Here is a 57,671-nt window from a genome sequence, read left to right as displayed (position 1 = left end):
TTCAGCGAGCGCGAGGTCTCGCACTTCGGCCCCGGCTCGCTCATCACCCGCAACACCAACGACGTGCAGCAGGTGCAGATGCTCGCCATGACCGGCGCGACCATGCTCGTGAGCGCGCCGCTCATGGCGGTCGGCGGCGTCATCATGGCGCTGCGACAGGACGCCACGCTGAGCTGGCTGATCTGGGTGTCGGTGCTCACCATCCTCGTGGTCGCGGGCCTCGTCATCAGCCGCATGGTGCCGCTCTTCCGCAACTACCAGAAGCGGCTCGACGCCGTGAACCGCGTGCTGCGCGAGCAGCTGACCGGCATCCGCGTGGTCCGCGCCTTCGTGCGCGAGCCGATCGAGCAGGAGCGCTTCGAGGGCGCCAACCACGGCATCATGGACGTCGGCCGCCGGGTCGGCACGCTGTTCATCACGCTGTTCCCGCTCTTCATGCTCGTGCTCAACGTCACCGTCGTCGGCGTCATCTGGTTCGGCGCGATCGAGGTCGACGGCGGCACCGTGCAGGTCGGCACGCTGTTCGCGTTCATGCAGTACGTCGGCGTCATCCTCGGCGGCGTGCTCATGGCCGCCTTCACGACCATCATGATCCCGCGTGCGGCGGTCTCCGCCGAGCGCATCGGCGAGGTCCTGGCGGCCGAGACCACGCTCCCGCGGCCCGCGTCGCCGGTCTCCGAGTTCCCGACCCCGGGCACCGTCGAGTTCCGCGACGTCGCCTTCGCCTACCCCGGCGCGGAGCACGCCGTCGTCGCCGGCGTGAGCTTCCGCGCCGAGCCCGGTGAGACCGTCGCGATCGTCGGGTCCACGGGCGCGGGCAAGACCACGCTCGTCTCGCTCGTGCCGCGGCTCTTCGACGTGACCGGGGGCGCGGTCCTCGTGAACGGCACCGACGTCCGCGAGGCCGACCTCGACGCGCTCTGGCAGACCATCGGCCTCGTGCCGCAGCGACCGTTCCTGTTCGCCGGCACCGTCGCCTCGAACCTGCGCTTCGGGCGCGAGGAGGCCACCGACGAGGAACTCTGGCACGCGCTCGAGATCGCCCAGGGGCGCGACTTCGTCGCCGCCATGGAGGGCGGGCTCGACGCGCGCATCGCGCAGGGCGGCACCAACGTGTCCGGCGGGCAGCGCCAGCGGCTCGCGATCGCGCGCGCCATCGTGCACCGGCCGGAGGTCCTCGTGTTCGACGACTCGTTCTCGGCGCTCGACCTCACGACCGATGCGAGGTTGCGGCAGGCGCTCTGGCGCGAGCTGCCGGAGGTGACCAAGGTCGTCGTCGCGCAGCGCGTCTCGACCATCACCGACGCCGACCGCATCGTCGTGCTCGAGGACGGCCGCGTGGTCGGCCTCGGCCGGCACGACGAACTCGTCGAGACCTGCCAGACGTACCGCGAGATCGTCGAATCCCAGCTCGGAGTGGAGGCCCAGGCATGAGCCGCGAGAACGGCACCCCGAACGGCCGCCGCGCCGCCCGCGGTCGTGGGCGCGCCGCCACGGCGGTCGCGAACGCCGCCGAGCCCACCCTCGAGGAGCTGGAGGAGCAGCAGCTCGCCGAGGAGGCGCGCATCAACTCCGGCACGTGGAACTCGGTCGCGCCCGGCAAGGCGTCCGACTTCGGCCGCAGCTTCCGGCGCATGCTCGGACTGCTCGCGCCGTGGAAGTGGTCGTTCGCGTTCGTGTCGCTGCTCGGCGCCCTCGGCGTGGTGCTGACCGTCATCGCGCCCAAGGTCCTCGGCGAGGCGACCAACGTCATCTTCGAGGGGTGGATCTCGCTGCAGCTGCCCGCGGGCGTGACGCAGGAACAGGTCGTCGAGCAGCTGCGGGCGTCCGGCCAGGACGACCTGGCCAACATCGTCGGCGCCGCGACGCTGACGCCCGGCGAGGGCATCGACTTCGTGCGCCTCAGCCAGCTCATCGTGATCGTGCTGATGCTCTACGTGGTCGCGTCGATCCTGTCGTGGATCCAGGGCTACGTGATCAACGTGATCATGGTCCGCGCCATGTACGGCCTGCGCGAGCAGGTCGAGGCGAAGGTCCACCGGCTGCCGCTCAGCTACTTCGACCGCACGCAGCGCGGCGAGCTCATCTCGCGCGTGACGAACGACATCGACAACATCACGCAGACGATGCAGCAGTCGCTCTCGAGCGCACTCACGAGCATCCTCACCGTGATCGGCGTGCTGGTCATGATGTTCTCGATCTCGTGGCAGCTCTCGCTGGTGGCGCTCGTCGCCCTGCCGCTCATGGCCGTGATCTTCGGCGTCATCGGTCCGAAGTCCCAGGCCGCGTTCGGCATCCAGTGGAAGAAGGTCGGCCGCCTGAACGCCCGCGTCGAGGAGTCGTTCTCGGGCCACGCGCTCGTCAAGGTCTTCGGCCGCGAGCGCGACGCGAGCGAGAAGTTCCGCGACGAGAACGAGGAGCTCTACGACGCCGCGTTCAAGGCGCAGTTCCTGGCGGGCGTGATCATGCCCGGCATGCAGTTCGTCGGCAACCTCACGTACGTCGGCATCGCCGTCCTCGGCGGGCTCATGGTCGCCGGCGGGCAGCTCCGGCTCGGCGACGTGCAGGCGTTCATCCAGTACTCGCAGCAGTTCACCCAGCCGCTCTCGCAGCTCGGCGGCATGGCCGCGGTCGTCCAGTCCGGCACGGCGTCGGCCGAGCGCGTGTTCGAGCTGCTCGACGCCGAGGAGGAGGAGGCCGACGCCGCCGATGCGCCCGCACCGGTCGACGGCCGCGGGGTCATCGAGTTCGAGCACGTGTCGTTCTCGTACACGCCCGACCGTCCGCTCATCCGCGACCTGTCGTTCCGCGTCGAGCCCGGCCAGACGGTCGCGATCGTCGGCCCGACCGGCGCCGGCAAGACGACCCTCGTGAACCTCGTCATGCGGTTCTACGAGCTCGACGGGGGCCGCATCCTCATCGACGGCCAGGACATCGCCGAGCTCACGCGCCACGACGTCCGCGCCCGCACCGGCATGGTCCTGCAGGACCCGTGGCTGTTCGGCGGCAGCATCCGCGAGAACATCCGGTACGGCCGACAGGACGCGACCGACGACGAGCTCGTGGCCGCGGCGAAGGCGACCTACGTCGATCGGTTCGTGCACTCGCTCCCCGAGGGCTACGACACCGTGCTCGACGAGGACGCCTCGAACGTCTCCGCCGGTGAGAAGCAGCTCATCACGATCGCGCGCGCATTCGTGGCGCAGCCGAGCGTGCTGATCCTCGACGAGGCGACGAGCTCGGTCGACACCCGCACCGAGCTGCTGCTGCAGCACGCGATGGCGGCACTGCGACAGGGCCGGACCTCGTTCGTCATCGCGCACCGCCTCTCCACGATCCGCGACGCCGACCTCATCCTCGTGATGGAGCACGGCGACATCGTGGAGCAGGGCACGCACGACGAGCTCATCGACGCGAAGGGCGCCTACTACCGGCTCTACAACTCGCAGTTCGAGCAGGCGGCCTACGACGTCGACGCCGAACTCGCGATGGAGGCCGAGGCGGCCGTCGGCACGCCGACCGGTTCGATCGAGGCGATCGACGACGGCGCCGCCTTCGGCGGCGGCGCGACCGAGGGCGCCCCGCTGGGCTGAGGTCGCGGTTCGGGCGAGGGGCGGGTGCCGTGCGGCATCCGCCCCTCGTCGTCGGCGGGACGTGGAGGGGTACCCTCGAAGGGCTGTGACGACCCCGACCCCGCTCCCCCTCGCCCCGACCTGGCGGCTCTGGCTGGTGTGGGGCGTCGGCGTCGCGGCCTACATCGTCTCCGTGACGAACCGGTCGTCGCTGTCGGCGGTCGGCGTCGACGCGGCGGTGCGATTCGACGCCGACGCGTCGACCCTGTCGATGTTCGCCGTGATCCAGCTCGCCGTGTACGGCGGCATGCAGATCCCCGTCGGCCTGCTGCTCGACCGGTTCGGCGCACGCCCGATCATCACCGCAGGAATGGCGGTCATGGCGGTTGGCCAGCTCGTGCTCGCCTTCGCGCCCGATGTCGGCTGGGCGATCTTCGCTCGCATGCTCCTCGGCGCCGGCGACGCGGCCGTCTTCCCGAGCGTGCTGCGCGTCATCGCCGTGTGGTTCCCCGAACGGCGGGCACCGCTCATGGTGCAGCTCACGGGGCTGATCGGCCAGTCGGGGCAGATCCTCGCCGTGCTGCCGCTCGCGGCGCTGCTGCACGCGACGACGTGGTCGATCGCGTTCGGCTCCCTCGCCGGGCTCGGGGTGCTGTTCACGGTGCTCACCTTCGCGGTCATCCGGAACCGCCCGCCGGGCCGCATCGAGGACGTCTCGGTCGACACCGTCACCGGCGCCATCCACGTCGTGCGGTCCTCCGCGGACCTGCGCCAGGGCTTCCGGGAGTCGTGGGCGCACCCCGGCACGCGGCTGGCGTTCTGGTCGCACTTCACGACCCCGTTCTCGGGCACCGCCTTCGTGCTGCTCTGGGGCTTCCCGTTCCTCACCGTCGGCGAGGGCCTGACGCCCGCGATGGCCTCGCTGCTGTTCACCGTCTACGTGGTGTTCGGCATCCTCGTCGGCCCGGTCATCGGGGCGCTCTCGACGCGCCACCCGACCCGGCGGTCGCGCCTGCTCGTGCTGCCCGTGATCGCGATCCAGGCGCTCGCGTGGCTCGCCGTCATCCTCTGGCCGGGCCCGTCGCCGCTCTGGCTGCTGTTCGTGCTCGCCTTCGCGATGAGCACCGGCGGCCCCGGCTCGATGATCGGCTTCGACCACGCGCGCACCTTCAATCCGAGCCACCGGCTCAGCACGGCGACGGGAATCACGAACGTCGGCGGCTTCCTCGCCGCGCTGCTCGCGATCCTGCTCATCGGCATCGCGATGGACGCGCAGGGCGCGGGCACGCCCGACACCTACTCGCTGGAGGCGTTCCGCATCGCGTTCCTCACCCAGGTGCCGCTGTGGCTGCTCGGCGCGCTGTTCATCGTGATCGAGCGGCGCCGGACGCGGATCCACATCGGCCTCGACGAGCCGCGCTCGCGCCGCCGCGACCGCGGCACCGACCGCCTGCTCTAGCGTCGTGCGGCGGTGCGCCGGCGCCCCCGCACCGCGCCGTTCGGACGGAATCGGGCGGGACTGCGCGCGCGGCGGCGCCGCATTCCGTCCGAACGGCGGTCCTGGGGGGCGGAGCAGGGCGGCGGATGTCGCGCCCCGTCCGGGGGCCACGCGGCGCGTGCTGCCTCGACGACACCCACCGGCGGCAATATCGTTCAGGCATGGACAGCGCGATGGCCGCGATCGCGGCGTGGATGCCCGCGCAGCGCTGGTTCGCCGGGAAGGGGCACGCGCCAGTGCTGCGCCGGATCGGGGCATGGGAGCTGCCGGTCGCCGAGCCGGGGGTCCGCGCGCTCTCGCTGCTCGTGATGGACGATGGCGCCGAGCCGCCTGTGCTGTACCAGGTGCCGGTGGTCGAACGCGCCGACGGCGGCAGCGCCGACGAGCACCTGATCGGCGTCCTGGACGACGGCACGCACCTGATCGACGGTCCGCACGACCCCGCGTTCACCGGCGCCCTGCTCGACCTGATCCGCGCTGGCGGACGGGCGGTCGCGCACGGCGCGACCGCGATGGGCCATCCGTCCGCCCTCCGCGCGGGTGACTCCGACGCCCCGGCCGGTGCGACCGCGCGCGTGCCGGCGAGCGTGCTCGGCGGCGAGCAGTCCAACACGTCGATCGTGTACCGCCCCGTCGGCGAGGCGCCCGTGATCTGCAAGGTGTTCCGACAGCTTCACCACGGCGACAACCCGGATGTCACGCTGCAGACCGCGCTCGGCGTCGCCGGGTCTCCGCACATCCCGCCGGTCGTGGGCGATGTGCTCGGCGAATGGGACGACGTGGGCCGCGCCGAGGGCCGCGCACGCGGCCACCTCGCGTTCGCACAGGAGTTCCTGCCGGGCGTCGAGGACGCGTGGCGGGTGGCGCTGCTCGCGGCGGCGAACGGGCAGGACTTCGCCGACGAGGCCCGGGCTCTCGGGGCGGCCGTCGCCGAGGTCCATCTCGGCCTGCGCGGGGCGTTCGAGCATGCCCCGGCCTCCGACGAGCTCATCGCCGCGGTGACGGGCGCCTGGCGGCGTCGCCTGGCGATCGCCGTGGCCGAGGTGCCGGAGCTCGAGCCGCAGCGCGCGGCGATCGAAGCCTTCTACGAGCGCGCCGAGGCGGGCGCCTGGCCGGACCTGCAGCGCGTGCACGGCGACCTGCACCTCGGCCAGGTCATCCTCGCTCCCGACCGCGGCTGGTTCCTGCTCGACTTCGAGGGCGAGCCCATGCGCCCGATGGCCGAGCGCCGCAGTCCCGACCTGCCGGTGCGCGACGTCGCCGGCATGCTCCGGTCGTTCGACTACGTCGCCGGCGCGACCGAGCTGCTGCACCCCGAGCAGGCGGCGGAGGCCCGGGCCTGGACGGCCTCCGCACGGCAGGCGTTCGTCGACGGCTACGTCGCGGCATCCGGCATGGACCTCACCGTGTACCGCGACCTGCTCGCCGCCTTCGAGCTCGACAAGGCCGTGTACGAGGCGATCTACGAGACGCGCAACCGTCCCCACTGGGCGCCGATCCCGCTGCGCGCGATCGCGCACCTCATCGAGGCGGGCCCGCTGGAGGCGTCGACGGATGCCGCGGGCGCGCCGCAAGCGGGCGGGACGGCACCGGACGCGACGGCCGCCGACGCACCCGCGTAGCCGCGCTCAGCGGATGCCGCGCGCCCAGAGCAGCAGCGGCGTGCGGTCGGCGTACTCCCGGTAGGCCTCGCCGAACCGGTCGAGCAGCCGGTGCTGCTCGAGGTGCGCCTTCACGATGAGCACGACCGCGAGGAGCACCCAGGCCACGACGAGGTCGATGCGCGCCTGCCAGATCACCCAGCCGGCGGCGGCGACGAGCAGGCCGACGTAGATCGGGTTGCGCGTGAGCCGGTAGACGCCGTCGGTCCTCAGGGTCGCGCCCTCGCGGGGGGCCACCCAGGGCACGAGGTCGCGGCCGAGCGCAGCCATGCCGGCGCCGGCGAGCACGAGCCCCGTGATGACGAGCAGGACGGACAACACGGTCGCCTGTCGGCCGACCCAGAGCGGCGGCACGGGCAGCAGCACCGGCAGGAGCACCAGCAGCGCGAGCAGCACGAACTGCGCGACGACGAGCCAGTTCGCGCGATCCCTCATGCCGACATCCTGCCCGTCCCGTCGGCCCGCGCCAAGACGGCCGCGACGTCGACCCCCGGCGGCAGCGCGCCGTACATCGCGCCGCCGTCGCCCTCGAGCCGCGAGCGCACGAACGCGTCGGCGACCGGCGCCGGCGAGTGCCGGAGCAGCAGCGACGCCTCGAGCACGAGCGCGAGCCGCTCGGCGAGCTCGCGGGCGCGGAACGCCGCGGTCGCGGCATCCGCCTCGCTCACCTCGCCGACGATCGAGCGCGCCTCGGCGAGCGCGAGATCGAATCCGGGATGCTCGCCCGCGGCCTCGCCGACGACGTCGAAGAACGCCATGAACGCCTCGGGCTCGCGGGCGAGCACGCGCAGCACGTCGAGCGCGATGACGTTGCCGGAGCCCTCCCAGATCGCCAGCAGCGGCTGCTCGCGGTAGCGCCGCGCGAGCGGGAACGCCTCGGTGTAGCCGTTGCCGCCGAGGCACTCCAGGGCTTCGTAGGCGTGCTCGGGGCCGCGCTTGCAGACCTGGAACTTCGCGACCGCGGTCGCGAGCCGTCGGAACGCCTGCTCGCCCTCGGAGGCGTCGGCGTCGTACGCGCGCGCCAGGCGCATGGCGGTCAGCGTCGCGGCCTCGGACTCGAGGGCGAGGTCGGCGACGACCGCCGCCATGGCGGGCTGGTCGACGAGCCGCGATCCGAACGCGCGCCGGTGCCGCACGTGCCACGCGGCCTCGGCGACCGACTGGCGCATGCCGGCGGCCGTGCCGATCACGCAGTCGAGCCGCGTGCGGGTGACCATCTGCACGATGGTCGCGACGCCGCGGCCCTCCTCGCCGACGAGCCAGCCGGTCGTGTCGTCGAACTCGACCTCGCTCGACGCGTTCGAGCGGTTGCCGAGCTTGTCCTTCAGCCGCTGGATGCGGAACACGTTGCGTGAGCCGTCGGGCAGCACCCGCGGCACGAACACGCACGACAGTCCGCCGGGCGCCTGCGCGAGCACCAGGAACGCGTCGCTCATCGGCGCGCTGCAGAACCACTTGTGGCCGGTGAGGCCCACCTCGGTGCCCCAGTCGGGGCGGATGCCGCCGCCGGACCTTGGCACGGCCCGCGTCGTGTTCGCCCGCACGTCGGAGCCGCCCTGCTTCTCGGTCATGGCCATGCCGATGAGCGCCGAGTGCTTCGGCTCCGCGGCGCCGTCCGCCCCGAGCCCGGGCTCGTAGTCGCGGCTGAGCAGCCGCGGCATCCAGTCGGCGCGCAGCCCCTCGGCCGCGTGTTCGAGCGTCGCGACCGCGGCGTGCGTCATCGAGATCGGGCACGCATGGCCCGGCTCGACCTGCGCGAGCAGGAGGAACGCGGCGGCTCGGTCGACGCTCGCGCCCGGCTGCGGGTCGGCCCACGCCGACGTGTGCGCCCCGGCGCCGACCGCCGTCGCCATGATCCGGTGGTACGACTCGTCGGAGTCGACCTCGTCGATGCGTCGGCCCCAGCGGTCGTGCGTGCGCAACTCCGGGGTCCGGGTGTTCGCGAGCTCGGCGTCGCGCTGGAATGCCGCCGTGCCGACCCGTCGACCCAGGTCGTGCAGCGCGGCCGACGCGGCATCCGTCCCGGTCCCCCACCGCGCGACCGCCTCGACGAGCGGCGCGTTCGCCGCGAACTCGTCCACGCCCTCGCGCGGCGGGACCTGGTTCTGCACCTCGTGCGTGATCATCGTCGACCTCCGTCGTCCATTCTGCTGTGCCGGGGCGTGCGCGCCGCTAGGGTGTGCGGCAGACGAGTTCCCGAGGGGGTCCGGTGAGCATCGACACGCAGCCAGAGGCATCGCAGGCGCAGCCGGCCGGCGAGGAGGGCACGGCCTGGTGGTCGCTGCCGCCCGACGAGGCGGTCGCCGAGGCCGGCGGCGATACGGCACGCGGCCTCACGCAGGCCGACGCCGACGCGCGCCTCGCCGAGCACGGACCGAACGCGCTCCGCAGCGCCCCGCCGCCGAACGCGTGGCGCATCGCGTTCGGCCAGGCGACGCAGCTGATGACGCTCATGCTCATCGCGGTCGCGGTCGTGTCGCTCCTCATCGGCCAGGTGTCGACGGCGATCATCGTGGCGATCCTCGTGCTCTACAACGTGATCAGCGGCACGCGGCAGGAGCTCAAGGCCCGTCGCAGCGTCGACGCGCTCGCGAAGCTGCAGACGCCGCAGGCGCGCGTGCTCCGAGACGGCACGATCCGGCAGGTCGACGCGACCGACCTGGTGCCCGGCGACCTCGTCGACCTCGAGGCCGGCGACCTGGTGCCGGCCGACGGCCGGATCCTGCGCGCGGCGAACCTCGAGACCCAGGAGTCCGCGCTCACGGGCGAGTCGCTGCCGATCCCGAAGGGGCCGACCCCGAACGAGGCGGGAACCGCGCTCGCGGATCGCACGTCGATGGTCTTCCAGAACACGTCGGTCACGCGCGGCACGGCGCGCATGGTCGTCGTCGAGACCGGCATGCGCACGCAGATGGGACGCATCGCGTCGATGCTGACCGAGGTCGGCTCAGGGAAGTCGCCGCTGCAGCGCGAGCTCGACTCGCTCACGAAGGTGCTCGGCATCATCGCGTGGGGCGCGGTGCTCGTCATCATCGTGATCGGCGCCGTTCGCGGGCAGAGCATCCAGGAGCTGCTGTTCCTCGGCACCGCGGTCGCGATCTCCGCGATTCCGACGGGTCTGCCCGTGTTCGTGCAGAGCCTGCTCTCGTGGGGGGCGTCGAAGCTCGCCGACCAGCGCGCCATCGTGGCGTCACTGAACGACGTCGAGACCCTCGGCGCGACGAGCGCGATCTGCTCGGACAAGACCGGCACGCTCACCATGAACGAGATGACGGTGCGCACCGCCTGGATGGGCGGCGACCACTTCCGCGTGACGGGCGAGGGCTACTCGTTCGACGGCCGCATGCTCGGCGCGACCGACGAGCCCGTCGAGGCGGCGACGCTGGGCCTCGCGATCAGCCTGCCGAACGACGCGACCGTCTCGACCGAGGGCGTCGTCGTCGGCGATCCGACCGAGGCCGCGCTCATCGTGCTCGGCGCGAAGCTCGGCATCGACGCCGACGCCGCCCGGCGCGACTTCCCGCGGCTCGCGGAGGTGCCCTTCGACTCCGACTACAAGTTCATGGCGACGCTGCAGCGGATGCCGGTGCGCGGCGAGGTGCGGCTCGTGCTCCTGGTGAAGGGTGCGCCGGACGTCATCCTCGGCCGGTGCACGACCATGCTCACGACCGAGCGCGAACTCGTGCCCGTCGACGCCGACGCGGCGACCGCGGAGCTCGAGGACATGTCGGCGACGGGACTGCGCACGCTGGCCTTCGCGGCGCGATTCGTCGACGACGCCGACGAGGGGCGCGTCGCCGCCGACCCGATGTCGTGGGTCGAGGAGCTCGCCCTCATCGGCCTGGTCGGCATCGTCGACCCGTTGCGCCCCGAGGCCAAGACGGCCGTCGAGGTCGCCGCGAGCGCCGGCATCGAGGTGCGCATGATCACCGGCGACCACGCCGTCACGGCCGGCGCGATCGGCCGCGAGCTGGGGCTCGGACCGGGTGCCGTGAGCGGTGCCGAACTGCAGGCCATGAGCGACGAGGAGCTGACCCGTCGCCTGCCGGGCCTGCACGTGTTCGGCCGGGTCACGCCCGACGACAAGCTGCGGCTGGTGCGGCTGCTGCAGGCGCAGGGCGAGATCGTCGCGATGACCGGCGACGCGGTGAACGACGCGGCGGCGATCAAGCAGGCCGACGTCGGCGTCGCCATGGGCTCGGGCTCGGAGGTCACGAAGCAGGCGGCGAAGCTCGTGCTCACCGACGACGACTTCTCGACGCTCGTGCACGCGGTCGAGCTCGGCCGCATCGTGTACGCCAAGATCACCGCGTACCTGCGGTTCCAGATGACGCAGCTGATCAGCCTGATCCTGCTGTTCCTCGCCGCGAGCGCGTTCCAGATCGCCGACGGCGTCGCGCTGTTCCCGTCGCAGGTGCTGTTCCTGAACTTCTTCGTGACGCTGTTCGCGGTGCTCGGCATCGCCGCCGACGCGGCTCCGCCCGCGACGATGCAGGAGCCGCCGCGCGACCCGAAGCTCGGCATCGTGAACCCGCACTCGGTCGGCGAGTGGATCGGCTACGGCGCCGTCATCTTCCTGATCTCGCTGGTGCCACTGGTCTGGGGTCCCGACGAGCCGAGCCCCGACGGGCCGACCGCGTCGATGACCATGGCGTACGTCGTCGTCGGCCTCGCGACCGTGCTCAGCGCACTGCTCATGCGCCGCTCGCCCGAGTCCGGCCTCGTGCCGCCGATCGCCGCGGTGGCGAAGTTCCTCGTCTGGCCGGTGGTCATCATCGTGCTCTCGACCGAGCTCGGGTTCCTGCAGCGGCTGCTCGGCACCGTGTCGCTCACCGGATGGCAGTGGCTCGAGTGCATCGTGCTGCTGCTGTTCCTCGTCGTCGCGGTCGAGGGCGACAAGTGGATCCGGCGGCTGCGCGCCGCCGACCGCGCCCAGGCCGCCGCGGCGGGCGCGACCACCGCCAGCCGGACCGTGGGCTAGCCCTCGAGGAGCCCGCGGAGTTCGGCGGCGTCGAGCCGGGTTCCGGCGAGGCCGTCGTCGTCGAGCACGGATGCCGCGAGCTCGCCCTTCCGCGCCTTCAACTCCATGACCTTCTGCTCGATCGTGCCCGCGGCGACGAGCCGGTAGACCATGACCTGCCGGTCCTGCCCGATCCGGTGCGCACGATCGACCGCCTGCTCCTCGCTCGCGGGGTTCCACCAGGGGTCCATCAGGAAGACGTAGTCGGCCTCGGTGAGGTTCAGCCCGAAGCCGCCGGCCTTGAGGCTGATGCAGAAGACGGATGCCTCGCCGGCGCGGAAGCGCGCCACCTCCTCGTCGCGGCGGCGGGCCGGGGTCGATCCGTCGAGGTGCGCGAAGGGCACCCCGTCGGCCTCGAGGCGGGCGGTGAAGCGGTCGAGGAACGAGGTGAACTGGCTGAAGACGAGCGCGCGGTGCCCCTCGGCGAGCACGTCCTCGAGCTGTTCGAACAGCGCGTCGAGCTTGGCCGACGGCACGCCGGCATGTCGCTCCGCGTCGACGAGTGCGGCGTCGAGCGCGAGGAGCCGGAGCAGCGTCAGCGAGCGGTAGACGATGAACCGCTGCCGGTCGAGGTCGTCGAGGAGTCCGAGCAGCTTCTGGCGCTCGCGCTGGAGCACCAGGTCGTACAGCCGCCGGTGCTCCGGGGCGAGGTCGACCTCGAGCACCTGCTCCTGCTTCGGGGGCAGCTCGGGTGCGACGGCCTCCTTGGTGCGGCGCAGCACGAGCGGGCGGATGCGGCGGCGCAGCCGGTCGAGCCGCTCGCGGTTGCCGTCCTCCTCGATCGGGCGACGGTAGCGCTCGTCGAACGCGCGCCGCGACGGGAACAGCCCCGGCGCGACGATGCGCAGGATCGCCCACAGCTCGCCGAGGTGGTTCTCGAGCGGCGTGCCAGTCACCGCGACCCGGAAGGGGGCGCGGATGCCGCGGGCGGCCTCGTGCACCCGGGTCGCCGGGTTCTTCACGAACTGGGCCTCGTCGAGCACGAGGCCGGCCCACTCGAGCTCGCCGAAGGCGTCGGCGTCGAGGCGGAGCACCGCGTAGGTGGTCACGACGAGGTCGGCGCCCGCCGCGACCTCGGCGAGCGGACGCCGTCGCTTCGCCTCCGTCGCGGTCACCGACGCGACCCGAAGGCCTGGCGTGAACCGGGCGGCCTCGCGCACCCAGTTCGAGGCGACCGACGTGGGCGCGACGACGAGGAACGGCCGCGGCGACGCGGCATCCGTCGCCGCGGCATCCGTCGCGCCGCGCGCCCGCTCCGTCGCGTGCTGCACGAGCGCGAGGCACTGCACGGTCTTGCCGAGCCCCATGTCGTCGGCGAGCACCCCGCCGAGGCGGTTCGCGTGCAGGAACGCGAGCCATCGGAACCCGTCGAGCTGGTACGGCCGGAGCGGGAGCGCGAGCCCCGCGGGCGGCGCGAGCTCGGGCACCTCGCCCTGCTCGAGTCCGGCGACCGTGGCGCGCCAGGCGACCGCGGGCTCGGCGACGTCGGCCAGGTCCTCGAAGTCGGACCAGAGGCTCGACCGGCTGCGGTGGATGCGGACGCCCGTCTCCCACTCGTCGTGGGAGCCGGCCTCCTCGATGAGCTCCCGCAGCTCGTCGAACACGGGCTGCGTCAGCGACAGCGTGGACTTGTCGACGAGCAGCATCCGCTTGCGCCCGGTCGCGAGCGCGCGGAACAGCGGCATGAACGGCACCGGGCGGCCGTCGACCGTCACGACGACGCCGAGGTCGAACCAGTCGCGCTTGCGGCTCTCGACGAGCGAGACCGCGAGCTGCGGCCGCGCCGTCGCCTCCCGGTAGTCCGGTCGTTCGCCGCGCACGTCGATGCGCAGGGGGCGGCGCTCGGCGAGCTCCTCGAGCCGCGGCATCCGCTCCATCGCGAACTCGGCGGCGTCGATGCCGCGCAGCACGACCGCCTCGAACGGCACCCAGCCGAGCTCGTCGGCGACCCGGGCGACGAGGTCGTCGTCGAGCTCCGGGTCGGGGTCGGCCGCGGGGTCGACCTCGCTCCAGCGGCCGTCGGCGTGCGCCCATCGCCACGACAGCCGGAGCACGTCGTCGGGTTCGTAGCGCGCGTCGAGCACGAGGGTCGCGGGCGGAAGCGGCGGCGGCTCGAACGTGCCGTCGCGGCTCGTGATCGCGAGCGTGCGGGCGAGGGCGTGCACGTGGGTCGCGAGGAACTCGGACACCTCCCCTGCCGGGACGCGTACCTCGTGCGCCTCGCCGAGCAGGGCGAGCTCGGGGGCGCCGAGCCCGCCGGTCACTGGAGCGAGGTCGAGGCGACCCACGTCGAGGTCGAACCGGGCGAGGCCGTGCCGGGCGATCGGGCGGACCCGGGTGGCATCGCCGTCCGGGTCGCCGCGCCGGGCGGCGAGCGGGTGGGCGACGCCGCCGAGGTCGAGGACCGGGGTGAGCGTCAGGCCGCCGTCGGCGCGCGACGCGTCGAACCCGAGGGACGCCGCCCCGTGCAGCGCCACGTCCGGGGTCGGCCCGGAGCCGACGAGGGCGATGCCGAGCCGCCGCGCCTCATCGAGGAGCGCCCAGAGCAGCGGGCTCTCGAACTCGTCGAGCGTGATCCACTCCGAGCCGTAGACGTGCACCGACGGCGTGGTGCCCTTGAGCAGCGCGAACTGCGCGAACCACCGCGACTGCGCCGGGTCGACGCCCGCCGACGACGCCTGGTAGGCGATGTTCTGCCAGGTGAGGCCGTGCTTGCCCCACGCCCCGCGCGCGCCCTGCGTGACGGGCCGCACGCCGATGCGGTCGACCCCGGACGCCCGCCGTGCGGGCTCGTCGCGGGGCCCGCGCCACTCGCCGTCGCGACGCGGCACCCGGCGGCGCAGCTGGAACTGCAGCCCGAGCGGGCGGAGTCGGGCGGTGCCCGGCGCGGCCGCGGCATCCGTCGACCCGGCGTCCCGACCGCCGTCGGTCGCGGCCGCGTCGAGGCTCGCGAGTGCCGCGCGCCAGTCGGGCGGTCGTTCGGCGGGCATGCCGTCCATGCTCGCACGGGGGCACGACACGTCGACCGCTCGCCCCGACTTCGGTCGGCGCCGCGTCGGCTAGCGTGGCGGGATGCAGGTGACCCGGCTCCGCGTGTACCCCGTGAAGTCGTTCGCCGGGCGCGACGTGGGCTCGGCGATCGTGCGGCCGTGGGGGCTCGAGGGCGACCGCCGCTGGGGGGTCGTCGACGCCGACGGCAGCCCCGTGACGGCGCGCGAGCGCAACGCCCTGCTCTCGCTGACCGCCGAGCCGCTCGCCGACGGCGGTCTGCTGCTCGCCGCGCCCGGCGACGCCGAGTCGCTCCGCGTCGACCCGCCCGTCGGGGCCCCGCCGGTCCCCGTCGGGCACTCGCGACAGCGCGAGGCGCTCCCCGCGGGCGACGAGGCCGACGACTGGCTGAGCGCGCGGATGCGCGCCCCGCTGCGGCTCGTCTGGCAGCCCGATCCGCTCGCGCGCCCGGTCAACCCCGAGCACGGCGGGCGTCCCGGGGAGGGACTCACGCTCGCCGACGCCGGCCCGCTGCTGCTCGCGAGCGAGGCGTCGCTCGCGCAACTCGACGCCTGGACGCCCGACGACGTCCCGCCGCTCGACATCCTGCGGTTCCGTCCCAACGTGGTCGTCGACGGCGACGAGCCGTTCGGCGAGGACCGCTGGACGCACGTGCGCCTCGGCGGCGTGCGCTTCCGCATGACCGAGGTCTGCGACCGCTGCGTGATGACGCAGGTCGACCCGACGACCCTGGCGCGCGGCAAGGAGCCGATCCGGACCCTCGCCCGGCACCGCAAGTGGGATGGCGCGACCTGGTTCGGCGTCCGCCTCGTGCCCGAGCTCGACGGCGCGGGGCCGCACCGCATCGCCGTCGGCGACGCCGTCGAAGCCGAGGTCGGCTGACCGTCGAGGCCGGCCGACCCCGCGGTCGGCGGACTGAGGCGGGCGGACCGCCGCGGTCAGGCGTGCGACTCGCCCGTGAGCGCCGCCCGGTTCGCCGCGTAGTCGCGCCGGCCGATGAGCCGCCACGCGAGCCGCCCCGGCAGGGGCATGTGCTCGTGCAGCCACTCGTCGCCCCCGTCGGGCTGCGCGGCGAGGATCGCCCCGAGCGCCTGCCAGGTCTTGCCCTTCGGCGTCGTCTTCCGGCCGTGCTCGCCGGCCGCGTCGACCTCCGCCTGCGTCAGGGTCGTCTCCATGACCGGGACGATGTTGGCCTCCTCGTCGGGGAGGTGGACGGCGAGGGCGTCGTTCACACCCGCCAGCGCGGCGAGCACCGGCGCGGCATCCGTCGACCGTCCCCCCGCCCGGAAGGCGGGCAGCGCCGCGTCGAGCTCCCGCAGGTGCACGAGCATCGCCGCGTGCTGCGCCTTCATCCGCTCGACATGGCCCGCGCACGCGGGCGCGCGCTCGTCGAGCGTGTCCCAGAGGTGCTCGTCCTCCCACTCGTGGTGGTGGTGCAGGCTCTCCGAGATCAGCGCGAGGTGGTCGCCGACGACGTCCGCGTGCGCGGCATCCCCCTCGGCCACCCGCCCGACGAGGTCGGGCCCCTCGGCGAACTCGGCGCGGTACATCCGGTGGATCTCGATCATCCCGCGGGCGTCGCAGGTCGTCGCGGCCGCGCCGGGGCGATCGTCGGGAAGCTCGCCGCTCGGCGGCAGTGCGGACGCGGCCATGTGATCCCCCGATCGTCGGCGACGGATGCTGCTGGGCGCGACGCTACGACCGCGCGGCGTCCGCGGGCAAGCCCCCCGATGCCCCGCGTCCGGGTGGCACCGGGCGTCCAGCCGGTCCGGTGCGGAATGGAGAATCCTCCCCATGCTCCGGGGCAGCCCACGTGACAGCGTGGAGGGAACGGACGACCCGACGGGAGGAGCAGATCATGGACACCGAGAGCACGGACGTCGTTCGACGGTTCTTCGAGGCGTGGAGCCGGCACGACGTCGAGGCCGCCGCGAGCCTCATGACGGAGGACTTCGTCAACAACTCGTCGCAGGGCCGCGGTCGCGACAGCGTCCGCGAGGAGGGGGCGTACTGGTTCACGGCGTTCCCCGACGCCGAGGTCGCCGTCGAGGACCTCATCACCCAGGGCGACAAGGTCGTCGCGCGCATCCACGCCACGGCGACGCACCGGGGCGAGTTCCTCGGCACGGCGCCGACCGGGCGCGCCATCCAGCTGGACGAGATCGACATCTTCCGGGTCGAGGGCGGCTCGATCGCCGAGTCCTGGTCGATCCCCGACGTGTTCGGGCTGCTGAACCAGCTCGGCGCGTTCGAGCACGCCGGGGCGGCCTGACCTCCGGTCAGCCGGACCGGAGCCCGTGGACCTGCACGGCGGCTTCGGTCCGGCTCCGCACGCCGAGCTTGGCGAGCAGGTTGCTCACGTGGTGCCCGGCCGTCGCCGGGCTGATGAACAGCCGGTCGGCGATCTCGGCGTTGCTGAGGCCCTCGGCGACCAGGCGCAGGACCTCCTGCTCGCGCTTCGTGAGCGTGCCGACCCGCTTCGGCCCGACGCGCCCCCGCCCGCCGAGCGATCGGGCGACCGCGTCCGCGGCATCCGCTTCGGCGACGAGCCCCGCACGGTCGAGCACCGCGGCGGCCGCCCGGGCCTCGGGCACCGCGGCGTCCGGATCGCCGGCCTGCGCGAGCGCCTCGGCGAGGAGCACGCGCGCGCGTGCCGCGTCCAGCGGCATGCCCACCCGGTCGTAGCGCTCGGCGGCCGACCGGAGCTCCCGTCCGGCGTCGGCTGCCGCGTCCTGCGCGAGCCGCAGACGGCCGGTCGCCAGCTCGGCGAGGGCACGCTGCGCCTCGTCGCCGGACGCCGCCGTGAGCCGGGCGAGGCGCTCGACCGACGTCTCCGCACCCGCGAGGTCGCCGCGGCCGAGCTGCACGGGCACGAGCAGCTCGAGGAGCGGGACGGCCGCGAGCGAGTCCGCGCCGATCCTCGCGAGCCGGCGGTGCAGGACCGACGACGCCGCACCCGAGTCGCCGCGGGCGAGGTGGATGCCGACGACGGCGCGCACGGACTCGGGACGCGCCTCGATGCCGGTGACGAGCCGCTCGGCCTCCTCGAGCCGTCCCTGCGCGAGCCGGAGCTCGGCGAGCCGAGCCCGCGGATCCACGCACCGCGCGGCGTGCCCGGCCGAGTCGAGCCGTTCGATGGTCCAGGTCAGCCAGCGCTCGGCGCCGACCGTGTCGCCGCGTGCGGCGAGGATGCCGGCGCAGCACGACCCGCAGAAGCCGAGCAGCGTCGGGTGCGGGCGCAGGTCGAGGAACCGCTCGGCCACCCGCCCCCACTGCTCGAGCCGGCGTCCGTCGAGGGTCTCCTCGCACGCGGCCACCATGTCGCAGCAGGTCTCGGCGAACACCTCGGGCCGCTCCGCCTCCTCCGCCGACGCCGCCGCCATGGCCTCGTCGAGCCGCTCGATCCCGGCGTGCGACCGGCCGGACCGGACGAGGCCGAGCCCCGAGCGCGCCAGCGCGCGGATCTCGAGCGCCGCGTCACGACCCTCGCGGGCCGCGGCGAGCGCCGCGTCGGCGTCGTCCGCGATCCGCACGGGGTCGGTCTCCAGCGCGCTGCGCGCGAGGGCGGACCACCCGCCCGCCGTCGGATCGCCGTCGGCCGCGAGGCGCTCGGCCCGGCCGAGCCAGCCCCGGGCGACGGCCTCCCGGCCCGGTGTCGCGGCATGCTCGATCGCGAGCCACGTCGCCACGCGAGCGGCGTCGGCGTCCCGCCCAGCGCGCCGGTAGGCGGCGTACGCGCGCGTGCGCGTCGCGACCGCTTCGGCGGTCTCGCCGAGCCACCACTGCGCGCGGCCGAGCCCGTCGAGCGCTTCGGCGCTCGGCCGCGCGGCGACCGCCTCGGCGAATGCGTCGCGCGCGTCCGCCCAGCGCGCCTCGCGGATGGCGGCCTCGGCCTCGGCCATCCGCCGGTCGACCTCGTCGCCGTCCACGGCTCCCGGCCTCCTCGACTCGGACCGGCGGCACCCGCGGCGGCCCTGGCCGGTCCGCGCGGTCCGGTTCGTCGGCCGAGGGCGCCCCGTTCGCGACGCTACGACGTCACGGGGCGGGCGGCAAGCGTCCGACGGACGCCGCGGGCGCCGCGAGACCCCCTGCCGGGCCGGCGGATGCCGACGCGGGCGGCGTCGCGGACGAGCTCGTTCAGCGTTCGACGATCGCGTCCGCGTGCCCGGCGACCCACTCGACGAGCGGCAGCATCCGGTCCATGAGCTCGCGACCGAGGTCGGTGAGGGCGTACTCGACGCGCGGCGGCACCTCGGGGTAGCTGGTGCGGGCGACGAGCCCGTCGGCCTCGAGCGTGCGGAGCGTCGAGGCGAGCATCTTCTCGCTGATGCCCTGGACCTCGCGGCGCAGCTCGCCCCAGCGGAGCGTGCCGTCGGTGAGCGCGAGGAGCACCAGCACGCCCCACTTGCTCATGATGTGGTCGAGCACGACGCGGGTCGGGCAGCCCTCCATGAAGACCTCGCCGGAGGTCTCCCGGATCTGCGCAAGACTTACCACCATGTGCGTACCTTACTTCAAAGTGGGTACCGCCGACAGGGAAGGCAAAGGCCGTCGGGCGGGTTGGCCTCGGTGAACCGAAACGGAAGGGACTCCCGTCATGACCATCCTCGTCACCGCCGCCTCCGGGCACCTCGGCCGCCTCGTCGTCGAGGCGCTGCTCGACCGCGGCGCCGCCCCCGCCGACGTGGTCGCCGCCGCGCGCGACACGTCGAAGCTCGCCGACCTCGCCGCCCGCGGCATCCGCACCGTCGAGCTCGACTACACCCGCCCCGAGACCATCGCGCCCGCGCTCGCGGGCGTCGACGCGATGCTGCTCGTCTCGGGCACCGAGTTCGGCGAGCGCGTCGCACAGCACCGCAACGTGATCGAGGCGGCGAAGGCCGCCGGCGTCGGCAAGCTCGCCTACACGAGCGGCCCGAAGGCCGACACCAGCGAGCTCGTGCTGATCCCCGAGCACCGGGGCACGGAGGAGGTCATCGCCGAGGTGGGCGTGCCCGCCGTGATCCTCCGCAACAACTGGTACACCGAGAACTACGCGCAGGACGTCGCGCTCGCCGCCGAGACCGGCGTCGTCGCGGCTGCGACTGGGGAGGGCCGGGTCGCCTCCGCCCCGCGCCGCGACTACGCCGAGGCCGCCGCGGTGGTGCTCCTCGAGGACGGGCACGTGGGCGAGGTGTACGAGCTCGGCGGCGACGAACCGTGGACGTTCGCGGAGCTCGCCGCCGCGGCATCCGAGGTGCTCGACCGCGACGTCGCGTTCGTCGACCAGACGCCCGCCGAGCGGGTGGCGTCCCTCGTCGGCGCGGGCCTCGACGAGGGCACGGCCGGGTTCGTGGCCGCGCTCGACGCCGGCATCGCGCGCGGCGACCTGGCCGACTCGGACGGCACGCTCGCGCGCCTCATCGGCCGACCGACGACCCCGCTCGCGGACGCCCTCCGCGAGCTCGCTCCGGGCGCCCGCGCGGCCGCCTGACGCGCCGCTCGCGGTGTCGCACGAATCGACGTCCGAGGCGGCTCGGACGCTCGATTCGTGCGACATCGGCGCGTGTGCGCGGGGATCGTGCGCGAAATGGGATGTCGGAGGTGAGGGAATCTCGACAGGGAGCGGAGGCCTTCCCCCTGTCCGGGGGACGTGTTAGCGTCCCTCTCACTTGCCCGTGAATTCCGGGCGAATCCCCTGTAAGGAGAGCACGTGAAGCAACGCACGCGCGGATGGCTCGCTGTGACCGCAGCGAGCGCGACGATGGTCGCCGGAGCCGCCTTCGGACCGGCCGCGATCGCCGCCCCCGCGAATGATTCCCCCACCGGCTCGACCACCGCCGCCGAGGCGCGACCCGACAACCGGCCCGGCCCGCTCACGCAGCGCCAGGACGAGCGCCGCAAGGCCGCGCAGGAGCTCATCCTGTCGGGCCAGGCGACGCCCGGTGAGGACGGCACCGTCCAGCTCGCGGAGGACAAGTACTACCAGGCCGCCGTGCAGGGCACCGGCCGGATCTTCACGATCCTGTCCGAGTTCGGCGACTCCGGCAGCGGCAAGCTCGGCACCGAGCCCGGCCCGCTGCACAACGAGATCCCCGAGCCCGACCGGACGGTCAACAACAGCACGCACTGGCGCGAGGACTTCAACCAGGGGTACTACGAGGACCTCTTCTTCGGTCCGGGCGACTCGTTCGCCGACTTCTACACGAAGCAGTCCTCCGGCAACTACACCGTCGACGGCGAGGTGAGCGACTGGGTGCAGGTGCCCGGCAACGCCTCGACCTACGGCGACAACAGCGTCGAGGACTACGGCGGGGCCTGGCAGTTCATCGAGGACTCCGGCAACGCCTGGTACGACGCGCAGAAGGCGGCGGGCAAGTCCGACGCCGACATCGAGGCGGAGCTCGCCGCGTTCGACGTCTGGGACCGGTACGACTACGACAACGACGGCGACTTCAACGAGCCCGACGGCTACCTCGACCACTTCCAGGCCGTGCACGCCGGCGAGGGCGAGGACGCCGGCGGCGGAGCCCAGGGCGAGGACGCCATCTGGTCGCACCGCTGGTACGTCAACTCGACCGACTTCGGCCAGACCGGCCCGACGGTCGACGGCACCCAGGTGAAGTTCGGCGGTGCGCAGATCGGCGACACCGGCTACTGGATCGGCGACTACACCGTCGAGGCCGAGAACGGCGGCCTGGGCGTCTTCGCGCACGAGTTCGCCCACGACCTCGGCCTGCCCGACTTCTACGACACGGCCGGCGGCGAGAACTCGACCGCGTTCTGGACGCTCATGTCCAGCGGCTCGTGGCTCGGCGACGGCACGGTCGACATCGGCACCAAGCCGGACTACATGGGCCCGTGGGAGAAGCTCCAGCTCGGCTGGCTCGACTACGCGGTCGTGAACGAGGGCGCCGGCGACGCCGGCGAGTTCACCCTGAGCCCCGCCGCGCTGCAGGCCGACGGCCAGGAGCAGGCGCTCGTCATCGACGTGCCCGACGCGGGCATCACCAGCCAGTACACGACCCCGAACTCGGGCGACTACGCCTGGTGGACCGGCAGCGCCGACGACCTCAACACCACGCTGACCCGCTCGCTCGACCTCACCGGGGTGCGCTCGGCGACCGTCACGGCGAAGGCCTGGTACGACATCGAGGCCGGCTACGACTACCTGTACGCCGAGTACTCGACCGACGGCGGCGCGAACTGGACGCAGGTCGGCAAGCCGCTCGACGGCTCGTCGAACGGCCGCTGGTCGACGCTGCGCTACTCGATCCCGGGTGGCAGCGACGTGCAGTTCCGCTTCCGGTACCAGACCGACGGCGGCGTGCACTACGCCGGCGCGTTCCTCGACGACATCGTCATCAAGAGCGGCGGCACCACCCTGCTCACCGACGACGTCGAGTCGGGCGACAACGGCTGGACGGCCGCGGGCGGCTTCAAGCGCAGCACGGGCACCGAGACGAGCGAGGGCGACCGCTACTACCTCGTCGAGAACCGCACCTACGTCGACTACGACGCCACGCTCGAGCACGGCCCGTACCAGTTCGACACGGGCTACACGGCTCCCGACCACGTCGAGCACTTCCCGTTCCAGGACGGCATGCTCGTGTGGGCGATCGACGAGGCCTACGGCGACAACAACACCATCGAGCACCAGGGCCACGGCCTCGCGCTCCCGGTCGACTCGCACCCGGCCAAGTTCACCTACCCCGACGGCTCGGCGCCGAGCAACCGCCGCCAGCCGTTCGACGCCACCTTCGGCCTGCAGACGATCGACGCGGTCACCCTGCACAAGGAGGTCCTCGTCGGCAAGGGCAAGAACCAGACGGTGGACTACGTCGGCGCCGTGGGCTCCGACGGCACGACGACGCAGACGGCGACGTTCACGGACGCCGACCCGAACGCGTTCTTCCACTCGTCGAACCCGCTGGGCGGCGTGATCCTCGCCGGCCACGGCGTCGAGGTCACGGTGACGTCGCAGACCACGGGCGGCACGATGACGGTCCACGTCGTCAACCCGTGAGCTGAGGCCGACCGCATCCGACACGGATGACACGACGGGCCCGTCCCCTCTTGGGGGGCGGGCCCGTCTTCGTCGTCTCGGCCTCGTGGTCTCGGCCGGGGCTGCCGGGGCGGCCGCTCGGCCGGTGCGGCCGCGGCGGCCGGTGCAGGCTCAGTGCGCCTCGCGCGCCTGCCCGGGGTGCAGTCGGGCGAGGAGCCCGGCGACGAACGAGTCGCGGCGTGCCGCGGCGGTCGCGCGTGCGGCGCGCCGGCGCTCGGCGACCGCGAGGCGGCGCTCGGCGGCGAACTCGGCGGTGCGCTGGTCGTGCGCGGTCATCTGCTGTGCGAGGAAGCCGTGTGCGAGGTCCATGATCCCGATCCCTTCGTGCGTCCGGCGGTGGCTGACCACCTGCACTCAGGTTCCTCGCTGAGGTGGGTCCGCCGGATCGGGAGGGTGCCCTATCTTGGCGATCCGGCATGCCCGGATCGGGCCTGAGGTACCTAGGGAGCACGGGGTCCAGGGACGCGCGGACGGCAGGTCGGACGCCGTGCACCCGTACCGCCGTCCGCGCATGGAACCGGGGCCGGCGTCGCCCCCGCGGCGACGCCGGCCGGCCGGTCAGCTGCCGCTCGCGACTTCCTTCGGCTCCTCGGTGCTCGATCGCACCTCCACCTTGCGCGGCTTGGCGCGCTCGGAGACGGGGATGATCACGCTGAGCACGCCGTTGTCGTAGTGCGCGCTGATGCCGGCGGTGTCGATGCCGTCCCCGACGGTGAGCTGGCGCAGGAACGAGCCGCTCGGCCGCTCGTGCGCGAGCCACTGCACGTCGTCGTTGCGCAGCGTGCGCTCGGCGCGGATGGTGAGCAGTTGGCCGTCGACGTCGATGTCGATCGAGCCGGGGTCGACCCCGGGCAGGTCGGCGGACAGGACGTAGTGGTCGCCGTCGCGGTGCAGGTCGATCGGCATCATCCGCGGGCCCTGTCGCGTGTCGACGAGGCTGGCCGCGAGGCGGTCGAGGTCGCGGAACGGATCCCAGGTCATGGCCATGAGCGTCTCCTCTCGATGGAGTTCTAGAGTTGAGTCACCTTGACTCAAGTTGAGTTCAGATTAGCACTCTCGATATCAGAGTGCCAGCGTCGTCCGGCGTTGGATCACCACGTTCGCGGGCTGTTCGCCGAGGGCGAAGCGGCGCAGGATGCGATCCCTGACTAAGGTCAGAGATATGGACGCGATCGCGCGCGTGCGCAGCTTCAACCGCACCGTCACCGAGCGGATCGGGGCGCTCGACGACGGCTACCTCGCCCGCGGGCGGCCGCTCGGCCAGTCGCGGCTGCTCTGGGAGATCGGCTCGTCCGGCGACGGCGGCGCGGAACTGCGCGAGCTGCGCGACCGGCTCGACCTCGACTCGGGCTACCTCAGCCGGCAGCTGCGCGCGCTCGAGGGCGACGGGCTCGTGCGCGTCGAGCCCTCGCCCGACGACTCGCGCGTGCGCGTCGTCAGCCTGACCGAGCGCGGCACGGCCGAGTGCGGCGAGCTCGACCGGCTCTCCGACGACCTGGTCGGCGGCATCCTCGACCCCCTCACCGAACGGCAGCGCACGCGCCTGCTCGACGCCATGGACGAGGTGCGGCGGCTCATGACCGCGTCGGCCGTCGAGGTCCGCATCGTCGACCCCGCCGAGCCCGCCGCGCGGACGAGCATCGCGGCGTACTTCGCCGAGCTCGCCGAGCGGTTCGACGTCGGCTTCGACCCTGGCCGCACGCGCCAGGCGACCGACCCCGAGTTCACCGCGCCGAACGGCGCCTTCCTCGTGGCCTTCCTGCACGGCACCGCCGTCGGCTGCGTCGGCCTCAAGCTGCACGGCGACGATCCCGCCGAGATCAAGCGGCTCTGGGTGTCGCGCGACGTGCGCGGACTCGGGCTCGGCGGACGGCTGCTCCGCGAGGTCGAAGCCGTCGCGTCTCGGCTCGGCGTCGGCGTCGTCCGGCTCGACACGAACCGCTCGCTCACCGAGGCGATCGCGATGTACCGCTCGCACGGCTACGACGAGATCCCCGACTTCAACGGCGAGCCGTACGCCGACTTCTGGTTCGAGAAGCGGCTCGCCTGAGGCGTCGGGCTGCTCCCGTCGGAAAGCATGAGATTCCGCGCGATGGGTCCGGCTGGGCGGCCATCGGCCGGAATCTCATGCACCGGGCCCGGAGGCGGGCCGGACCGCGCTGGCGGACCCGGTCCGATCGCGAGAGGATCGCGGCATGGGCGCGGAGACCGTCGAGCCGCTCGGGGCGGCGATCGACCGGATGCCGCTCGTCGACCACCACGTGCACGGGCTGCTGCCCGATCCCTCTGACGACGAGGTGCTCGCCGCCCTGACGCAGTCGGACCGCCCGACGGCCGCCGACGTGTTCGACAGCCAGCAGGGATTCGCCCTGCGCCGGCACTGCGCGCCGCTCCTCGGCCTCGACCCGTTCGCCGACCCCGACGACTACCTCGCCGCGCGCCGCGCCCTCGGCGCCGATGAGGTCGCACGCCGGCTGCTCGGCGCCGCCGGCATCCGCGCGTACCTCGTCGACGACGGCTTCCGGCCCGACCTGCTCATGCCCGACGAGCGGATGTCGCGGCTCGCCGACGCCCCGACGTTCCGCATCGCGCGGCTCGAGACGATCGCCGAGCGCGCGATGAGCGAGGCCGACTCGGGGGTCGACTTCGTCGAGCGCCTCGGCACGGCGCTCGAGTCCGCAGCCGTCGATGCGGTCGGGTACAAGACCGTCGCGGCGCACCGGTGCGGGCTCGGGCTCGACCCGGCGCGGCCGACCGCACGCGACGTGCTCGCGGCATCCGTCGCCTGGCACGCCGAAGTGCGGGCAGGTCGGCGTCTCAGCCCGAGGGATCACGGCGACGGCGCCGCCGCGGCATCCGCTCACCCCCGCCTCGTCGACCCGACGATCATCCGGCACCTCATCTGGTGGGCGCTCGAGCGCGGCGCGGTGCTGCAGGTGCACGCCGGCTTCGGCGACGCCGACCTCGTGCTCGAGCAGGCGAACCCCGCCCGCATGCAGCCGCTCGTCGCGGCCACCGCCGGCACGGGCGGGCGCATCGCGTTCCTGCACTCGTACCCGTACGTGCGAGAGGCGGGCTGGCTGGCCCACGTCTTCCCGCACGTGTTCCTCGACGTCGGGCTCGCGGTCGGGTTCCTCGGCGCCAACGCCGAGACGGTGGTCCGGCAGTCGCTCGACCTCGCGCCGTTCGGGCGCGTGCTGTTCTCGACCGACGCGTGGGGCGTTCCCGAGCGGGTGCTGCTCGGCGCGAGGCTCTGGCGGGATGCCGCGGCGCGCGTGCTCGGCGGCGACGTCGACGACCACGGCTGGCCGGAGGCCGAGGCGCTCCGCGTGGCCGAGGGCATCGCGTGGCGGAACGCCGAGGAACTCTACGGGCGGGCGTTCGTCACCGCGTGATCGGCCCGGCCGGAGTCGGACCGGCCCGAGGCGGCACCGGCCGCCCGATGCCGCACGCGTCGGACTACTGCCCACCGCCCCCGTCGCCGCCACCGCCGCCGTCGAAGCCGCCTCCGCCGTCGAACCCGCCGTAGCCGCCGTCGAACCCGCCGCCGTACCCGTCGAAGCCGCCCCCGGCACCGCCGCCGCCGTCGGAGAAGGCACCGCCGAAGCGGGAGTTGTCCCAGAAGTAGCCGGTCCGCAGGTTCGCCTGCCAGTACTGCTCGGTGAGCGGCACGCCGAACCGGCCGTCGTCCGAGCCGCCGCCGACCGTGATGGGCTGCACGAGCGCGGTGGCCGCGACGGCCAGGCACGACGCCACCCGGTCGGCGCGGTAGCCGTCGGCGCTCGAGTACCACGCCGGCGCTGCGTCGCCGACGCCGAGCACCTCGGCGATGCGGGCGACGAGCTCGGCCTGGTCGAACAGCACGGCCCACGGCAGCAGCGCCTCCGCGGTCGTCGGGTCGCGCACGTCGGTCGCCGCCAGCTGCTCGCGGCGCTGCGCCGCGTGCTCGCGCAGCTCGAGCCCGGCGGCGTTGAGCGGGATCCATCGCGGCATCAGCGCCCGCGCGACGAGCGCTACGATCCCGATCCCGATCGGGATCCAGCCGAGCGCCTCGACCTCGCCCTCGCCGAGGAACACGGCGAGCCAGCCCGCCCCGATGGCGAGCACCCCGCCGATGAGCGCGGCGCGGAAGCGTCCGGTCGGACGGCGCTCCCGGTACACGGCGGCCGCCTCGCCGAAGCGCCGACGCGTGATCCACACGAGGTTGCCGTTGCGCCGGACGACCCGGTCGGCCGCGACGCTCGCGCCGTGCGCCACCACGTCGGACCCGCCGCTGAGGCCGGGCGAGAACACGGCGATCAGCAGGTCCGCCGCGTCGTCGACGGCCCCGCGCGAATGCGCCGTCGGCAGGTCGGACCGGTAGACGAGCCGGATGTCGCCAGGCGACCCGTCACCGTCGATCCGGCGACGATCCTCGAAGGTGATGGCGCCGGTCGTGGCCAGCTGCACCACGGCCGCGGGAAACCATCGGTTCGACGCCGCACCGGAGACGTACCCGACCGCGAGCAGGCCCACCGCCTCCGGGTCGGTGGTCGACGGGTCCACGTCGTCGCGCGGACGGGTCAGCCACGACACGATGAGCGACCCGACGGCGCCGGCGGCGACGAGTGCCGCCGCGATGGCGATGATCGGCAGGAGGGCGATCCCGAGATCGCCCCCGGACGACGCAGCGAGTTCCATGAGCACGTTCCCGCCTCGGCGCGACGATGCGTGCCGCTGAGCCGCAAGCTACTCCCCCGGCGGATCGTTCCGGCATCCCCCCGATGGGGGCACGCTCCGAGCGGATGCCGCGGCGGTCGGCAGCGCGTCGATCACCCCGCCGTCGAGGCGGAGCGGAGGCGCTCACCGAGAGCCGGGATGCCGGCGTCGACGGGCGTCCACGCCCCGCCGCGGGCGACCTCGTACCCCCGGAACGCGAGCGGGATGCCGCGCGCCGACATGAGGTCGGTCGAGTCCATGAGCTGGATGTGCAGGTGCGGCGACGTCGAGTTGCCGGTGTGCCCGACGCGGCCGAGCACGTCGCCCGCGCGGACGCGGTCGCCGGGCCGGACGGCGACGCTGCCGGGCGCGAGGTGCGCCATGCCGCCGAACACGTCACCGCCGGCCGGCGTGCGCAGGTGCTCGGCGCGGAGCAGCACGTGGTTGCCCATGATCCCGGGAATCCGCGCGGGCGTGAAGGCAGCGGCGTTGCGCGCCGCGCGCGCCGCCTCGCGCAGCGCGGAGCCGACGCGCTCACGCTCGGTCATGCCGTCGGACGCCGAGACCACCACGCCGTCGAACGGCGCGTGGATCGGCGCACCCCAGGCGTGGAACTCGCGCGTCGGCGCGCCGGCCATCGCCACGCGCCATCCGCTCGCCGGGTGCTCGTGCCGCCCGGGCCGCGCGTCGACCCTGACGAAGTCGTACGCGTAACGCTGCCCGAGCAGGTCGGTCCCGTGGCTCGGCACGCGCGCGGCCGGCGTGGTGACGGCCAGCCACCCCTCGCCGCGGAGCGGGAAGTCGACCACCACGGCGTCCTCCGGCGCGATCGTCATCACGGCGAGGCTACCCGTGCCCGGCGACCCCATGCGGCCGCGAAGATGCAGGAGATTCCGGCTCATGGGCCGCATACGACGCCCATGCCCCGGAATCTCCTGCGTTCTCAGGGCGCGTCGGCGCCCGCGCTCGCGCGCGCCGGGATCAGCATCGCTGCGAGCACCCCGAGCCCGGCGAGCACGACGAGCACCGCGAAGGCCGCACCGTAGTCCGCGGCCTCCGGCCCGGTGCCGCCCACGGCGAGCGCGGCCGCCACCCCCGCCGCGCCGAGCGCGCCGCCGACCTGCCGCGCCACCACGTTGACGGCCGTCGTCACGCCGACCTCGTCGTCGGGCACCTGGTCGACGAGCACGTTCACCATGCCCGCCGAGGCGACCGCGATGCCCGCGCCGAGGAGCACGGTGCCCACCAGCAGCGCCGCGAAGTCGCGCGTCGCGGCGAAGATCACGAGCCCGCCGGCGGCGGCGGTCACGGCACCGAGCAGCACGGGCGCCCGGGTGCCGATGCGGCGGCGCAGCACCCCGGAGAGCGGGCCGACCGCGAGCATGGCGAGGGATGCCGGGAGCAGGAGCAGCGCGGCATCCGTCACCGTCCGTCCGAGCCCACGCCCGGTCTCGGCCGGGGCTTCCGCGAACGCGGGCAGCAGCACGAAGCTGCCGAGCAGGGTCGCGCCCAGCAGCATCGCGGTCAGGTGCGTCGACCACACGCCGCGCCGACGCAGCGTGCGCGGATCGACGAGCGGATCTGGGCTGCGGTGCTCGCGCACGAGCCAGGCCGCGATGAGCCCGGCGCCGAGTGCGAGGCATCCGGCCATGGCCACCGCGGGCAGCGGCCACTGCGGCGCCTCGGTGAGCGCGACGAGCAGCGCCGCGAGCCCGAGCGACAGGCGCAGCGCCGAGCGCACGTCGATGTGCACGTCGGGGTGGGTCGGGATGTGCGGGAGCGACGCGGCGATGAGCAGTTCCGCGGCGGCGAGGAAGGCGAGCGGCACCCACGAGAGCGCCCGCACCCCCACATGGTCGACGAGCAGCCCGGCGATCACGACGCCGAACCCGGTGCCCGTCGCGAACGTCGCGGTGATGAGGCCGACGGCGGCGGCGCGGCGACGCTCGGGCACGAGGTGGGGCACGCACGCGATCGCGAGCGGGAACGCCCCGCCCGCGAGGCCCTGCACGGCGCGGCCGGCGATGAGCCAGCCGAGGTCGGGGGCGAGCGCGGCCATGACGAGGCCGATCGCGACGACGGGCAGGAGCATCAGCAGCATCCGTCGCGCCCCGAACGCGTCGCCGAGGCGACCGAGGACCGGCGTCGAGGCGACCGCCACGATGAGCGTCGCAGTGAGCGCCCAGCTCGACTCGGCGACCGTGGTGCCGTACGACTCGGCCGTGAGCGCGAGCGTCGGCGCGCTCATCGCCTGCGGCAGCACGGCGCCGAACGTCGCGAGCACGAGCCCGGCGATCGCGGCCGCGCCGCGCACGCCGACCCGCGTCGGCGCGGACGGCATGGGCGGGTTCACGCGATCCACGGTACTTCGGTACCCGAAACGGCGACGGCGGATGACGCGCGCCGCCGCGCGACCTCCGGCGCCGCCGCACTCGGGCCCGAGGTCCTAGCGGCGCACCCGCCCCGCCCCTAGGCTGTGCGCGACCGTCAGTGGATCAGGGGGACGAACCGATGGCCGAACACGTCACTGTCGACACCTTCGCGCGCGCCGAGACCAACCGCATGTTCGCGGCGCTCGCCGCCCAGGCCGGCGGCACCGGGAGGTGGGTCCACAACCGCGTGCCGACGCCGATCGACAACCAGCCCGTGATCCGGCAGAACCGCGACACGCTCTACAGCATGGCCGTGGTCGACGTGTCGGACGGCGTGACGCTGACCCTGCCCGACGCCGGCGACCGCTACCTGTCGGTCATGGTCGTGAGCCAGGACCACTACGTCCCGATGATCTTCCGCGAGCCCGGCGAGCACCGGGTCCACGCCGACGAGGTCGGTACGCAGTGGGCCGTGCTCGTGCCCCGCGTGCTCGTCGATCCCGCCGACGATGCGGACATCGCCGCCGTGAACGCGCTGCAGGACGCGTTCGGGCTCGACGCCCCGACCGGCGACGCGTTCCCCATGCCGGACTACGACGACGCCTCGTTCACCGCGACGCGCAACGCGCTGCTCGAGCTCGCGCGCGGCGTGAGCGGGTTCACCAACGCGTTCGGCCGGCGCGGCGAGGTCGACCCGGTGCATCACCTGCTGGGGACGGCCGCCGGCTGGGGCGGCCTTCCGACCTCCGAGGCCTTCTACGTCAACGTCGAGCCGAAGCTGCCGGTCGGCGCGTACGCGCTGACGGTCCGCGACGTGCCCGTCGACGCGTTCTGGTCGATCACGGTCTACAACCCGGCCGGCTACATGGAGGCGACGGATGGGCTCGTCAGCGTGAACAGCGTCACGGCGACGCCGAACGACGACGGCAGCGTCACCGTGAACTTCGGCGGGCCCGACGACGGACGCCCGAACCGCATCGGCATCATGGACGGCTGGAACTACATCGTGCGCATGTACCGGCCGCACCAGGAGATCGTGGACGGCACCTGGACGTTCCCGTCGGTCGAGCCGGCGTAGGGTACGCCGCACGCCACGAGCGTCAACCCCGGCGCGGCCGGGTGGCGATCGACGTACCCTGTCTGGTTGATCGCACCCGAACGAACGTCGAAGGGAGGGATCATGACCCTCGCACGCGACCTGATGACCCCCGACCCCGCGTACGTGACGGAGACCCAGTCGGTCGCCCACGCGGCGCGGATCCTGCGGGACCTCGATATCGGCTCGCTGCCGGTCTGCGGTGACGAGGAGCTGCTGCGCGGCGTCCTGACCGAGCACGAGATCGTCACGACATGCGTCGCGGACGGCGCCGATCCGAACGCGACTCGAGTCGGGGAGCTCGCCTGCCGCGCGCCCGCGACCATCGGCGTGGACCGAGACATCCGTGAGGCGATCGGGATGATGCAGCAGCGCCGCATCCGGACCCTGCACGTCGTCGACGGACGCCGCCTGGTCGGGGTCATCACGCTGGCGGACGTCACGCGCCGCCTGGCGGAGGACAGCTCCGGGGAGGACGTCGCGCACGGTCCCGCGGCCTGACCGGGATCCCGGTCGCGGCATCCTCTCCGGCTCGGCGGCGACGCGGTCGGTCGCGGCGGGAACGAACTCTCAGCGCCCGGCGACGAGGTCGGCGACCTTCGCGATGGGCGACGTGGTGGCGCGGCCGCGCAACTCGGCGCGGTCGGCCGCGTGGTACGCGGTGTAGATGGCCTGGACGGCGAGCCAGCGGAGCGGCTCGACCTCCCAGCGCCTTGCGCGGCGGTTCACCCACGGCAGGCGGGTGAGGTCGGTGTCGCGGCCGAGCACGAGGTCGCGGAGCGTCCGTCCGGCGAGGTTCGTGGCGGTGACGCCCGTGCCGACGTAGCCGCCCGCCCAGCCGAGCCCGGTCGCCGGGTCGTGCCCGACGGTCGCGGCCCAGTCGCGCGGCACGCCGAGCACGCCGGCCCAGGCGTGCTCGATGGCGGCATCCGCCGTCACCGGGAAGAAGCGGCGCAGCAGCGCGGCGAGGCTCTCGATGGTGCGCGCCTGCGTCGCGCCGTCGTGGTCGACGCGCGAGCCGTAGCGGTACGGCACGCCGCGCCCGCCGAATGCGATGCGGTCGTCGGCGGTGCGCTGCGCGTACATGTAGACGTGCGCGAAGTCGCCGAGCGTCTCGCGCCCGTTCCAGCCGATCTCGTCCCAGGCGGATGCCGCGAGCGGCTCGGTCACGATCATCGACGAGTTCATCGGCAGCCAGGTGCGGTGCTCGCCGGAGAGGTTCGGCGTGAAGCCCTCGGTCGCGCGCAGCACGTGCTCGGCGCGCACGGTGCCGTGCTCGGTGCGCGCCTCGCCGGGCGCGATCTCGGTGACGCGCGTGCCCTCGAGGATGGTGACGCCGAGCCGCTCGACGGTCGCGGCGAGCCCGAGCGCGAGCTTCGCGGGGTGCACGCGGGCGCAGTGCGGATGCCACAGCCCGCCGAGCACGCCCGACACGTCGACCCGGGCGGCGGTCTCGCGCGCGTCGAGCTCCTCGACGTCGGTGGCGGGCCATGCGCGTTCGGCCGCCGCGGCGGCGCGCAGGCGCGCGAGCTGGGCCGGGGCGGTCGCGACCTCGAGCTCGCCGCCCTTGTGGATGCCGGCGTCGATGCCTTCGGCGGCCGCGACCCGGATCACCTCGTCGACGGTGTCGTTGAGCGCGCGCTGCTGTGCGATCGCGGCGTCGCGGCCGTGGCTCCTCGCGTACTGCTCGCGGCCGCCCGTGACCGAGTTGGTGAGCCATCCGCCGTTGCGGCCGGAGGCCCCGAAGCCCGCGAACCGCTGCTCGAGCACCGCGATGCGCAGGTCGGGCTGGTCGCGCTTGAGGTAGTACGCCGTCCAGAGCCCGGTGTAGCCGCCGCCGACGATCGCGACGTCGACGTCGACGTCGCCCGCGAGCGCGGGTCGCGGCGTCGGCACGCCGACCTGCTGCATCCAGAACGAGACGCCGCCGTTGGTGGTGTGCTCGGTGCCGTCCGTGCCGTTCGCGCCCATCCGCGCTCCTTCGTGAAACACTGTTTTACAACGCCGTTGTGAAACTAGTGTGGATCGCATCGGGTTGTCAACGAAGGAGGGCCGATGCCGGCCGAGGTCGACGCCGCCGAACGCCTGGACGACATCGCCAGGGCGACGGTCGAGGTCGCGCAGGAGCGCGGCACCCACGCCGTGACGCTCCGCGCCGTCGCCGAACGGCTCGGGCGGTCGACCGCGTTCATCACCTACTTCGTGCCGAGCCGCGCCGAGCTCATGGCGAACGCGCTCGAGCACGCGCGCGCCCGCTGGGACGACGAGCGACACGACGCCCTCGGCGACCTGCTCGGCGTCGAGCGGCTCGCCGCGCAGGCGCGCTGGATGTGCACGACCTCCCCCGAGGAGACCGTCTTCCGCAGCCTCTGGATCGAGGTCATCGCCGACGTCCGGGCCGGCCACGACCGCGCCTACCAGCTGCTGCGCTCGGTGACGGATGCCACCTACGCGAGCTTCCTCGACGGCGCCCGCGCCGCCGACCGCGACGAGGCCGCACGCATCGCCGACATCCTCTACCTCTACTGCCGCGGGTACGAGGTCAAGTCGGTCGAGGATCCGGAGGGCTGGCCCGACGCGCGCGTGCAGCGCTCGCTCGAACTGCTGCTCGAGACGCTGGTGTTCGGGCGCACCGGCGCCGGCTGACCCGCGCGTGCACGCACGCGGCCGCTCACCGGCGGCGTGCCGTGGAGCCCGAGAGGTCCGGTGGCGGGTGGGACCGACCGTGTTCTGCTTGGCGCAACCCCGTGGGAGGGCCGCCTGAAACCCTGTGCTCCCGCTCTCACCTCACGGCTCGACCGGACCTCGTATCGGGCCGAACCGCGCCTCCGGGTACGACGCGTGGTTCGCGTCGGTGCGGTTCCGAAGGTCACGGTACTCCCGCGCGGGCCGGGCGCGAACGGGCCGAAGGTCCCCGGCTAGTCGACGCCGAGCGCGCGGCGCGCGTAGCTGTACTTCTCGGCGAGCCGCTGCTGCATCGCGAAGTCGAGCCGGCGCAGGCGCCAGGGCGCGGTGTTGTCGTCGATGTCGGCGAGCTTCACCCGCAGTGCGACCGGATGCCGCCGAATGCCCGCGTAGTACTGGTCGGGCGACACCTCGGCACGCCGCGTCAGCAGCTCGACGACCTGGACGATCGCGGGCAGCACGCCCGCCTCGAGCAGCTCGCGCGAGGTGATCGGCGTGTCCTCGAGTACGTCGTGCAGCCACGCCGCGGCCGATGCGATCGGGTCCTCGACCGGGTCGAAGCGCTCGGCGATCCGGCCCGGGTGGTCGATGTACGGCGTGCCGCTCTTGTCGAGGCGTCCGCGGTGCGCGACGAACGCGATGCCCTTCGCGAGGGCGACCTGGGCGACCGCGTCCGGCACGGCCAGGCGCTCGCCGGCGGGCGGCGGGGCGGTGCGCGGCGCGGGCGCGGCGAAGGTCGTGCGGGGCGCGTCCGCGCGGAGGTGCTCGGGGTGCCCGTGCCCATCGCGGAGGTGCTCCGGGCGCACGTGCTCGGGCCGGAGGTGCTCGCCGCGGACGTGGTCGTGGTGCGGCGGCTCGGGACGGAAGGGCGCGGCCGGCTGGGCGGCCGCCGCGGTACCGGCGTCGGCCGCGCCGGCTGCGGCGCCCGCGGCGGCAGCGGATGCCGCGGAGGCGCGGAAGTCCCACGGCGCCGGCTCGGCGACGTGCTCGGCCTGATGAGTGGGCTGGGAGTCGGCGGGCGCTGCGGCGACGGGCTCGGCCGCGGGAGCCGCCGGGGCGGTTCCGTTCGGGCTCGGCGCGGACCCATCCGGCTCGCTCGCCGACGACGCCGTCTGCGGCATGGGCGGGAAGACGGGCGGCACGATCTCGGGCATGTCCGTCGGCGCCGCCGCGGCGGGCGGCATCGAGGCGGCGGGCGGCATCGAGATGGACCCGATGCGGAACGCTGCGGCCGGCTGGGGCTGACCGGGTATCGGGCTCGGGGCCGGCGCGGGCTCTGGGGTCATGGCGGCGGGCTCCTGCGTCGGTTCCGTGGCGGGTTCGGGGTCGTCGCTCGGCGCATCCGGCGACGCGGTCGACGACTCGGGATCGGAGTTGGCGGCCTCGGGCGCCGCGGCCGCGGCCGCGGAGCCTTCGGGCGCGGGGTCGGCTGCGGCGGGCGCGGGCTCTGCTGCGGCGGGCTCCCGAGGCGGCCACTCGTCGTCGGCGTCCTCGGGTTCCATGGCGGATTCGGGCTGGTCGTACGACCCGGGCGTCGCGGTCGCGGCGTCCGCGTCGTCGATCGAGTCCGACCGGTCGCCGGCCTCCGCGAGGTCGGGCTCCGTGGCCGCCGGGATGCCCGCGGAGACGGGCGCCGGCACGTCGGCGTGGTCGAGCTCGGCGTCGTCCGCATCGTCCGCGTCCGTGTCGACGGGATCGGCCCACGGGTCGGCGGGCGGCTCGTCGGGCGCGGCGTGCGCCGCGGCATCCGCTGCCCCGACCGGGACGACCGCCATCGGGCTGGTGGCCTCGAGTGCGGCCTCGGCCTCGGCCGCCGCCTCGGCGACGGGATCGCGGCCTCGGATCGGGCGCACGAAGTCGAGCTCGTCCTCGAGCTGGCGCAGTTCGCGCTCGTCGATCTCGAGCATCGAGCGCGTGCCGCTCTTGCGGCGCTGCTCGAACGACATCTCGTCGACCTCGGCGAGGCGCGCGCCGTCGTGCGAGGTGAAGTAGCGGCGGCGTCCACCGTCGGTGACGGCGACGATGACGGCCTCGAACTCGCCGCCCGGCTCGAAGCAGCTGAGGAAGTAGCGGCGGCGGTCCGATGTCGGCTCGACCTGTGCGACCGGCTTCGGGAGATCGACCGGCCCGGTCGCGCGGCGTCGCGCGTGGGAACCGGCGTTCGTGCTGTTCACCCGTTCGGTCCACCAGGCCCGCGCGGGCGCGGGAACGGCGTCCGTCTCGGGCACGTGCTCATCGGCGAGGTCGGACATCGGGTCGTCATCTGCGGGGGCGCTCAACAGGGACTCCGTGGTGCGTCTGGTGCGTCGTGTCAGGGTGCGTCTCGCGGGGGTGTGGGGGACGTCGGGGGACGTGGGGGCGGTGCGGGCGGTCGCTCGCGTATCGCCGATGGTACGTGTTCGGCGCGTTCGCCGTCGCCCCTTGACCCGGCATGCCCGAACCTGATGCGAGGTCGTTGCACGGGGGACATCGGGGCGGCGGATGTCACAGCCCGGCGGCCTGCGGGGTCGTATGTGCGACGGAACACCTGAGGAGCCCGCACATGCGCCGCACCACGACCCCGCACCACTCGATCACCGACCGGCTCGCCGCCCGCCTCGGCGACGAGACCGTGTTCGGCCGGCGCGTCCGCGATATCCGGGCCGACCTCGAGCGCCGCGTGGTGCCGACGCACTGGACGAACCTGTTCGGCGTCGTCGCGATGGCGTGCCTCGTCGTGCTCACCGTCACCGGCGTCTGGCTCATGTTCTTCTACGTGCCGTCGGGCGACCCGCGCACGTACGGCGGCACGTATGCGCCGCTGCGCGGCGCCGAGGTGTCGGCGGCGTACGCCTCCACGATGCGCATCACGTTCGACGTGCCGGGCGGCCTGCTCATGCGGCAGGCGCACCACTGGGCGGCGCTGCTGCTGCCCGCGGCGATCCTCATGCAACTCGTGACCGCCTACTTCACCGGCGGGTTCCGGCGGCCGCGGCGCGGGATGTGGGTGCTGCTGTTCCTCGTCTTCGTCGCGAGCCTCGCCGGCGGGTGGAGCGGCTACGCCCTGCCCGACGACCTGCTGTCGGGCACGGGCCTGCGCATCACCGAGGGCATCGCGCTCGGCATCCCGGTGGTCGGCACGTGGCTCGCGTCGCTGCTGTTCGGCGGGTCGTTCCCGGGCGAGGTCATCGCCCACCTGTACCCGCTGCACGTCGCCGTGGTGCCCGCCGTGCTCGTCGCGCTCATCGCGGCGCGGGTATATGCCGCGTGGCGCATCGGTCCGGCGCAGTTCCCCGGCCTCGGCCGGACGGAGCGGCGGGTCGTCGGCGTGCCGCTCCTGCCGACGGCCGCGGCGCGTGCCGGCGGGCTGTTCCTGATCGTCGCGGGCCTGCTGCTCGTCATCTCGGCGACGGTCACGATCAACCCGATCCAGGTGTACGGCCCGGCGTCGTCGGGCGACGCCGGCGCGGGCAGCCAGCCCGACTGGTACACGGGCTTCCTCGACGGCGCGCTGCGCCTCGTGCCGCCGGGGTGGGAGATCGTGCTGTTCGACCGCACCTGGACGCTCGCGATCCTCGTGCCCCTCGCCGTCGTCACGATCGCGCTCGGCGTCGTCGCGGCCTACCCGTTCCTCGAGGAGCTGCTCACCGGCGACATCCGCCGCCACCACCTGCTCGACCGCCCGCGCACCGCGCCCACGCGAACGGGCATCGGCGTCGCCGGGCTCGTGTTCTTCGGCACGCTGCAGCTCGCCGGCAGCGCCGACCTCGTCGCGACGCACCTCCACGTGACCTTCGAAGGCATCATCGCGGCGCTCCAGGTGACGCTGGTGCTCGGGCCGTTCGCGGCGTTCTCGATCGCGCGCCGCGCCTGCCTCGGACTGCAGCGCCGCGACCTCGACCGGCTGCGCCACGGCGTCGAGACCGGGCGACTCGTGCGCCTGCCCGGCGGCGAGGTCATCGAGGTGCACCGGCCGCTCGACGCCGTCGAGCGTGCGCGCATCGCGCGGCCGGAGGCGCCGCGCCCGCTGGAACTTCGGCCCGATGCGCGTGGGCGGCTGCCGCTGGCGCGGCGCGCGCGGGTGGGGATGTCGCGGTGGTTCGTCGGGGCGCCGCTCGAGGTCGAGGCGGCCGCTTCGCCGGAACTTGAGGGGAGCCGGAGCCGACCGGAGCGGGAGCCGGAGCCGGCCCCTGATCCGACCGCGGCGACCGCCGCGCCGCGGCATCCGCTCGAGGCCCCCGCGCCACCCTCCTAGGGTCGGGGCATGGCGATGGGCAGGTTCACGCGCGGATGGCTCACCTTCATCAAGCACACGCTGAACCACGTCACGCTCGGCATGGCGCGCCGCGGCCTCGGGCCGTTCGCCGTCATGCGCACCGTCGGCCGGAAGAGCGGTCGCACGTACGAGACGCCCCTCATCCTGGCGCGCGTCCCGGGCGGCTTCGTCGCCGAGCTCACCTACGGCGACGAGGTGAACTGGTACCGCAACCTCATCGCCGCGGGCGGCGGCACCGTCGTCTGGAAGCGTCGCGAGGTCGACGTCGGCGCACCCCGACCGATGACCGCGGATGCCGGCCTCCGTGCGTTCGGCCCGCCGGCCGAGTGGATCCTCCGGCTGCTCCATCGCGGCGAGTTCCGCCTGCTGCCGGATGCGCCGGTGCCGGCGGCGCCGTCGGATGGCCGCTGAGCCGCACCGCGTGCGCGGAACGCATTCACTCCACCATTCGAGTGCGATTTCTGCGTTCGAGTGCGACATGGAATCGCACTCCATCGCAGAAATCGCACTCGGACGGACCGGGCGCGCCGCGCCGGCACGCGCGCCGCACGGGCCGCCCGTCAGAACAGGCGCCGCTGCGCGACCACCTCGGCGCCCTCGAGCTCGAGCAGCCGCCGCTTGCGGTCGAGCCCGCCCGCGTAGCCCGTCAGGGACCCGTCGGCGCCGACCACGCGGTGGCACGGCACGAGGATGCTGATCGGGTTGCGGCCGACGGCCCCACCCACTCGCCGCGCGAGGTTCCGATCGCCGAGCCGCTCGGCGAGCTCGCCGTACGTCACGGTCTCACCGAACGGGATCTCGCGCAGCATCCCCCACACCTCATGCTGGAACTCGTCGCCCGACGGCGCGAGCGGCAGATCGAAGCGGATGCGGCGTCCCGCCAGGTACTCGTCGAGCTCGACGCCGAGCCGGGCGAAGAGCGGGTCGGCGCCCGCGTCGACGGCGGCGCCGAGCGAGCCCGGGGCGGGCGGATGCCAGTGGCCCGGGAAGTACAGTCCCGCGAGCCCGCCGTCGTCGGCCACGACGAGCAGGTCGCCGAGGTCGGTGCGGAGCGTGGCGTGACGTCGGGGCATGCGTCGATTCTCGCGCGGTCCGGGCGCGGCCGGGCGCTCATCCATGGCGGGAATCGGACGTGACGGTGGTCGCATCGCGGCGGCATCCGTCTCGTCGCGGACAGGTGTCCTCCGGCCCATGCCGCACCCCGCACCGCTCGGTACCCTGAAGGCGGAACAGCCAGGAGGGGTGGTGAGTTCCATGACTGCGACGAAGCAGTGGAGCGTCACCGTCGACATCGACGAAGAAGAGAACACCACGGTCGCCGAGGCCACGGTCGTGACACCGTCCGGGCAGGATGTCACGGGCGTCGGCAAGGCCGATCGCAATCCGCTCGACCCGAACGTGCCGGACATCGGCGACGAGCTCGCGGTCGCCCGCGCGCTGCGCAACCTCGCCGAGCGCCTGCTGCACACGACGGAGAAGGACATCACGAGCCTGACCGGCGAGCCGGCGCACGTGCACCGGTAGCGCGAACGCGCCTCGCACGATCGAGTTCGCTCCGCGGGGCACGATCGAGTTCGATTTCTGCGTTCGAGGGCCGTTTCATTTCGACCTCGATCGCAGAAACGGCCCTTGATCGCGCCTGCACGCGGCGGGGTTCGGTGCGCGCGGCGCGCGGCGCGCGGTCAGGTGCGGGTGGATGCCGCGGCATCCGTTCGCGAGCCGATCGGCGTGTGGTCGCCCGAACGGAGCCAGTCGTCGAACGTGACCGCCCCGCGATCCGCGTCGGCACCGCCGCGCAGCACGTCCGACGCCGAGGCGCGCCCGTAGGCCCCGGGGAACGGGAACTCGACGACCGGCCGGCGGACGCCGTCGTGCGCGAACATCCGCCGCACCATCTCGACGAGCCGCTCCTCGCGCGGGCCGGCCAGGTCGCGCGCCCGACCCGCCGGCGCCGCCTCCGCGACCTCGACGAGCCGCGCGCCGACCTCCCGCGCCGCGACGGGCCGGTACCGCCCGATCGGGATCGGCGTGAGCAGCCGTCCGAGCGACAGCCGCGCCGTCACCTGCTCCGTGAACTCGTGGAACTGCGTCGCCCGCAGGATCGTGTGCGGCACGGCCCCGCCCGCGACGAGGCGCTCCTGCGCGAGCTTGCCCGCGAAGTACGACGCGTCGACCCCGTCGATGCCGACGATCGACAGCGCGACGTGGTGGCCGACGCCGCCCTCGCGCTCCGCGCGCAGCAGGTTCGACGTGACGGCCGTGAAGAAGGCGCGCGACCGCGCGGCCGACGTGGTCTGCACGCTCGCGACGTCGATCACCGTGTCGACCCCGTCGAGGGCGGCGGCGAGCGAGGTGCCCGCTGGGCCGGCGCCGCGCGCGAGGTCGTGTCCGGTGCTGCGGGTGAGGGGCAGGACGTCGTGCCCGCGCGCCTGCGCGGCCGCGAGGACGTGGCGGCCGACGACTCCGGTCGCTCCGGCGATCGCGATCCTCATCGGATCGCCTCCGTCGTGTCGGCGGCGGTGCGCGCCGAATCGCCCGCCCGGCCGGATGCCGCGGTGCGGGCGTGCGGCGCGCCGGCCGCGGCATCCGTCGCCCTCGCGACCTCAGCTCGGCGGGGCGCGAACGCCGCCCACCCGCCGGCGAACAACGCGATGGCCGCGGAAGCCGCGAGCGCGGCCGTGTGGATTCTGCTCATACCCATCTGACGACACGGCGCGCGAATGTGTGAGGCGGATCACGAATCCGGGCGCTCTGTCGTCATGCTGGGTATGAGGGATGGGATGACGACGACGGATGACGCGGGGCACGACGCCCGCGATGACCTCGCCGACGTGGTCGACGAGCGGCGGCGCCTGCTCGCGCTCGCGTATCGCATGCTCGGCACGACCGGTGAGGCCGAGGACGCCGTGCAGGAGACCTACGTGCGCTGGTACCGGATGTCGGATGCCGAGCGCGCCGCGATCGCGAACCCGCAGGGCTGGCTGACCCGCGTTGCCGGGCGCGTCTGCCTCGACCTGCTCGGCACCGCGCGAGCCCGGCGGGAGCGCTACGTCGGCCCGTGGCTGCCCGAGCCGTTGCCCGCGGGTTTCTTCGCCGCCGGCACCGGGCCGGCCGCGGCATCCGCCTCGACCGCCTCGTCCGGTGTCGGCGGCGGATCGGTCACCGCCTCGACGGGTGACGCGACCGACCCGCTCGACCGCGTCACCCTCGACGAGGCGGTCAGCAGCGCCCTGCTCGTCGTGCTCGAGGCGATGACACCGCCCGAGCGGGTTTCGTTCGTGCTGCACGACGTGTTCGCGGTGCCGTTCCCCGAGATCGCCGAGATCGTCGGCCGCTCCCCCGCCGCGGTGCGCCAGCTCGCGACCTCAGCGCGACGGCGCGTCGCCGCCGAACGCTCGCGCCAGGTGCCGCGCGCCGAGCACGACGCGGTCGTCGCCGCCTTCGCGGCCGCGGCCCAGGCCGGCGACCTCACCGCCCTCATGCGCGTGCTCGACCCCGAGGTGACGCTGCGCTCGGACGGCGGCGGCCTCGTCTCCGCCGCCCGCAAGCCGGTGCTCGGCGCCGACCACGTGGCACGGTTCCTGCTCGGCCTCCTCGCGAAGAACCCGACCGACCGCGTCGAGCCGCGCGCGACGACGGATGGGACGGGCTTCGCGGTGGTGCGCGACGAGGACGTGATCGGGGTCGTGAACCTCCGGGTCGTCGCCGGGCTGGTGGCGGACGTGTGGATCGTGATGAACCCCGAGAAGCTCGGGGCCTGGCGGGGCTGAGTCGCTCGCGTGATGCCACACTGGCCCGATGCCGACCCACACCCGACGCCCTGTCCGATCGCGACGCCCTCGCCGCCCCAGCCCGCTCACCGTCATCCGCTCGGTATCGCGCTGGGCGCTCGCCGGCATGCTCGTGTTCGCCGGGCTCTCGCACCTGTTCTGGGCGCGGAAGGGGTTCCGGATCGCGGTGCCCGACTGGGTGGCGATCGAGCCGGCCGACAAGGATGCCGTCGTGATCGCGTCGGGCGCCGCCGAGATCCTGCTCGGCACGGCCGCGGTCGCACTCCCCCGCGAGCGCCGGCGCGTCGGCCTCGCGATCGCGGCGTTCTTCGTGGCGGTGTTCCCCGGCAACGTCCACCACTGGCGCACCGGACGCTCGGTGCCGCTCATGCGCACCGACCGCGCGAGGTTCGCACGGCTGTTCCTGCAGCCGGTGCTCGTGGTGTTGGCGCTGTGGAGCACGGCGCCGGATCGGGCCGCGCGTCGGTCGTGAAACTGTACAGATTTCCGTACACATTCGAACGTCGTCGACGCCGACGTTCTCCGGGTCATCGTGTCGCGCAGCTTCCCCGAGCCGGCATGGCTGGTCGAACGTATCGGCAACTGATCGGCGCACTCATCGCGGCATCCTGAATCGAACGACGGACCGGATGTCGATCGAGCCGAACTCCGTTCGACGTCTTCAGTGAGGGCGACATCCGCCCGTCACGAGAGGACAGACCGATGACCCAGTACTTCCTGACCATGCCCCACGACTCGGCGACGGAGCCGACGATGGAGTCCATGCAGGCCATGGACCCGGCCGAGCTCGCCGCCGTGATGGCCGCGGTCGACGAGTTCAACACCGCGCTCGTGGAGTCGGGCGCGTTCCGCTTCGCCGGCGGGCTGCACCCGCCGTCGACGGCGAAGACCGTGGATGCCTCGGGCGCCGAGCCGCGCGTGCTCGACGAGCCGTTCGTCGAGGCGCCGCTGTACGTGGGCGGCTTCTGGGTGATCGACGCAGCCGACGAGGCTGCGGCCGTCGAGTGGGCGACGCGCGCGTCGCGCGCGGTCCGCTGCCCGATCGAGGTGCGAGCGCTGCAGGGGGAGCCGGAGGGGTGAACCATGACGCATGAGAATCCAGCCGATGCCACTCTCTGGGCGATCATCCGCAGGATTCTCATGCGTCATGATCTGCCGAGGTTCGTGCTCACCGCCCGAACCGCGTGAACACCTCCTCCCCGATCCGATCCAGCTGCTTCGGCGTCAGCCGCCCGTCGAACGCGCGCGCCTCCTTCGCGATCGCCGCGACGAGCTCGCGCCGGCCTCGCAGCGACTGCGACCGCCAGTCGGGGTCGACCGGCACCGGACCCTTTCCCGGCACCCAGATCACGCCAGGCGCGTCGTTGACGATGCCGAACAGGATGTACACCCACAGCAGGTAGCGCCGATCGATCCGGAACCGCTCGTTCTTCTCGATCCGATCGAAGATCGCGCGCAGGTCCGGCATGACGCCGATGCGGTCGGTCGCAGGGTTGGCACTGGGCGTGTTGAGCGACGACGTCAGCCACGACCGCACGGTCGCCGGGTCGAACGGATGCCCCTTCCGCGCCTTCCGCCAGCTCTGCAGCAGCACCGCGGCGCCCGTGACGATCGGGCTCGCACCCGACGTGCCGCCGAACCCGCTCGTGTAGTCGGTCGTCCCGTTGCCGCTCCCGCCCGTGGTGTCGATGTTCTGGCCCCACGCGTAGCAGTCGATACGGCTGCCGTGGTTCGAGAACGACAGGCGCGAGTGCGGCGCGGCGGATGACCCGGCGCCGACCATGATCGCCCCGGAGTCGCGGTAGTCGGCGTCGCCGACCTTCAGCAGGTGCCGGCCGGAGGCATCCGTCCAGTCGTCGAGGTCGTTGCCGCCGTTGCCGGCCGCCTCGACGACCACGATGCCGGCGTCGACCGCATCGCGGATGGCGTCGAACACCGCCTGCTCGACCTCCACCGGAAGGTAGGAGGTCGACGACCCGGCCGCGGTGGTCTGCGCCTCGAGCAGCAGCACGTCGCCGGGCGACATCGCGTCGGCCGCCGAGATGATGGCCGCCGCGGTGCTGTACGTCGTCGACGTGCGGAACTGCGACACCACCCGAGCGGATGCCGCGGGCGCGATGCCCACGCCACCCTTCGTGTTGTCGACCGCGACGACCTCGCCGAGCACCGCCGTGCCGTGCCCGTGGTACGCCTGGCTCACGCCCGAGATGATCGTGATGCCGGCCGCCGCGAGGTCCTCGTGGCTCAGCGTCCACCCCTGCTCGAGGTCGACGAACCCGATGCCCGTGCCATCCGTCGCACCCCACGCCCACCGCGCGTCGATGCCGTCGGGCGCGGCATCCAGGTACCCCTGGTTCCCGCTGCGCGGGTCGTCGCCCGCGTTCACCGGCGGCGGCGTCGGCCCGCCCTCGACGTAGGCGGTCTCGACGTCATCGCGCGCGTCGAGCTCCTTCGCGAGCTCGGCAGCGGATGCCTCGTCCCGCACCGTGATCGCCGCATACCCGTCGAACCGGGCACGCCGCCCCCGCCCGAGCCGCTCCTGCTCGTCGCGCCCGACCATCGGCTCGAGGTACGCCTCCCCGGCCACCCGCCGCTGGTACTCTGCGATCACGTCCCCGAGGACCGCGACCGCATCGACGAGCTCGCGCCCGATGTCGTCCTCCCGCTCCCCCGCCCGCCGCTCACCCGGACGCTCCTTCAGCGCCCGCTCGCGCCGCGCCGCATCGGTGACCTTCACGACCACCCGCGGTCGCACGTCCGAGGCGTCGACCGCGTCGAGCTCCTTGCCGTCGATCATGCCCATGATCCGCTCCCCTCCGTTCGGGATGGCGGTCGTGCGCGCGCGTGCGCTGGGCGCCGCGCGCGGGCGGCCGGCCGTCGTCTCTCGCTACGTGGGGATCATGCGCCGCGGCGGGGGCGGATGCATCGGGGTGGGCCCGGAGGAGTTGTGCCTCGCAGCGCGTGATCGCGAGCACAAATGGACTCGCGCCATGACCCAGCAGACCCCTACAGCGCCGGCTGGTTGGTATCCGGATCCCGATCATCCGGGAAGGCAGCGCTGGTGGGACGGGCGAGCCTGGGGACCTACTGCCCCCGTGGCTCAGCCGCCCGCCTCCCGCGTTGCGCCCGCCCCCGCTTCAGCCCGACGATTCGCCGTGAGCGCCCTCGTCCTCGGCGTCATCGCCATGCTCTTCGCGTCCAGTGCGATCGGCTTGCTCATAGGAATCGCTGCGATCAGTGCTGGCGTCGTGGCTCACCGCCAGGCACGAAGACTGGCCGTGGCCGCCACGACCCTCGGAGTACTCGCAGCGTCGGGCGCCGCGTTCTCGCTCATCAGTTCGGGGTTCGCCGCAGCCGATCGCAATAGCGAGCTGCAGCGCGCCGATGCATCAGCTCAACGAGCTGATGCTGAACTTGCAGAGTCTGCTGCGCAGATCGGGGAGACCGTAACGAGCGATGCTGGCGTCGAGTTCACCGTGATGGCGGTCGAGTGCGGGGCTTCCACCGCGGGCGATGGGTTGCGAGAGAAAACCGCACGCGGGCAGTTCTGTGCGGTAGACGTCCGGTTGGCGAATCAGGGCAGCAAGCCGGTGAGTGTCTGGGTCAACGACATCACCGGCCGAATCGGCCCCAACACTTATGAGGCCGAGTGGTCAGCCAGCGATCTCGGCGGCGAGCTCTGGAACGCCGACCTCAATCCTGGCCTCGCCACCGAGGCGAGCTCTACTTCGATGTGCCGGTCGGCGCCGAGCTCGACACCATCGTTCTGGACACCGGACTCTTCGACGACGAGGTTGAAGTCGCGGCGCACTGAAGCCGCGCATCAAGTCTCGCAAGGGATGGAACTTGCCGTCGCGGGCAGTCGCTTCGAACGAGCCGGCCCAACCGCTCGCCTTCGACCCACGCCCACACGATGCACGCAACTGGCTCGATATGGCCGCTCACCCTGCGTCTGCGGTATCTGGTAGGCCGATAACGTAGAGGCGGCTCGCGCCATGGACGGACCGAGCAACAAGGAGAAGCACGTGGCACCCACGACAAAGGAAGCGCAGCGGGCTGAGCTGCACAAGACGATCTGGCGAATTGCCAACGATCTGCGGGGCAGCGTCGATGGGTGGGACTTCAAGAGCTACGTGCTCGGGATGTTGTTTTACCGGTTCATCTCCGAGAACCTCACGGCGTACCTGAACAATTGGGAGCACGAGGCCGGCGAGACCGACTTCGACTTCGCTGCGCTCAAGGATGCCGATGCCGAGGGCGTGCGCGAGGACGTCGTCGCCGAGAAGGGCTTTTTCATCCTGCCGTCCGAGCTCTTCCGCAACGTCCGCGCCCGGGCAAGGGGTGACGAGGACCTGAACGAGACGCTCGAGCGGGTCTTCAAGAACATCGAGGGTTCCGCGGTCGGCTTCGACAGCGAGGACGACCTGAAGGGCCTTTTCGACGACTTGGATGTCAACAGTTCGAAGCTCGGCAACACGGTCGCGAAGCGCAACGAGAAGCTCGTGAAGCTGCTCGACGCGATCGGCGACCTGCCGCTGGGGAACTTCGAGGACAACTCGATCGACCTGTTCGGCGACGCGTACGAGTACCTCATGCAGATGTACGCCTCGCAGGCCGGCAAGTCCGGCGGCGAGTACTACACGCCGCAGGAGGTCTCCGAGGTGCTCGCGAAGATCACCGTCGCGGGAAAGACGAAGGTCAACAAGGTCTACGACCCCGCCGCCGGATCCGGGTCGCTGCTACTCAAATTCGCGAAGGTGCTCGGTGTCGAGAACGTCGGCGGCTTCTACGGGCAGGAGATCAACCTGACCACGTACAACCTGGCGCGGATCAACATGTTCCTGCACGAGGTCAACTACGAGAAATTCGACATCGCCCACGGCGACACCCTCATCGACCCGCACCACTGGGACGACGAGCCGTTCGAGGCGATCGTCTCCAACCCGCCCTACTCGATCAAGTGGGACGGCGACGCGAACCCGCTGCTCAGCAACGACGAGCGGTTCGCACCGGCCGGCGTTCTGGCGCCGAAGTCGAAGGCCGACCTCGCGTTCACGATGCACATCCTGTCGTGGCTCGCGGTGAACGGCACCGCGGCGATCGTCGAGTTCCCCGGGGTGCTCTACCGCGGCGGCGCGGAGGCGAAGATCCGCAAGTACCTCATCGACAACAACTACGTCGACGCCGTGATCCAGCTCCCGCCGGACCTGTTCTTCGGCACCACGATCGCGACCTGCATCATCGTGCTGAAGAAGTCGAAGGCCGACAACGCAGTGCTGTTCGTCGACGCCTCTGATGAGTGCGATCGCGTGGGCAACAAGAACAAGCTCACGAAGGACCACCAGAAGAACATCCTCGACGCGCTCGCAAAGCGAGAGGATGCTCCGCACTTCGCCAAGCTCGTCACGAACGAGGCGATCGGGGCGAACGACTACAACATCGCTGTCTCGTCGTACGTCGAGCAGGAAGACACCCGCGAGGTCGTCGACATCATCGAGCTCAACGCCGAGATAGCCCGGATTGTCGCCCGCCAGGCCGAGTTGCGGAGCTCGATCGACGAGATCGTCGCCGATCTCGAGGGCGTGAAGTGAGCCGCGTTGGGGAGCTTCTCGCTGAGCTGAGCCCCGGCGGCGTCGAGTATCGAAACCTAGGCGAGCTCGGAGAGATCATCAGAGGGCGCCGATTCACGAAGAGCGACGTCGCTGTGGAGGGACTCCCGAGCATCCACTACGGCGAGATCTACACCACGTACGGCATTTCTGCGATAACGACGGTCTCCCACGTGCGGGCTGACCTGCGCCCACAGTTGCGCTTTGCCAAGCCTGGAGATGTGGTCATCGCCGCGGTCGGTGAGACCGTAGAGGACGTTGGCAGGGGAGTCGCCTGGCTGGGTGAAGTCGAAGTGGCCGTGCATGACGATTGCTTCATGTTCCGGTCGACGCTGCTCGACCCGAAGTTCGTCGCGTACTTCTTGCGGACAGAGTCGCTGATTCGACAGAAAGACAAGTACATCGCCCGGGCGAAGGTGAACCGAATCGCGGGCGACTCAATTGCGAAGCTTCGGATTCCGGTACCGCCGATCGAGGTGCAGCGGGAGATCGTGCGAATATTAGATCAGTTCACTCAGCTGGAAGCGGAGCTGGAAGCGGAGCTGGAAGCCCGTCGTACGCAGTACGACTACTACGCGGAGGAACTGCTTTCTGTCGATGCGGACACTCCTCGCGTCCGGTTCGGCGATGTCGCGACCGTCGTGCGGGGAGCGTCACCGAGGCCGATCCAGCAGTTCATCACCGATGCTGAAGACGGTGCGCCATGGATCAAGATCGGTGACGTGCCTCCTGATGGGAAGTACATCACCGGCACCGCCCAGCGCGTGACACTCGCTGGCGCAGCGAAGTCACGCCGCGTCTTGCCAGGTGACTTTGTGCTTTCGAACTCAATGAGCTTCGGACGACCCTACATCTCGAAGATCGAGGGGTACATCCACGACGGCTGGCTTGCGATCAGTGGCTTCGAGGAGTCCTATGTCGCCGACTATCTGTACTACCTGTTGCGGTCCGCTCCGATTCAGGACGAGTTCAAGCGGCGTGCAGGGGCAGGAACAGTTCAGAACCTGAACGCGGAGATCGTGCGCTCTGTCGAGATCCCGTTGCCCCCGCAAGAGGTGCAAATTCGGGTCGTCAAGCTACTGGACCGCTTCGATACGCTCCTGAACGACATTTCCATTGGTCTACCCGCCGAACTCAACGCCCGCCGCAAGCAGTACGAGTACTACCGGGACAAACTGTTGGCCTTCAGGGAGGCCGAATAGGCGATGGATCACCACGAAAATATCGAGAGCCTGGCAGAGGGTCTCTTGCAGAATATGGACGGTCTGCGAAGCGCACTAATTTACGCACCAAACACGATTGGCAAGACGCGACTAGCTCAGCAACTGAAGGATCGTAGCCCGGATGCTGTAATGCTCTACAATTCGTCTGTTGAGGACGTTTTCACCTGGGATAACGAACGAGTAGTGCTCAAGATGGATCTCGAATCAGAGCTGCCAAAGATTATCGAGACGCAGGGCCTTGACGGCGCTATCATCAGGAACTTTCAGGTCTTTACTGGCGATAGAATCGAGCCCACGCTTGACTTTACTCGCGGTGAGATCAGCTTTGGTTTGCACACAGGTGATGACAGTTCGGTTGACGGTATTAAGATATCGCGTGCCGAAGAGAGCATATTTATCTGGTGCGTCTATTATACCGTATTGAGCGAGGCGATTGATGCGCTTAGTGATCGACCTGATCTCCGTTCAACGTCAGTCTACGATGGTCTAACGCTCGCTGTAATCGACGATCCCGTATCATCCATGGATGATGTGCGAATAGTCTCGGTTGCACTCGCCTTAGCTGAACTCATTAGGCGCGCGGCAGAACTCGACCTGAAGTTTCTGATTACTACGCACCACGCTCTCTTCTTCAATGTTCTCTTTAACTCGTTCCGGCGGAACAAGAAGGACCGCGCCTACATACTCCAACGGCAACCAGTCGCCGGATGGGCTCTGAAGGTTCAACCAAATGATTCTCCCTTTAGCTATCACTTGGGAATTATTGAGGAAATCGGTTCGGCAATATCTGAGAATGCGATTCGACGCATCCACTTTAATCAGTTCCGAGCACTTCTCGAAAAGACCGCCAACTTCCTTGGGCACAAGGGGGGTTGGGGTGAGCTGCTTACTGGACCCGACGCCGCGTTGCTGACACGGGTTCTCAACTTGTATAGCCACGATCGTTTTGCAGATCTGGAATCCTCTGAGGTGTCCGACGAGTACAGCGACGCTTTGAAAGGTGAGTTTCAGGTATTCCTCAAGTCATTCAGATGGGGAGACGCGGCATGAAGGGTCAGCGTTTGAGTTATGAACCGATCGCCATTTCCTCCGAGAGCACGGTCGTCGCCGAGTACGAGGCGGAGGTCAGCGGGGCCGCGGCGTATCAGTCGGAAGCGGCGCTCGAGCAGGAGTTCATCGGGCTGCTGAAGTCGCAGGCGTACGAGTTCCTGCCGATCACGTCCGAGGGGCAGTTGATCGCGAACCTGCGGGCGCAACTCGAGGCGTTGAATGACATCACGTTCTCCGAGAAGGAGTGGGACGACTTCTTCAGCGGCACGATCGCGAGCAAGCAGGCGGGCATCGCCGAGAAGACGGTGCTCGTGCAGGAGGACTACCGCCAGATCCTGAAGCGTGATGACGGGTCGACGAAGAACATCGCGTTGATCGACAAGCAGCATATCCACAACAACCGGCTCCAGGTCATCAACCAGTACGAGATCGGCCACGGCGAGGGCGGTGCGAAGTACGCGAACCGGTACGACGTGACGGTGCTCGTGAACGGACTGCCGATGGTGCATGTCGAGCTGAAGCGTCGCGGGGTCGACATCCGTGAGGCGTTCAACCAGATCGACCGGTACCAGCGCGACAGCTTCTGGGCCGGGTCCGGGCTGTTCGAGTACGTGCAGCTGTTCGTGATCAGCAACGGGACGCTGACGAAGTACTACTCGAACACGACGCGAACGCAGCACATCAAGGAAGCCGGTTCGACGGGTTCGGCCGGTGGCGGCAAGGGGAAGAAGACGTCGAACTCGTTCGAGTTCACGTCGTGGTGGGCCGACGCGCAGAACAAGCCGATCCAGGAGTTGACGGCGTTCGCGAAGACGTTCTTCGCCAAGCACACGCTGCTGAACATCCTGACGAATTACTGCGTGCTCACCGCCGACCGGATGCTGCTGGTGATGCGGCCGTACCAGATCGTCGCGACCGAGCGGATCCTGCAACGCATCGACATCGCCACGACCTACAAGAAGCTCGGCACCGTCGACGCAGGCGGGTACGTGTGGCACACGACCGGGTCGGGGAAGACGCTGACATCCTTCAAGACGGCGCAGCTGGCATCCAAGCTGCCGAGCGTCGACACGGTGCTGTTCGTCGTGGACCGCAAGGACCTCGACTACCAGACGATGCGCGAGTACGACCGGTTCGAGAAGGGCGCCGCGAACTCGAACACGTCGACCGCGGTGCTGAAGAAGCAGCTCGAGGACCCGGGTGCGCGGATCATCATCACGACGATCCAGAAGCTCTCGACGTTCATCAAAGCCAACAAGGGTCACGCGATCACCGACGATCACGTGGTGATCATCTTCGACGAGTGCCACCGGTCGCAGTTCGGCGACATGCACGCGCAGATCACGAAGGCCTTCCGGCGCTACAACCTGTTCGGGTTCACCGGCACGCCGATCTTCGCGGCGAACGCGTCATCGGGCGGCAACCCGAACCTGAAGACGACCGAGCAGGCGTTCGGGGGGAAGCTGCACACGTACACGATCGTCGACGCGATCACGGACAAGAACGTGCTGCCGTTCCGCATCGACTACGTCAACACGATCAAGGTCGGGTCGGTCGTCGACAAGCAGGTCACCGCGATCGACACCGAGAAGGCGCTGCTCGATCCGACCCGCATCCGCGAGGTCGTGAAGTACACGCTGGCGCACTTCGACCAGAAGACGAAGCGCTCCTCGAGCTACGAGCACTCGGTCGTGACGAACGTGCCCGAGTCATCCAAGCTTCGGAACCAGGCCGAGGCGCTGCGCGAGCGCCGGCGCGTGCGTGGGTTCAACGCGATCTTCGCCACCGCATCCATCGATGCGGCACGCCGCTACTACAGCCACTTCGGCCAGCAGCAAGCGGACCTGCCGGAAGCTCGGCGGCTCAAGGTCGGTCTGATCTACTCCTATGGTGCGAACGACGCCAGCGATGACGGCATCCTCGATGACGAGGCCTTCGACACGGACGTGCTGTCCGACAGCGACCGTGACTTCCTCGAGGATGCGATCCAGGACTACAACGACATCTTCGGCACGAGCTACGACACGAGCGCGGACAAGTTCCAGAACTACTACAAGGACCTTTCGCAGCGGCTGAAGAACCGCGAGCTCGACCTCGTGATCGTCGTGAACATGTTCCTCACCGGCTTCGACGCGACCACCCTGAACACGCTGTTCGTGGACAAGAACCTCCGCGCACACGGACTGATTCAGGCCTATTCGCGCACCAACCGCATCCTGAACTCGGTCAAGACCTACGGCAACATCGTCGCCTTCCGCGACCTCGAGGAAGAGACCAACGCTGCCCTCGAGCTGTTCGGCAACAAGGATGCCCGCGGCGTCGTGCTCCTCAAGCCGTACCTGGAGTACTACGGCGAGTACGCCGACAAGGTCACCGAACTGCTCGAGAAGTTCCCGCTCGGCCAGCAGATCGTGGGGGAGAGCGCGCAGAAGGAGTTCATCGGGCTCTTCGGCGCCATCCTGCGGCTCGAGAACATCCTCACGTCGTTCGATGACTTCGAGGGCCAGCAGATTCTCACCGAGCTGCAGGGGCAGGACTACCGCAGCGTCTACCTCGACCTGTACGCCGAGTTCCGCAAGGAAAAGGGCGCCGAGAAGGAAATCATCAACGACGACGTCGTGTTCGAGATCGAGCTGATCAAGCAGGTCGAGATCAATGTCGACTACATCCTCATGCTCGTCGCGAAGTACCGCGCACAGTTCGGCGACGGCCAAGACAAGGAGATCCGCGCCGAGATCAGCCGCGCGATCAACGCCAGCCCGTCCTTGCGGAACAAGAAGGACCTCATCGAGGACTTCGTCGACTCCGTCTCGGTGGACGGTGCGATTGATGAGGAGTGGGAAGCGTTTATCGTGGCCAGGCGCCAAGCGGAACTCGCAGCGATCATCGCGGAGGAGAAGCTCCGGGATGCCGAGACTCGCTCCTTCGTCGACGCCGCACTGGCCGACGGCAGCCTGCGCACGACGGGCACCGCGATCACCAAGGTGCTGCCGCCGGTATCCAGGTTCGCGGCCGGTGCCGGACACAGCGAGAAGAAGCAGCGGGTCATCCAACGACTCAGCGAGTTCGTCGAACGGTATTTCGGCCTTGAGCCAACTCGCGAGTGACACCTCCGGCCGATCGGAGACTCGCCGACACAGCGTGAATCCATGCCCCGAGCGCTGCGCCGGTTTCCTCGCCTTCGCCGCCGGGGACATCATCAAGAGCGACCAAGCCCTCTTGATGGACCGCAACCCAGGCGGCCCGACTACACGTATTTCGGAAACACCCTCGCGAAGTCATCTGCCTTCGCCACCAACCACGCTGTGAGCTCGCCCGTCAGGCTTTCATCACGGAAGTCGCCATCGCGGACGAGTTGGATGCGACTCGCCTTATTCTGGGGCAGCTCAAGCCATTCAAGCGGATAGCCGAGGTCAGTCTCGATCTCGGTGCGACGATGTAGGAGCCGGTGAAAGAGCGCCTTGTCGTTGCGGATTCGGAAGTCGACGAGAACGACGCTGCTCTCTGAGTTGACAACAAGCTCAATGTTCGCCCCCTTCGTACCGATGTATAGGTTGAACCACATCTGCGGCAGCGGCTTGCCCCAAGAGCCAAGGTGAGGCGCATGGTCGAGGCCGTGCTCACGGACGCGCTCCCAAAAGGACAACTGGTCGACGTTGAGCTGTGTGAGGTTCGCGCTACTCATTGGGCGGCGACGTTGGAGCAGATCCTCTTCGTCAACCTCGAACCCGGCAATCGCGGCAAGCTCCAGCGCATCGATGAACCGTTCAGGTGACGCCTTGCCGTTCTCGTCGAAGGTCAAACCTTCCGCACGCAGGATGTCCCGCGGATCATCGGTGCGGCCCGGCTCGAGCCAACGAAACCCGGGCGATATCGTCCCTCCGGTTTGGAGCACCCGCCACGCGTTCGGAATCGGGTGAGCACTAATCACCGCTGCGAGAGGCTGGGGATGAGTTCCGACGACAAGTGCCACCTCGCCGTATGAAGTCCACCTCCCCGCCGGGATCTCTGGGACGACCGCAGCGACCGCAGCGCGCAACTCTGAGGGGGCGTCATCCACGCCGACAAGACTCTCGTCGGGGCCAGGCCAGAGTTCGATAACGCGCTCGGCGAGCTCAGCGGAGCGAGCCGCAATCTCTGCAGGCCCCCACCTTGCCTGCTCCGCGATGAGGTGATTCATTCGCAAGCCGCTCGTGGCGAGCCAGGCCCGCTTCGTATCGAACGGGCTGTTGCTCATTTCACTGTTGTAGCCAGAAAGTGTCAGGTTGCCGAGGGTGTGAACGACGCGCTCGTGCTCGTATGCGACATCTGCTCCCTCACCCAGAACATCAGCGAGTTCTCCACGAACGTCGTCGCTCAGACTTTGAGGGAGCACATGCTCAATCGTCAGATCCTGCGGGGAGACAAGTTCCTTCTGGCGGTACGATTCCTCGAGCCACTGGAGAATTAGCTTCTTCTGTGCAGCCCTGCCCTGCCAGTAGAACGCGACCGTGCCTACGGCCTCGCGAACCTGCGCGTCCGAAGCGAAGTGCTTCCGACCAGTTGAGAGATACCGTCGCAGGGCTGCTCCCACGTCGTCCGCTTCGGCGATCGTCCCAACGGCCTGCAAGAGACTTCGGTTCAACCCCGCAGTTGCGCGCCCGATCACGATGCGACGAACGAAGTACGACTCTAGGTAGGTCAGTGCTCGAACGACCTGCTCCGCCGTCGCCGTGCCTGCTGCCTCACGATCGAGGATGCGCATGACTACCGGGTAGGCAGTCGCTGAACCCCAAGCCTTGATCCGCTCCAGGCGCCGACGAATTTCGGAGTTCTGCTCGCGGCTCGGATCGAGAATCTTTGCCAGGACATCACCAAGCTTCGCGATGCGAGCGACTTCGGCCTCCACCTCCGCGCTCGTTCCCATCCGGGACAAGCGCCTCTGCTGCCCGACATAGGTGTCTGACTGCTTGGCGCGCTCATCCGACTGAACGAGATCGAGCCAGAACAGTAGTTCAAGGCTTTCGGGGTCAAGCTTCCTCTCCAGGGGCAGCCACACACTGTCGTATACCGGTTCGGCTCGCTCGCCAAGACGCATGAAGAGATAGTTCTTGAGCAGATCGCTCTGCGTAAGCTTGAGGCCCGTGTTGTTGAGGGACTCGAAGATGCGGTGTGCGTTGTCGCCCGGCTCAGCGGTGACGGCAACAATCGCAAGCCCACGTAGCACAGCGTTCTCGATGCCGGCGATGTCGTACGGGTCTTCGGGGTCATCCGCCTCAGCGATCTTCGCGCGAAACCGTCGATAAGCGGCACCGATCTCATCCTCTCCTCCGGCGTCCGGCGCAGCCCTGATCACGGCGAGGTAGGACGCTCGGTCTGCCTGCGTTGGGAGAAGCTTCGGTGGTACACCCGGCTCGTACTTGTTTACGAGGTACTGCGCGTCTATCCGCTCTCGATGCTCCTCTCCCTCGGTCTCGACGAGGTGGTCACGAAGCGCGGCAAGGAGAAGCGTCAGCGTTGTAAGACGCTGCTGACCGTCGACGACAAGAAATTGCTGCAATCCGACCGCCGCATTGTCAGGGCTCGACGCCAGCACAAGCGATCCAATGAAATGGGTCGCGGTCGAATCTGTCCGTCGGGTCTCGGCGATTGCGACAACGTCGTCCCATAGCTGATCGAGCTGCTTCGCGCGCCACGCATACACGCGTTGGTAGAGCGGCACCTGGTACTGCTTCTTGCCTTCGAGAACACCCTCGAGATCGGTCTCTTTCGCTTTGACCATGGGTCCCTTCTTAGCGGAACAGTCAGGAGTCGTGCGAAGCCACGGCGCGACGGGGAAGGCATCTGGTCCAAGTCAAGCTGCACTGGAGCTGACGCCCGGCTCGTGCCTTCTGCCGCTGAATGCGACGATTCGTTCCTCGTTGGTCGCAAGCTGCCATGGTCCGGGCGACCGAGCCCCAGTAGCTTCAAGGGGTGACAAGAGTCCTCGAGGTGGTCGCAGCCGCGATTCGTGATGGGAACCTGACGTTCGCGTGCCGACGCGCAACCGGCAAGGCCGCGGAGGGCCGGTGGGAGTTCCCCGGCGGAAAGGTTGAGGCCGGCGAGGATCCCAGGTCCGCGCTGCGAAGAGAGCTTCGCGAAGAACTCGGAATCGATGTCGAGATTGGTGAGCTCATCGACAGATCAGCCACACAAGTCGGCGACCTCGCGATCGATCTCGCCACCTATGAGGCACGCTTGATCGGTGCTCGACCGGTTCAGAGCACCGACCATGATCTACTCGATTGGCTCCGGCCTGATCAACTGGGGCAAGTGGCATGGGCAGATCCTGATCTTCCCGCCGTCGCGGTCCTGCGAGCGAGGTATGCAAACGAGATGACTTGAAACTGCGACGAGATGCCGAACATTACCTGGGACCCGATGTCGGAGCCTGTAATTAGCCACTAGGTTGTGAAAGTGACCAGATCTCTGCCATTTCGCCTCTCACCTGGCGACTTTGTGACGCGAAGCGATCTCGCAGTCGAGTATGGCGGCAGCACTCAAGGCGGCATTGTCGCGAGCCGCCAGTCCAATATGGTGTTTCTTTTCACGGACCCCGGCCACGGATCTCAGTTCGGCTACGTTTACGACGGGTTCGACGATGACGGTTCGGCGTATTACTACACCGGAGCGGGCCAGAATGGCGACCAGGTCCTCACACATTCGAACGCACCGATCGCGAGGGCAGCGGAGCGCGGCAGCGCAATCCACCTCTTCGCTGCCGATGGCTTCGTGGCCGGCACGGGAACACGACGACAGCGCTATATCGGTGAGTTCATCGTTGACCCCAACGAGCCCGTTCAGCGGATGCCTGCGCTCAGTACCGATGGAGTGAAACTTCGCACGGTCCTCGTCTTCCGTCTTCTTCCGAGCACCGAGGTGTCTCCTCAGCTAGTTGATGCGGCAGGTCGATCACAAATCCCGCGCGAACCGTTCGCCGTCGAAGTCCCAACTGAGATCAACTCGGCTGAATTCTTCGAAACGGCAGGCACTGCCGATCAAGTCGCGGTCAGGCGAGAATCGGACCTAGTGGCGTCCTTCCTGTCCAGCAATCCCGATCGCGACTTCAGCCGATGGGCGATCAACTTGCCTGCCGAGCACACTCGGCTGCTCACCGATGTCTATGACGAGCGTGAACGCGTCTTGTACGAAGCGAAAGCCATCGCGGGGCGATCGGATCTCCGCATGGCGGTAGGGCAGTTGTATGACTACCGTCGCCACATCGATGTGGCGGAACTCCGGTGTTCCGTACTTCTGCCGACGCGGCCAAGCGCCGACCTTCGCGATCTATTAGCTGACGCAGGACTCGGCCTGGTGTTTCGGGAGCAGGATCAGTTCAACTTCGAATTGGCGGGCACGCCGCGAACCCATGCGACGGCACCCCGTTCGTAGTTGACCGAGCCTGCCGCACAGCTCAGACGTCCATCCGAATGCCGAGGGCCGCACCCACCCGTCTCCGAGCATCCGCGAGCCGCGAAGTCCCCCGCCTCTCCTGCAATTCAGCGCCCTCACATTCAGGCCTGTCGCGGCGCAGCCGAACGTGCGCCACGCGAGCTGCGTCCGCCCCCTACTCAGTTGACTGGCCTGTGATTGCCCGGGATCGCGTCGGTCGACGTCACGGAGCCCGAGGGAGCCAGCGCCGCGCAACTGAGCGCGAAGTCAGCCCTTGTGCGACGAGTCCAGCGAAATCCCGACACCCGACCCCACGACAGGGTGCGACGCGGTGCTCATCGGATCCGGCGTCAGTTCTCAGCCGGCTGGGATCAGGCCCCGGATCACTCCCGCTTGCTGAAATGTTGCCACTCGCTGAGAAGGTGAGAAGGCGTTGATCCGCTCCCGGTTCACCACCGGCGCACCGGCCCGCTCCGACCCCTGCACCACGGGCTTCAACCGAGCCGCGCACGCCTCATCTGCTCGCATGGGATGCCACCACACGCCAGAATGAGCTGACCCGAATTTCAGCAGCTAAGGAATCCCAGGCCTTCAGATGCCCCTCCTATTCCATCTCACCAGTCGTCGCGCGCGCTTCGACGGTCAGTCGTGACGGTGCTGGTACTCGGTTGCGTGCTC

At 70.9% G+C, this 57,671-nt stretch carries 46 protein-coding genes and 1 pseudogene (2 of these 47 only partly in view); 29 read left to right on the top strand and 18 right to left on the bottom strand.

The window, feature by feature from the left end; translation table 11 throughout:
• From ABD230_RS10565 to ABD230_RS10550, 4 genes are all read left to right on the top strand, one after another.
• A protein-coding gene (locus ABD230_RS10565; protein WP_344372948.1) for an ABC transporter ATP-binding protein crosses the window boundary here: on the top strand, window positions 1-1,434 show its 3' portion. Its footprint begins 300 nt before the window's first position; 1,434 of the gene's 1,734 nt are visible here — the last part of the coding sequence; the start codon falls outside the window, past its left edge; it ends in the stop codon at window positions 1,432-1,434.
• A complete protein-coding gene (locus ABD230_RS10560; RefSeq protein WP_344372945.1) occupies window positions 1,431-3,593 on the top strand; it encodes an ABC transporter ATP-binding protein in 2,163 nt (720 codons plus the stop codon). Before ABD230_RS10565 ends, ABD230_RS10560 begins: the two co-directional genes overlap by 4 nt.
• An 85-nt stretch (window positions 3,594-3,678) precedes the next feature.
• Window positions 3,679-5,031 carry an MFS transporter gene (locus tag ABD230_RS10555; RefSeq protein ID WP_344372941.1) on the top strand — a complete coding sequence of 451 codons (1,353 nt, stop codon included), beginning with the start codon at window positions 3,679-3,681 and terminating at the stop codon, window positions 5,029-5,031.
• Window positions 5,032-5,231: 200 nt separating this feature from the next.
• Window positions 5,232-6,692 carry a maltokinase N-terminal cap-like domain-containing protein gene (locus tag ABD230_RS10550; protein WP_344372937.1) on the top strand — a complete coding sequence of 487 codons (1,461 nt, stop codon included), beginning with the start codon at window positions 5,232-5,234 and terminating at the stop codon, window positions 6,690-6,692.
• Window positions 6,693-6,698: 6 nt separating this feature from the next.
• Here the strand turns inward: ABD230_RS10550 and ABD230_RS10545 are convergent, their stop codons facing one another.
• Both ABD230_RS10545 and ABD230_RS10540 read right to left on the bottom strand, forming a co-directional pair.
• On the bottom strand, window positions 6,699-7,166 hold the full coding sequence (locus tag ABD230_RS10545; protein WP_344372934.1) for a methyltransferase family protein: 468 nt from the start codon (window positions 7,164-7,166) through the stop codon (window positions 6,699-6,701).
• Complete coding sequence (locus ABD230_RS10540; protein ID WP_344372929.1) at window positions 7,163-8,857, bottom strand: acyl-CoA dehydrogenase family protein; 1,695 nt, start codon at window positions 8,855-8,857, stop codon at window positions 7,163-7,165. The genes ABD230_RS10545 and ABD230_RS10540 overlap by 4 nt, the downstream gene beginning before the upstream one ends.
• A gap of 83 nt (window positions 8,858-8,940) precedes the next feature.
• Between ABD230_RS10540 and ABD230_RS10535 the strand changes: the two genes are divergently transcribed.
• Window positions 8,941-11,712, top strand: a complete 2,772-nt coding sequence (locus ABD230_RS10535; RefSeq protein WP_344372925.1) for a cation-translocating P-type ATPase — start codon at window positions 8,941-8,943, stop codon at window positions 11,710-11,712.
• Here ABD230_RS10535 and ABD230_RS10530 read toward each other — a convergent pair.
• On the bottom strand, window positions 11,709-14,741 hold the full coding sequence (locus ABD230_RS10530; protein WP_344372922.1) for a DEAD/DEAH box helicase: 3,033 nt from the start codon (window positions 14,739-14,741) through the stop codon (window positions 11,709-11,711). The two genes, ABD230_RS10535 and ABD230_RS10530, sit on opposite strands and share 4 nt — an antisense overlap.
• Before the next feature lie 82 nt (window positions 14,742-14,823).
• On the opposite strand from ABD230_RS10530, the gene ABD230_RS10525 reads away from it, so the two are divergent.
• Window positions 14,824-15,642, top strand: coding sequence for an MOSC domain-containing protein (locus ABD230_RS10525; protein ID WP_344372919.1), 819 nt, complete (start codon window positions 14,824-14,826; stop codon window positions 15,640-15,642).
• Between the two features lie 56 nt (window positions 15,643-15,698).
• Here the strand turns inward: ABD230_RS10525 and ABD230_RS10520 are convergent, their stop codons facing one another.
• The gene (locus ABD230_RS10520) at window positions 15,699-16,412 is read right to left on the bottom strand and encodes a hemerythrin domain-containing protein (RefSeq protein ID WP_344372914.1); all 714 of its coding nucleotides are present in this window, start codon (window positions 16,410-16,412) and stop codon (window positions 15,699-15,701) included.
• A 206-nt stretch (window positions 16,413-16,618) separates the two neighbouring features.
• Here ABD230_RS10520 and ABD230_RS10515 point away from each other — a divergent pair, with 206 nt between their 5' ends.
• Entirely contained in the window at window positions 16,619-17,032 is a 414-nt protein-coding gene (locus ABD230_RS10515; RefSeq protein ID WP_344372910.1) for an ester cyclase, read from the top strand.
• A 7-nt stretch (window positions 17,033-17,039) separates the two neighbouring features.
• Here the strand turns inward: ABD230_RS10515 and ABD230_RS10510 are convergent, their stop codons facing one another.
• Both ABD230_RS10510 and ABD230_RS10505 read right to left on the bottom strand, forming a co-directional pair.
• Complete coding sequence (locus ABD230_RS10510) at window positions 17,040-18,689, bottom strand: helix-turn-helix transcriptional regulator (protein WP_344372907.1); 1,650 nt, start codon at window positions 18,687-18,689, stop codon at window positions 17,040-17,042.
• 208 nt (window positions 18,690-18,897) lie between these two features.
• Window positions 18,898-19,260 (bottom strand): winged helix-turn-helix transcriptional regulator, encoded by a 363-nt coding sequence (locus ABD230_RS10505; RefSeq protein WP_344372904.1) that lies wholly within the window; start codon window positions 19,258-19,260, stop codon window positions 18,898-18,900.
• 97 nt (window positions 19,261-19,357) lie between these two features.
• On the opposite strand from ABD230_RS10505, the gene ABD230_RS10500 reads away from it, so the two are divergent.
• A complete protein-coding gene (locus ABD230_RS10500; protein WP_344372900.1) occupies window positions 19,358-20,233 on the top strand; it encodes an SDR family oxidoreductase in 876 nt (291 codons plus the stop codon).
• A gap of 219 nt (window positions 20,234-20,452) precedes the next feature.
• Window positions 20,453-22,765 (top strand): immune inhibitor A domain-containing protein, encoded by a 2,313-nt coding sequence (locus ABD230_RS10495; protein ID WP_344372895.1) that lies wholly within the window; start codon window positions 20,453-20,455, stop codon window positions 22,763-22,765.
• A 150-nt stretch (window positions 22,766-22,915) separates the two neighbouring features.
• Here the strand turns inward: ABD230_RS10495 and ABD230_RS10490 are convergent, their stop codons facing one another.
• The gene (locus ABD230_RS10490; protein WP_344372892.1) at window positions 22,916-23,113 is read right to left on the bottom strand and encodes a hypothetical protein; all 198 of its coding nucleotides are present in this window, start codon (window positions 23,111-23,113) and stop codon (window positions 22,916-22,918) included.
• A gap of 249 nt (window positions 23,114-23,362) precedes the next feature.
• On the bottom strand, window positions 23,363-23,791 hold the full coding sequence (locus ABD230_RS10485) for an Hsp20/alpha crystallin family protein (protein WP_344372891.1): 429 nt from the start codon (window positions 23,789-23,791) through the stop codon (window positions 23,363-23,365).
• A 175-nt stretch (window positions 23,792-23,966) separates the two neighbouring features.
• On the opposite strand from ABD230_RS10485, the gene ABD230_RS10480 reads away from it, so the two are divergent.
• Both ABD230_RS10480 and ABD230_RS10475 read left to right on the top strand, forming a co-directional pair.
• Window positions 23,967-24,854 carry a GNAT family N-acetyltransferase gene (locus ABD230_RS10480; RefSeq protein ID WP_344372889.1) on the top strand — a complete coding sequence of 296 codons (888 nt, stop codon included), beginning with the start codon at window positions 23,967-23,969 and terminating at the stop codon, window positions 24,852-24,854.
• Between the two features lie 145 nt (window positions 24,855-24,999).
• On the top strand, window positions 25,000-26,199 hold the full coding sequence (locus ABD230_RS10475; protein WP_344372886.1) for an amidohydrolase family protein: 1,200 nt from the start codon (window positions 25,000-25,002) through the stop codon (window positions 26,197-26,199).
• Window positions 26,200-26,263: 64 nt separating this feature from the next.
• Here ABD230_RS10475 and ABD230_RS10470 read toward each other — a convergent pair whose 3' ends face one another.
• The 3 genes from ABD230_RS10470 to ABD230_RS10460 all read right to left on the bottom strand — a co-directional run bounded on the left by ABD230_RS10470 (window position 26,264) and on the right by ABD230_RS10460 (window position 29,855).
• The gene (locus ABD230_RS10470) at window positions 26,264-27,484 is read right to left on the bottom strand and encodes a DUF2207 domain-containing protein (protein WP_344372883.1); all 1,221 of its coding nucleotides are present in this window, start codon (window positions 27,482-27,484) and stop codon (window positions 26,264-26,266) included.
• A gap of 131 nt (window positions 27,485-27,615) precedes the next feature.
• The gene (locus tag ABD230_RS10465; protein WP_344372880.1) at window positions 27,616-28,338 is read right to left on the bottom strand and encodes a M23 family metallopeptidase; all 723 of its coding nucleotides are present in this window, start codon (window positions 28,336-28,338) and stop codon (window positions 27,616-27,618) included.
• Window positions 28,339-28,445: 107 nt separating this feature from the next.
• Entirely contained in the window at window positions 28,446-29,855 is a 1,410-nt protein-coding gene (locus tag ABD230_RS10460) for an MFS transporter (RefSeq protein ID WP_344372877.1), read from the bottom strand.
• 158 nt (window positions 29,856-30,013) lie between these two features.
• On the opposite strand from ABD230_RS10460, the gene ABD230_RS10455 reads away from it, so the two are divergent.
• Together ABD230_RS10455 and ABD230_RS10450 are read left to right on the top strand one after the other, a co-directional pair.
• Complete coding sequence (locus tag ABD230_RS10455; RefSeq protein ID WP_344372874.1) at window positions 30,014-30,952, top strand: DUF1254 domain-containing protein; 939 nt, start codon at window positions 30,014-30,016, stop codon at window positions 30,950-30,952.
• Window positions 30,953-31,054: 102 nt separating this feature from the next.
• The gene (locus ABD230_RS10450; RefSeq protein WP_344372869.1) at window positions 31,055-31,471 is read left to right on the top strand and encodes a CBS domain-containing protein; all 417 of its coding nucleotides are present in this window, start codon (window positions 31,055-31,057) and stop codon (window positions 31,469-31,471) included.
• Window positions 31,472-31,540: 69 nt separating this feature from the next.
• Here ABD230_RS10450 and ABD230_RS10445 read toward each other — a convergent pair whose 3' ends face one another.
• Entirely contained in the window at window positions 31,541-32,941 is a 1,401-nt protein-coding gene (locus ABD230_RS10445; RefSeq protein WP_344372864.1) for an NAD(P)/FAD-dependent oxidoreductase, read from the bottom strand.
• Between the two features lie 84 nt (window positions 32,942-33,025).
• Here ABD230_RS10445 and ABD230_RS10440 point away from each other — a divergent pair, with 84 nt between their 5' ends.
• Window positions 33,026-33,616, top strand: a complete 591-nt coding sequence (locus tag ABD230_RS10440; protein ID WP_344372860.1) for a TetR family transcriptional regulator — start codon at window positions 33,026-33,028, stop codon at window positions 33,614-33,616.
• Between the two features lie 272 nt (window positions 33,617-33,888).
• On the opposite strand, the gene ABD230_RS10435 is transcribed toward ABD230_RS10440, so the two are convergent.
• On the bottom strand, window positions 33,889-35,934 hold the full coding sequence (locus ABD230_RS10435; RefSeq protein ID WP_344372856.1) for a hypothetical protein: 2,046 nt from the start codon (window positions 35,932-35,934) through the stop codon (window positions 33,889-33,891).
• 263 nt (window positions 35,935-36,197) lie between these two features.
• Here ABD230_RS10435 and qcrB point away from each other — a divergent pair, with 263 nt between their 5' ends.
• Both qcrB and ABD230_RS10425 read left to right on the top strand, forming a co-directional pair.
• Complete coding sequence (gene qcrB / locus ABD230_RS10430; protein WP_344372853.1) at window positions 36,198-37,889, top strand: cytochrome bc1 complex cytochrome b subunit; 1,692 nt, start codon at window positions 36,198-36,200, stop codon at window positions 37,887-37,889.
• 9 nt (window positions 37,890-37,898) lie between these two features.
• Window positions 37,899-38,321, top strand: a complete 423-nt coding sequence (locus ABD230_RS10425) for a nitroreductase/quinone reductase family protein (protein ID WP_344372847.1) — start codon at window positions 37,899-37,901, stop codon at window positions 38,319-38,321.
• A gap of 149 nt (window positions 38,322-38,470) precedes the next feature.
• On the opposite strand, the gene ABD230_RS10420 is transcribed toward ABD230_RS10425, so the two are convergent.
• Entirely contained in the window at window positions 38,471-38,983 is a 513-nt protein-coding gene (locus tag ABD230_RS10420) for a methylated-DNA--[protein]-cysteine S-methyltransferase (protein WP_344372842.1), read from the bottom strand.
• A gap of 181 nt (window positions 38,984-39,164) precedes the next feature.
• On the opposite strand from ABD230_RS10420, the gene ABD230_RS10415 reads away from it, so the two are divergent.
• A complete protein-coding gene (locus tag ABD230_RS10415; RefSeq protein ID WP_344373313.1) occupies window positions 39,165-39,434 on the top strand; it encodes a DUF1876 domain-containing protein in 270 nt (89 codons plus the stop codon).
• A gap of 158 nt (window positions 39,435-39,592) precedes the next feature.
• Here ABD230_RS10415 and ABD230_RS10410 read toward each other — a convergent pair whose 3' ends face one another.
• Both ABD230_RS10410 and ABD230_RS10405 read right to left on the bottom strand, forming a co-directional pair.
• Window positions 39,593-40,402 (bottom strand): SDR family oxidoreductase, encoded by an 810-nt coding sequence (locus ABD230_RS10410; RefSeq protein ID WP_344372839.1) that lies wholly within the window; start codon window positions 40,400-40,402, stop codon window positions 39,593-39,595.
• Complete coding sequence (locus tag ABD230_RS10405) at window positions 40,399-40,605, bottom strand: hypothetical protein (RefSeq protein ID WP_344372836.1); 207 nt, start codon at window positions 40,603-40,605, stop codon at window positions 40,399-40,401. The genes ABD230_RS10410 and ABD230_RS10405 overlap by 4 nt, the downstream gene beginning before the upstream one ends.
• An 85-nt stretch (window positions 40,606-40,690) precedes the next feature.
• On the opposite strand from ABD230_RS10405, the gene ABD230_RS10400 reads away from it, so the two are divergent.
• The 3 genes from ABD230_RS10400 (at window position 40,691) to ABD230_RS10390 (ending at window position 42,781) form a co-directional block, all read left to right on the top strand.
• Window positions 40,691-41,680 carry a sigma-70 family RNA polymerase sigma factor gene (locus ABD230_RS10400; RefSeq protein ID WP_344372834.1) on the top strand — a complete coding sequence of 330 codons (990 nt, stop codon included), beginning with the start codon at window positions 40,691-40,693 and terminating at the stop codon, window positions 41,678-41,680.
• Window positions 41,681-41,774: 94 nt separating this feature from the next.
• The gene (locus ABD230_RS10395) at window positions 41,775-42,173 is read left to right on the top strand and encodes a DoxX family protein (protein ID WP_425546221.1); all 399 of its coding nucleotides are present in this window, start codon (window positions 41,775-41,777) and stop codon (window positions 42,171-42,173) included.
• Between the two features lie 230 nt (window positions 42,174-42,403).
• Entirely contained in the window at window positions 42,404-42,781 is a 378-nt protein-coding gene (locus ABD230_RS10390) for a YciI family protein (RefSeq protein WP_344372831.1), read from the top strand.
• A gap of 88 nt (window positions 42,782-42,869) precedes the next feature.
• On the opposite strand, the gene ABD230_RS10385 is transcribed toward ABD230_RS10390, so the two are convergent.
• Complete coding sequence (locus tag ABD230_RS10385) at window positions 42,870-44,504, bottom strand: S8 family peptidase (protein WP_344372827.1); 1,635 nt, start codon at window positions 44,502-44,504, stop codon at window positions 42,870-42,872.
• Between ABD230_RS10385 and ABD230_RS10380 the strand changes: the two are divergent.
• The 6 genes and pseudogenes from ABD230_RS10380 to ABD230_RS10355 form a co-directional block, all read left to right on the top strand.
• Window positions 44,497-44,802, top strand: a pseudogene (locus tag ABD230_RS10380) (DUF2510 domain-containing protein); the annotation flags it as partial. The gene ABD230_RS10385 and the pseudogene ABD230_RS10380 sit on opposite strands and share 8 nt — an antisense overlap.
• 54 nt (window positions 44,803-44,856) lie before the next feature.
• Entirely contained in the window at window positions 44,857-45,669 is an 813-nt protein-coding gene (locus tag ABD230_RS10375; protein ID WP_344373309.1) for a DUF4352 domain-containing protein, read from the top strand.
• 57 nt (window positions 45,670-45,726) lie between these two features.
• The gene (locus ABD230_RS10370; RefSeq protein WP_344372823.1) at window positions 45,727-47,292 is read left to right on the top strand and encodes a type I restriction-modification system subunit M; all 1,566 of its coding nucleotides are present in this window, start codon (window positions 45,727-45,729) and stop codon (window positions 47,290-47,292) included.
• Window positions 47,289-48,512 (top strand): restriction endonuclease subunit S, encoded by a 1,224-nt coding sequence (locus ABD230_RS10365; RefSeq protein ID WP_344372820.1) that lies wholly within the window; start codon window positions 47,289-47,291, stop codon window positions 48,510-48,512. Before ABD230_RS10370 ends, ABD230_RS10365 begins: the two co-directional genes overlap by 4 nt.
• Window positions 48,513-48,515: 3 nt before the next feature.
• The gene (locus tag ABD230_RS10360) at window positions 48,516-49,583 is read left to right on the top strand and encodes a hypothetical protein (RefSeq protein ID WP_344372817.1); all 1,068 of its coding nucleotides are present in this window, start codon (window positions 48,516-48,518) and stop codon (window positions 49,581-49,583) included.
• Window positions 49,580-52,690, top strand: a complete 3,111-nt coding sequence (locus tag ABD230_RS10355) for a type I restriction endonuclease subunit R (protein WP_344372813.1) — start codon at window positions 49,580-49,582, stop codon at window positions 52,688-52,690. Before ABD230_RS10360 ends, ABD230_RS10355 begins: the two co-directional genes overlap by 4 nt.
• A gap of 140 nt (window positions 52,691-52,830) precedes the next feature.
• On the opposite strand, the gene ABD230_RS10350 is transcribed toward ABD230_RS10355, so the two are convergent.
• Window positions 52,831-55,344 (bottom strand): DUF4268 domain-containing protein, encoded by a 2,514-nt coding sequence (locus ABD230_RS10350; RefSeq protein WP_344372810.1) that lies wholly within the window; start codon window positions 55,342-55,344, stop codon window positions 52,831-52,833.
• 191 nt (window positions 55,345-55,535) lie between these two features.
• On the opposite strand from ABD230_RS10350, the gene ABD230_RS10345 reads away from it, so the two are divergent.
• The 3 genes from ABD230_RS10345 to ABD230_RS10335 all read left to right on the top strand — a co-directional run.
• Window positions 55,536-55,946 (top strand): (deoxy)nucleoside triphosphate pyrophosphohydrolase, encoded by a 411-nt coding sequence (locus tag ABD230_RS10345; RefSeq protein ID WP_344372807.1) that lies wholly within the window; start codon window positions 55,536-55,538, stop codon window positions 55,944-55,946.
• Between the two features lie 72 nt (window positions 55,947-56,018).
• A complete protein-coding gene (locus tag ABD230_RS10340; RefSeq protein WP_344372804.1) occupies window positions 56,019-56,993 on the top strand; it encodes an SRA domain-containing endonuclease in 975 nt (324 codons plus the stop codon).
• A 648-nt stretch (window positions 56,994-57,641) separates the two neighbouring features.
• Window positions 57,642-57,671 carry the beginning of an excalibur calcium-binding domain-containing protein gene (locus ABD230_RS10335; protein ID WP_344372802.1) on the top strand. 330 nt of this gene lie beyond the right edge of the window, so only the first 30 of its 360 coding nucleotides appear in the window; its start codon is at window positions 57,642-57,644; its stop codon lies off the right edge, out of view.

Source organism: Agromyces tropicus (genome assembly GCF_039531345.1).
In the GTDB taxonomy this organism is placed as follows: domain Bacteria; phylum Actinomycetota; class Actinomycetes; order Actinomycetales; family Microbacteriaceae; genus Agromyces; species Agromyces tropicus.
Note: the sequence above shows the minus strand (reverse complement) of the source record. Positions and strands in the feature narration are given on the sequence as shown.

Bases quoted from the DNA above. Each gene is read 5' to 3' on its own strand.
- ABD230_RS10470 (WP_344372883.1), bottom strand. From the start codon at position 27,484: ATGGAACTCGCTGCGTCGTCCGGGGGCGATCTCGGGATCGCCCTCCTG.
- ABD230_RS10355 (WP_344372813.1), top strand. From the start codon at position 49,580: ATGAAGGGTCAGCGTTTGAGTTATGAACCGATCGCCATTTCCTCCGAG.
- qcrB (WP_344372853.1), top strand. From the start codon at position 36,198: ATGCGCCGCACCACGACCCCGCACCACTCGATCACCGACCGGCTCGCC.
- ABD230_RS10440 (WP_344372860.1), top strand. From the start codon at position 33,026: ATGCCGGCCGAGGTCGACGCCGCCGAACGCCTGGACGACATCGCCAGG.
- ABD230_RS10550 (WP_344372937.1), top strand. From the start codon at position 5,232: ATGGACAGCGCGATGGCCGCGATCGCGGCGTGGATGCCCGCGCAGCGC.
- ABD230_RS10530 (WP_344372922.1), bottom strand. From the start codon at position 14,741: ATGCCCGCCGAACGACCGCCCGACTGGCGCGCGGCACTCGCGAGCCTC.
- ABD230_RS10425 (WP_344372847.1), top strand. From the start codon at position 37,899: ATGGCGATGGGCAGGTTCACGCGCGGATGGCTCACCTTCATCAAGCAC.
- ABD230_RS10525 (WP_344372919.1), top strand. From the start codon at position 14,824: ATGCAGGTGACCCGGCTCCGCGTGTACCCCGTGAAGTCGTTCGCCGGG.
- ABD230_RS10400 (WP_344372834.1), top strand. From the start codon at position 40,691: ATGACGACGACGGATGACGCGGGGCACGACGCCCGCGATGACCTCGCC.
- ABD230_RS10500 (WP_344372900.1), top strand. From the start codon at position 19,358: ATGACCATCCTCGTCACCGCCGCCTCCGGGCACCTCGGCCGCCTCGTC.
- ABD230_RS10505 (WP_344372904.1), bottom strand. From the start codon at position 19,260: ATGGTGGTAAGTCTTGCGCAGATCCGGGAGACCTCCGGCGAGGTCTTC.
- ABD230_RS10420 (WP_344372842.1), bottom strand. From the start codon at position 38,983: ATGCCCCGACGTCACGCCACGCTCCGCACCGACCTCGGCGACCTGCTC.
- ABD230_RS10515 (WP_344372910.1), top strand. From the start codon at position 16,619: ATGGACACCGAGAGCACGGACGTCGTTCGACGGTTCTTCGAGGCGTGG.
- ABD230_RS10480 (WP_344372889.1), top strand. From the start codon at position 23,967: ATGGACGCGATCGCGCGCGTGCGCAGCTTCAACCGCACCGTCACCGAG.
- ABD230_RS10560 (WP_344372945.1), top strand. From the start codon at position 1,431: ATGAGCCGCGAGAACGGCACCCCGAACGGCCGCCGCGCCGCCCGCGGT.
- ABD230_RS10490 (WP_344372892.1), bottom strand. From the start codon at position 23,113: ATGGACCTCGCACACGGCTTCCTCGCACAGCAGATGACCGCGCACGAC.
- ABD230_RS10455 (WP_344372874.1), top strand. From the start codon at position 30,014: ATGGCCGAACACGTCACTGTCGACACCTTCGCGCGCGCCGAGACCAAC.
- ABD230_RS10540 (WP_344372929.1), bottom strand. From the start codon at position 8,857: ATGATCACGCACGAGGTGCAGAACCAGGTCCCGCCGCGCGAGGGCGTG.
- ABD230_RS10450 (WP_344372869.1), top strand. From the start codon at position 31,055: ATGACCCTCGCACGCGACCTGATGACCCCCGACCCCGCGTACGTGACG.
- ABD230_RS10415 (WP_344373313.1), top strand. From the start codon at position 39,165: ATGACTGCGACGAAGCAGTGGAGCGTCACCGTCGACATCGACGAAGAA.
- ABD230_RS10410 (WP_344372839.1), bottom strand. From the start codon at position 40,402: ATGAGGATCGCGATCGCCGGAGCGACCGGAGTCGTCGGCCGCCACGTC.
- ABD230_RS10520 (WP_344372914.1), bottom strand. From the start codon at position 16,412: ATGGCCGCGTCCGCACTGCCGCCGAGCGGCGAGCTTCCCGACGATCGC.
- ABD230_RS10485 (WP_344372891.1), bottom strand. From the start codon at position 23,791: ATGGCCATGACCTGGGATCCGTTCCGCGACCTCGACCGCCTCGCGGCC.
- ABD230_RS10385 (WP_344372827.1), bottom strand. From the start codon at position 44,504: ATGGGCATGATCGACGGCAAGGAGCTCGACGCGGTCGACGCCTCGGAC.
- ABD230_RS10360 (WP_344372817.1), top strand. From the start codon at position 48,516: ATGGATCACCACGAAAATATCGAGAGCCTGGCAGAGGGTCTCTTGCAG.
- ABD230_RS10350 (WP_344372810.1), bottom strand. From the start codon at position 55,344: ATGGTCAAAGCGAAAGAGACCGATCTCGAGGGTGTTCTCGAAGGCAAG.
- ABD230_RS10545 (WP_344372934.1), bottom strand. From the start codon at position 7,166: ATGAGGGATCGCGCGAACTGGCTCGTCGTCGCGCAGTTCGTGCTGCTC.
- ABD230_RS10475 (WP_344372886.1), top strand. From the start codon at position 25,000: ATGGGCGCGGAGACCGTCGAGCCGCTCGGGGCGGCGATCGACCGGATG.
- ABD230_RS10445 (WP_344372864.1), bottom strand. From the start codon at position 32,941: ATGGGCGCGAACGGCACGGACGGCACCGAGCACACCACCAACGGCGGC.
- ABD230_RS10390 (WP_344372831.1), top strand. From the start codon at position 42,404: ATGACCCAGTACTTCCTGACCATGCCCCACGACTCGGCGACGGAGCCG.
- ABD230_RS10465 (WP_344372880.1), bottom strand. From the start codon at position 28,338: ATGACGATCGCGCCGGAGGACGCCGTGGTGGTCGACTTCCCGCTCCGC.
- ABD230_RS10405 (WP_344372836.1), bottom strand. From the start codon at position 40,605: ATGAGCAGAATCCACACGGCCGCGCTCGCGGCTTCCGCGGCCATCGCG.